Origin of the sequence: Paenibacillus catalpae, assembly GCF_900112695.1 — a bacterium.
Classification (GTDB): domain Bacteria; phylum Bacillota; class Bacilli; order Paenibacillales; family Paenibacillaceae; genus Pristimantibacillus; species Pristimantibacillus catalpae.
The window spans coordinates 821896-879566 of sequence record NZ_FOMT01000003.1; the positions used below are offsets into that span (position 1 = coordinate 821896).

Here is a 57671-nt window from a genome sequence, read left to right on the forward strand (position 1 = left end):
ATTCTTTCACTTTTTTTCACTCCCTATCGACCAGGTTGCAATCATACCATTTTCAGTTTCGTCATGCCGATTCCGCACGCAAAGCCGATTAATAAACAGATCCAGAATAGCGTAACCAGCAAAGCGATGATTCCGGTAAGCGCCGAGCCCGCTGTGAGATTATGGCGAAACCGGCGCAATAAAAAGGCCGCCGCGATTCCTAAGGGGAGCGGGTACAGCGATACGAATTCTTTATATTCCATCACGATTAAATGCACCTCGGGGCTATGGTACATCAGCCACTGCTGGGGACCGTCCGGACCTCGGTAAGGAATGTAGAGCCAGTTGCCGAGCGCGATCGTTATCAGAACCAATAGGTTCGTGAGCCAGAGCACCCATTCCAGGTTGGCCGCGGCTCCCTGCTTGCCCCGCAGCATGGGATAGGTCAGGTGAAGCGCTTGGCAGCTCATGATCACGGTGACGGTCGCTCCTAATCCGTGCAGGACGGCCTCCAGCTTATGGTTGCTGTATCCGATGACATTAAACAAAGGGATTGATAAAAAAAGCAGTGCGGCTACGCTCGCTTGCGTAACCGCAAAATCTTTTGCAGTGAACATGGATTTCATCGGCTGTCCATCTCTTTCCTCTTGGGATGTGATGTCGATTATTGTAGAAAAGTATGATCAGAGGAATGTTAATGCTAGATTACGAAATTGTAAATGCCGCACCTTCTAATGCCGGGTGACGCGGTTTCAATGGTTAGAATTGGGTTACTTTAAAATTAATATTATCTTAAAATTTTAATTAATATTTTACTAGTATAATAATTTTGGCAGTTGGTTAACAGGAATATCTGTGAATTCCGCAATCCTTTCGTGGTACACAGGGAAAGCAAAGCATACTAGCAGATTAGGTGGTGTGCCGGACGTCAGCGGGGTAAGGAGGAGGTTCTAATTGGTTTTAGATTGAGTATGGAAGAGACCGAACAGGGGTTCCATGGTTCCGACTGCTAATGACAGAGAAGGGGATGACAAAGTGAAAGTTAAGTTAAAAGCCAAGTGGAAAGGTTTAACTTTGGCTCTATTTGTATGTACGGTTGTGTTTACTATTGGTGCTTACAACGTGTCGGCTGAAAGCACGATCGTTAAGGGGCCATACTTACTGTTCGAGGGACAAAACACCTCGATGAGCGTCATGTGGCAGACAAGCGATAACCAGTCGAATACGATCAAGTGGGGGACAGACACGACTTATTCGTTGGGGCAGGAGACCGTTCAAACGTACGGTGCCGACAACCAGCACAAGTACACAATCACCGGGCTGCAGCCGGGTACGAAGTATTACTATGAGGTAGCTGGTCAGACAGGTTCGTTCGTCGCTGCTCCTGCAAATGACGCTACTTCCGTGAAGTTTCTCTCTTACGGCGACAGCCGTACCCAACCGGAATATCAGGATAAGGTAGCCGACCTAGCTCGGAAGGCGTATGCCGAAGACCCGGCCTACCAATCGATTCTCTTGAACAGCGGGGATATTGCTTCAAGCGACTCCGAAAGCAACTGGACCGCTCAATATTTCGTGCCTGAATCGGCCTATCCACAGATGCACGCTCTCCAAACAGAGGTGCCGATGATGGGGGCAAGGGGCAATCATGAGGGCGTTGGTTCCGTTTATGAGAAGTACTACCCGTATCCGTACGTGGATGACTTCTACTGGTCCTTCGATTATGGTCCGGTCCATGTTTCGGTAATCGACGAATATGCGGACTTTAAGGAAGGCTCGGCACAGTATAACTGGCTGGAAAACGATCTTGCCACTACGGACAAGCCATGGAAAATCGTAATGGGCCATCAGCCTGCCTGGGGTGCCGGTACGCACGAGAACAATACCGATGTCCAAGAATACATTCACCCTCTCCTGAAGAAGTTCGGGGTGCCGCTGTATCTTAACGGACACAATCATAACTATGCCCGCGCCGAAGTTGACGGGATCGAGTACCTTACTTCCGGCGGCGGCGGCGCTCCATCGTACGATGTAAACCCAAGCTGGCCGAATATCGTCAAGGCTGACAAGTCGTACTTCTTGACTATGTTTGATGTTCAAGGGGATACCATGAAAGTGACTTCCAAGAGGATTGACGGCACGGAAATCGAGACCATCACGGTTCACAACACAACGCAGGAAGATTTGGATATTGCCAAGGCAACTCTTGCTGCGGATAAAGATACGCTGCAAACGGACGTGCCTGAAAGCAGCGTTAAGCTTGATTTGACGGCCGTTGACAGTAAGGATGCCAATGTGGATCTGTCGAATGCCAATATGAGCTACAAAACGGATAAACCCGATTTGGTTTCCATTGCATCGGAAGGAACAGTGACCGTCAAGAAGAAACCCGTGTTTAATGAATCGGTTCAGGTTTGGGCTGAGATCTATAACGCAGGCGAGATTGTGAAATCCAATACGGTAACGATCAATGTCAAAAATCCTGACGGTTTGGCTGAAGTAACGTTAGCATCGGATCACGATACGTTGACCGGCGATGCGAATTCTTCCGCTAAGTTAAGCTTATCGGCGAAGGACAATTTGGGAGCGGCCATGGATCTTTCTTCGGCCGAGGTCAAATACAAATCAAGCTCCGATGATATCGTAGCTATCTCTGCTGACGGCATTGTAACGGTGAAAAATAAGCCTCTTCGCGCAACGTCCGTAACGATTGAGGCGGAAGTTACCGTGCAAGGAATAACCGTTGACAGCAATAAGGTATCCATTCTGGTTGGCTCTTTGCCAAGCGGAGATTCCCATTTGCTCATATCGCCAATTAAGAGCCCTTATGACGATATGGAAGAAAAAGCGGACGGATCTCTGGATATGGATAGTTCCGATCTGGAAATTATCATGGAAGGCTCAACGGACAAACCGCAACAGATTGGTCTTCGGTTTGCTGGCCTCGCTCTTCCTAAAGGGGCAAAAATTGTTGATGCCTACGTTCAGTTTTCCGTTGACGAGCCAGATAACAACCTTAATCCGTTTAACGTGAATATTTATGCGGAAGCAGTTGCAAATTCGCTTCCGGATAAACCGGGTAATATTTCATCACGCGTGAAATCGAATGATTTTGTAAGCTGGAAGGATATACCGGAATGGACAGTCGAACACGAAGCCGGTCCGAACCAGCAAACTCCTAACCTGGCATCCTTGGTTCAGCAAATCGTAAATATGGATGATTGGAAGGAAGGGAACGCAATGACTTTCCTTCTCACCGGTCAGGGTACAAGATCCGCTGAATCCTTTGAAGGCGCAGGTAACAACGCGGATCAAGTTGCGCATCTCTATGTTGTCTATACAAATGCGGATACGACAACTCCGGGCGACGGAGGCACACCAGGCAACGGCGGAACACCGGGCAACGGTGGTACGCCAGGTAATGGAGGAACACCGGGCAACGGTGGTACACCAGGTAACGGAGGAACACCGGGCAATGGTGGTACACCAGGTAACGGCAGCGGCACACCGGGCAACGGCGGAACGCCTGTCATTCCGGCTAACCCGTTCAAAGACGTCGACTCGCATTACGATTGGGCGAAAGACGCCATTGCAGTGCTCGCCGATAAAGGCATTATTAACGGCACGACGTCCACAACCTTCGCCCCGGGCAAGCAAATTACGCGAGCAGACTTTATGGAAATGCTCGTCCGCATGCTGGACCTGAAGGCTGACGTAACGTCCAACTTCAGCGACGTGAAATCGAGCGACTATTACTATCAAGCGCTTGGCGTCGTTAAGGCGCTTGGCATCGCGAACGGAACGGGCGACAACGAGTTCAATCCGCGCGCGAACATCTCGCGTCAGGACATGATGGTTCTAATGAGCCGCGCGATGGAAGTGACCGGCAAGCTGGCCATGAACGGCGATCCGGCAGAGCTGAACGGCTTCAAGGATAAATCGAAGCTCGCGCCTTACGCGGTCGATGCGGCTGCCGATATGGTAAAAGCGGGCATCGTTCAAGGCAGCGCTTCGGTGCTGAATCCGACCGGTCAGGCAACACGGGCGGAAACCGCACAAATGATCTACCGTCTCTATCTGCTGCTGCAGAAGTAAGGCAGCCTACAAAATTAAACCAGAAGCATAATTAATGTAAATGGCGGCGTTAGGGTGTCTATCCTTTCGCCGCCATTGCATATGTTTTGAATGCATATGATTTACGAGACCTTAATATGAAATTAACGTTCGGCACACATCTATTTCATAGTATTAATAGGTAGGTACAAAGATATTGGTTTCAGCCTGATTTGCCTACTGGCAAGTGGTTATGGGCCGCACCTAACATAATGAAGAAATGAGTGCATCGTGATGCTTACAAAAGGATTCAGAAAACTAGCGGCATTGATCCTGGGAATCGCCTTATTGCTTGTCGGAGTTACCCCCATATTTGCTCACGACATGTACCTTGGAGCATCGAAATGGGCTTTTGGCAAGGATCGAATTCTGTCCACAATAGAGCTCGACCCCGCTATATTTCAACAATTGAAGGGGATTAAGGAGCTTGGATATGATCTTGAGAATCTCACCGATGATCAGCTCGGCGTTCTAACAAACGACATCCTTCAACCTTACATTGATGAGAAGCTATCTGTTTCCATCAATGACCGCGAGTATCCGATAAAGGTAGATCATTTAAAGAGAGAAGGAACATTTTGGGTCATATGGCTGAGAATCAATGATGTCGATTTCGATTGGACAGAAAACAAAGTAAAAATTAACTACCGTCTATTAGATGAAGAGACCAAAGGTCAGCATGTGAATATTGGCTATATCTATTTTACCGATGCGGATGACGATTCGGTTCAGGGGGTCTTCGATAAGACCCAGCCGGACTTGCAATATATATTTGACTCCAACAATGCTGTTTGGGAATTCTCGGATAAATCGGCCGCATTCTTGTCTGAAATCTCTACCTATTTCATACTTGGAATTAAACATATTTTAACCGGGTATGATCATATCGCATTTTTGCTTGCTTTGATTGTGATCGGACTGTCCGCCAAAGAGGCCTTGAAAATTATTACGGCATTTACCGTGGCGCACAGTATTACTTTGCTGCTGGCTGCCTTGCATATTGTCAATCTAAACGCGAAGTTTGTCGAAAGCGTCATTGCTCTATCCATCTGTTATATCGCGGTGGAAAACCTGTTCCTAAAGCAGATCAATTATCGATGGCTGGTCACCTTTATGTTCGGATTGGTGCATGGGTTTGGTTTTGCCAGCGTTCTTCAGGAATATGTCGCGGATAAATCGAATCTTGTTCGATCCGTCGTTTCGTTTAATGTCGGCGTAGAAATTGGACAGCTGATGATTCTATTAATCACGCTTCCTCTTCTCTATGCGATAAAGAAAAAGTTCTCTCTTGGAAGAATAACCACTGTATCTTCCGCGGCCATTTTTATTATTGGTTTCCTTTGGTTCGTCGATCGGATGTTCAATTTGCATCTTGTACCATTCTAAGCACAGGAAGAGAGAACCTCATGAATAAGAAAAGAGCGCATTACGTACTTGCTTCAATGGTGATGACGATTATAACCTTCATTACGATTTCCGGCACCAGCATGGCTCAAGGCAGCTCCGATGAACTCGTAAAGGAATACAGCAATAAAGCGAACCAATTTTTTGCTGCCAACGATTATGAGCAGGCGGCCATGACGCTGGAAGAGCTGCTCGCTAAGGAACCGGATCTGAACAATGAAATGGTGTACAAGCAATTAACTCATATTTACGACGATTACTTATTTGATTTTGAGAAGGCGTTGTTTTTTTATACAGCGTATCTGAACCACTTCCCCCAAGGTATTTTTTCGGATGACTTTCAGGGCAGAATAGCCTATCTCAATGAAAGACATTCCGATTGGCCGATCTTGCAACGTTTTAGACGCATTCAGTTGGAAGAAGATCATATGACCATGCAAGCAAAATTGGAGGAAGTGGAAACCATACTTTCGCAGCATGAGGACTCAGAGATTGCGCCCGACATGCAGCTCTACTTGGCTAACAAGTATTATGAAACGGCCGGCTACCAAGAGGCGAGAGAGCATGTGGAACAATACATGGATAGCTTCGGCAAAGGCGTCATATCAAGTGAGGACAGGGCCTCAGCCTTGCAGCTGTATGCCGACATTCTCGTTAAACAGCATCGTTTCGGCAAAGCCATTCGGGCTGTGGATCAGGCAATTGCGCTGAATGTCCCGGGTGAAGACTTTAATTACGCGTTAAAAAAAAGCGGGATTATCAAGCAGCGGAACATGCTGTATGGATTTATTGGTACTCTTTTGTATGCTTTCGTGGTGGTTGTATCGTTATTTTCGCTTCGATTTTGGCGGCATTTTCATTTACGCAGCTATGCAAGGCAGCTTGCCAGGCCGTTGCAACTGCTTGGCCTCATTACGCTGGGTCCTATTTTCACCTTGATCATCACGCGAGAACCGGAGACGAACATTCGGTTTTTCTGTTGGCTATTTGGCTTATCTGTCTTTTTTATGATCCTTACAAGACTGTTCGCCCCGTTCTTCATGAAATCAGGCCGAGTGGCTTATGTTAGCATGAGTGGCTTGCATATGGCGGCCGCTTCGTTTATGGCTTATTACGTGACGATTTACAGTGGAAGGCAGACAAGTATTAACGCGTTAATAGAAATTTATGCAGATCCACTGACAACGCTATCCCTATGGTTAATGTGGGGTTCCGTCATTGCGGTTTTATTAATCAATGCCATTTCTAGTTTTGTTTTCTCCAAAATAAAACTACTAGCTCATCAGGGGGGGGCATAAGGTGATCTCGGCTTTCACTTCATTTTTAAGACTAGGCATGGAACATATATTAACCGGCTATGACCATTTGTTATTTATTTTTTCTCTGTTAATTGCAAGGCAAACGATTAAACAATATGCGGCGGTGATTACGGCATTTACAATCGCGCACTGCTTAACCTTGACCTTAACGGTGCTTGACATTATTAATGTCCCATCTATTATCGTCGAACCAGCGATTGCCCTTAGCATTTGCTATGTTGCTATTGAGAATATTTTCAAAAAAGATGTGAAGAACCGCTGGATGATTACTTTTGTATTTGGTTTAATTCACGGAATGGGGTTTGCCGATTTATTAAAAGGGATGCATCTGGCAAAAAACTATTTAGCTTTTAATATATTTAGTTTCAATTTAGGAATAGAGGTTGCTCAGCTAGGAATCCTTGCCATCTTGTTGCCGCTTCTTCTCTTGATTCAGAAATGGAGATATTCAGTGAGAGCAGTCAATATATGCTCAGTGATAGCTTTTTTATTAGGTGGCTTGTGGTTAACCGAAAGAATACTTTAACACAACGGCAGCCGTTTGGCTGCCGTTTTTATTGAATTAAAGGGTAATTCCGACCATTAATGGGGGATTTCACGGATGACCTTAATTGCCTCCATTAACAATATTGCTGCCTTGCCTAGTAAGTGTTTGTCTTTATAAGCGATACCTATAGAGATGACAGGATTCAAGTCGGCAATTGGTCTTATAACCAATGAGCCTTCCTGTTCCAGACCACTGTAAATCGGTACAATCCCGATGCCGAACTCTGCCTTTACCATTTGTTGAATGACAAAGAAGCTTCCAACCTCCATGCAAGAAAATAGGTTTCGCCTCGTTGGATAAATAGCCGTTTCCCAAAGCTCTCGATAGACACAAGTCGGCTCTTTGACTAGTACGGTTAGCCCCGCGAGGTCGTTCGACGTGATGCTATCTTGCTCGGCTAATGGATGATTAATATTTAACATGACCCCTAATCTTTCCTCAATCAGCGGCTCAAACTCCAGCATGAGGTTTGAAGGTGGAGCTGCGCAAATGCCGAATTCCAGCTCGCCCGACCGAACCCTTTCCGCGATCGTTCGGCTGCCGCTTACTTCCATTGTTAACTCCACATTCGGTCGAATCTTGCAAAAGTCAGCTACAACGCTCGCTAGCTGCTGGCTTGCCACGGGCTCGATAGCGGCAAAACGCACCGAGCCGCTGTCTCCCGCAGCAATATCCGAGACGGTCTGTCTCATCGTTCCGATCGACTTCAGTAAAGCCGCGGCTTCATGATGGAGCCATCGGCCGGCTTCAGTCACGATCATGCGTTTTCCGTCGCGCACAAATAAAGAAACGCCAAGATCATCTTCGAGACGCTGAATCTGCAGAGTTACCGTAGAGGGTGCATATTGGAGTTCCTCGGCGGCTTTCAGAAAATGACCATGACGCACGCAAGCCTCGAAGGTCTTTAAAGCTCGAAAATCCATTGTCATCACCTTTGTTTGATTTTTTTAAACAATTTGTTCATATTATTCAATTTTACAAAACATTCCCGGGATTTTACAATAGGTTCAACGGTATCATGGTGGAAGGATACCTCAGAAGGGGGATTTATGATGACAAAACAGGTAATTACTCGCGGCAATCCATCGGTGTCTCACTGTGCCTTTACGTTTGATGACGGTCCGATGCGGATTCCTATTGACGCATGGCTCGATGCTTTGGAGCAGGGAGGCGCGTGCGGGACGTTTTTTTTAACAGGTGAGTGGTTCGATCGGTACCCGGCCAAAGCAAGAGAAATGCTGGCCAGAGGTCATGAGCTCACAACGCATACCTACCATCACCGCAGAATGGCAGATGTGACCAAAGCCGTATTCTTCGAAGAGCTGAAGATTGCTGAGCTCGCTTATCAAGAAGCAACGGGAAGGCCGGCTCCGACCTTCATGCGTTTTCCTTATGCCTCTTACCGGGAGGAGAATTTGGAATGGCTGCGGGAGTGGAAGTATCTGGTCGTCGAGGGGGAGGATACCGTCGACTGGTCTGGACCGCCAAGCGCGCAGCTTGTGGAGCGGGTGTTACCTAAGCTGATCAATGGGTCGATTTTTATGTTTCATGCCAATGAAATCGCCAAAGAGACGCCGCAAGCCGTTAAATCGCTTGTACTCCATACCCACGCCAAAGGTCTTGCCTTGGTTCCCGTATCCGAACTGCTTCATGCTAATGGCATCTCCACGGGCGAACGCAGGTGGCAAGTTCGCTTCAGACCGACTCTCCTAGGTTCTTTCCATAATGAGCAGTGGGAGTACGTAGCTGGGGACTATGAATTGCGGAAGCTGGCCGCCGATTCGCTTGAATGGGGGAATCCGAAAGCCCCTACAGGGTCCGGCGCCTATAATAAATGGCTACAAGAGCTCTCAACGCAGGTCCGGTCGGATGGAGAAACGCGTTTTGTCGCCCGCAGCTTTGCTGACCAATACTGGGCATACGTACGTGCTTCCGTCCACGGCGGCGCTCTGGTGCTGGAGGACTACGCTACGAAGGAAGCCCATGCGGATGCCTTAATATATATCCTACAATGGGCGGCTTACGAGGCATCGACCTTGGGGTGCGAGTGGATTACCAGCACACAGGACATGCGCCGTATTCACAAGCTGTGTGAACAGCTGGGCTTCGAAGCGGAAATTGTTTTGCAAGAAGGATAGCACCCAAGCAGAAGACATATATCCAGTAGAGCCACACCACAAGGTTATGACTAAGGTTCAGCGGAGAGTCGCGCAAATAGCTAGTGCGCTATATAAATTGATCGTCCTTTATTTGGGGGAAGGTTGGGATATGGGAACAAAATCCGCATTTAATCGGGTTACTCTATGGGCATCGTTTTTGTTTGTTGTCATACTCGGTTTTTCCCGGCTCTCCTACGGTATGTTCTTACCTGGGATACAGAGGGTGATCGGGGGGAGCTACGGACAGTTGGGTATATTGGGGACAGTTAACTTTATCGGTTATTTGGTCGGGACATTATGTCTTTCTCCCCTGATCTCGCGGTTTCCAGACCGCAAACATGTCATTAATCGGATGACGTGTTTAGTGCTCGGATTGACTTTGATCGGCTCGGCATTTAGTAATCATTTCACTCAACTTGGGCTTTGGCGGTTCGCAATTGGATTGTTATCTGCCTTCGCTACAGTGTTGGTCCTGTCCATTGCTATGGAGGCCGTTCGACCGGCGGAACGAGGAGTGGCATCGGGGCTTATATGGCTGGGCGGATCTGCCGGCATTCTAGTGACGGGTTTATTCGCTCCCTATACCATAGATCCTTCTCATTTACAGGGGTGGCGGTATGCTTGGGTGATCATGGGCGTATTTGGGGTTATTGCCGCGTTTGGCTTTGAGTTCGTCACCAGAAAAAGGGGATCCGAAAAAATACCCTCGCAGACCGAATTGAAGCCACGGGGAAAAGAAAGTGTAAATGTGTATCGTCTCCTGCTGGATCCGAAGAAGCACATGTTCCTAATCCTTTCTTATTTCTTCTTCGGCTCAGGATACATCATCTATTTCACGTATTTGATTCCGTATCTGGTGAGCAAAGGCATTCCGTCCCTCAATGCCGGGTTGATATGGTCCGCAATCGGATTTGCTGGTTTATTTAACGGATGGATCGGAGGCAAAGCCATTGATCGATGGCCGAGCGGGCATACGCTTGCGACGGGGTTAACCTTGGGAACGATTGGCGTGAGCGGGGTAATCACCAATAATATGATGTTTACCGCGCTCGGAGCAACCATGGTTGGACTGGTGTCCTTTATAACCCCGCCGCTGATGACGACTGCACTTCTTCGTCGTCATGTCCCTTACCACGCGTATGCGGCATGTCTTAGCATAGCCACTGCCTTTTTTGCCTCTGGACAGATTATCGGCCCCATCGTTGGAGGCTTGGTAGTCGAACGGTACGGCTTGCAATTCGGCGTAGCATCCAGCGCAATCTTTATGGCGATTGCCGCTGCGTTCGCCGGTTTGTATGGACAACAGCAACGAAAGCTTGAGATCCGTGATTTGCCTCTCAGCGGTTGAAAACAACGGATAGCAGCCGTTAAATTTCATGTCCGTTAGCGCCTACCGCTAAACCGTTTGATCGCTTCCTCGGTCACTGGCGCGAAGAGGTTAACCAGGTTGCCGTCGGGATCGCGAAACAGCACAGCACGGTTCCCCCATGGCATCGTAGTTGGCTCCTTTACCCACTCGTCGACAAACCGCTTCAAGCGCTCGTATTCGGCATCGACATCGTGGACACGGAACTCAATGATGACAGTGTGATTGTCGGCCGCCACTGCGGAACCAGCGCCGAACAGTTGCACCGTCTGGGAGTGGCCGATCGCCAGGGTGCACGAGGGCAGAACGAGTTCGGCAAAGACGGGCGCGGGGCGTTCCGCCGAAACACCCAAGACTTTCTCATAAAAATTAACGAGACGATCCACGTCGTCGGTAATGATACGTACAGAAGCAAAATTCACGAGATACCATCCTTCCTATAATAAATAATACAATACTGTTTCCTATCATTTTGGGCTAAAAATACTTCGCATTTATCTTCTACTCCTTTACGGTTACTAATCAGATTATAAAAACACGCTACTGACAACAGTATGTCAGTAGCGTTTAAAATTTTTTTGGCTTCCTCCCGAATTCGATTTCGGAATCCGTCAGTACACGATATGTCATAATTCTTATCTTTCCAGAACTAGCTCACATTACGGATTACAGTGATAATTGATAGGGTTGCTGAATTGATTGTCATATTCTACAGCATGAGGCTACCTTTTGTTCAACTAAAGGGGCATGTTATTTCATACCATTATAGAGCATTTTGCCCGGCGGCAGTTGATCTATTTTATTAAGCTAAAGGGCAGTTTAGCGTGGTGATTTCAGGGTTACATTTAGCACCACAAACATGGTAAAATTTACATATAAAATGATGCGAGAGGGGACTTGGAAATGAGCAAGAACAACATCCATGAAACCAATCCCGAAAAGGAATATTTGTACACTGACGATAACTATGTCGATGAGAACCTTCGCTCTATTCAAAATATTGAGGGTGGGGGACCACTGAGAAAAGTCGATTTACACTCAATGCCACGTCCTTTAAGGATTCTAGGTTACTTTTTATTTTCTATTATATTGTTAATGGGTGCTTCAGTAGTCTTGATTAGTTTTATTCGTTAAATTTGTTGAACTATCGGCGAACTTTAGTTCAATCAATAAAGCTGCAGCAGATCAGAGGATCCGCTGCAGCTTTTGTTTGTTGAATTGAAAGTAAAGGGCAATTTAGCGCAACTTAAAAGTAAATATGTGGTATGTAGTAAGAAAGGCTTGCTAGTTGTACTCACAGAAGAAAGAAACTTTGACAGGAGGGGTACAAAGATGAACGGAATAAAGTTGATGTGCTTAGGAATATTGTGTGTACTAATAGCATTGTATTTGAATTATTCTGGTATAGTTAGGGGTCAAAACGAAATTTATCTTGTTTTTGCAGGTGTAATTTTGGGGGTTACGGGTCTCTTTAAGAAGGACACATAAGATGATGGAAAGTTACGCTAACGGAGAACTTTAGCTCAATAAAGACAGCACGGCAGCCCAACTTACTGAGCTGCCGTTTTCTAAACTAATTGGTAGGATAATGATGACGAAGATATTTATTATCTATCCACTGAACTAAGGGAGAAATCTATGTCAAAAATCATTTTAGTTAGGGGTATGGCTGGAACTGGAAAATCAACATTAACGAATGAGCTTAGTAAGAGACTGAAATTGGTGGTACTGCATAAGGATGATATTTATGACGCTTCAGCAAGTGTTATTCAAGAACATAGTTCAAGGAACAAATTATGTTTTGATTTCCTCTTTAGATTATTACAGACGGTTATAGATGCAGATGCGAGCATCATTCTCGATTTCGGCTTTAATGACAATAACAGTGTATTAAGTTTAGACCAATGGGTAAGGGAAAGAGGGGGAGAATTAAAGATAATACATTGTATATGTAGTAATGAAACAATATGGTCGGAACGTCTGGCTGAACGAAGTGAAAATCCATTACCTAATCAATTGATTACAAATTTATCAGAGCTAAAGGAATATTACAGAAATTTAAGTGCTGAATATCTTGAAAACGAATTGGTCCTTGACACGGTCAAGGAATTAGAATCGCTGATTATTCAAGCCGAAACATTTGTCCTAGAACAAAATGCGCATTACGCTAACGGTGAACTTTAGTTCAGCAAACGATAGCAGCCGGCGTATTATGTTCGGCTGCGTTTTTGTTGAACTAAAGGGAGTATCGTTTAATGGTAGGATAATGAATAGAACAATAAGGGGGGATAGAAGTGCGGATGTATGCTCTACTTGAAGAGCCAGTGGAGAAAGTTAGAAAAGTTATGGTTTACGAATCAGATATCGGTGCGTATGTCTTTTTGTATGATACACAAGAAGATAAGAGTTGTATTGCTGATTTATGGTTTGAAACGCTCGCTGAAGCTCTCGATCATTGCCTGCAAGAATTCAATGTCATACAGTCACAGTGGCTTGTTATCAATGATCCTGAAGAAGGAGAATTTCACGATATTATTCGTTAAATCAAATTTGGCATTGAGCTAACGGGAGACGATAGTTGAAAAATGGAGCAGTTGGCAACTGCTCCATTTTAATATACTAACAATGAGCAAACTTAAGTGATTTATACTATTGCCTCTATGCCCAAAATTTCTTTTGTTTTCCCATCAATTTTAATCTTATACTCCTTGTGTTGTAATCCTGATTCTGTTTTCACAGTAATCACAATAAACCTGTAACTGGGATTCGTGTCTAAAATAAATGATCTATTAATTCCACCCTCTATTTGGCTTATGCGATAGCCTTCAGTCATAGGAGTTGTTTTTACAGCAATTTGAACAGCTTCTTGATAAGTTACTGAAGGTTTATTAAATATAAACAAAGCAAAGAAATAAGAACAAAGAAAGAAGCCAAATAGGATTATAAGTGTTCTTTTCATATTTGAAACCCCCGAGATGTTATACAGATATTTCTTTAATCATATGCAACTCCATCTCAAAGGTACTTGGTCCCATTCAATTACTGGTTAACATGACAGGGGACAGCTCATTAAGCTAAAGGAGAACATTAGTTGAACGAATAGGCGCCTCTATGATATCAAAAGTAAAAGCTCAGCTTAATCCGCTGAGCTTTTAATCTGCTGGACCACACTTAAAGTCTGCTGGAACTGCACCTATCTTATGGTTTAAAAGAGCTTCCTCCAGTTGGCTCCGCACCGAACCGAAGTTAAACAGCCTATTTATCATCCTCATTAGGTTATCGGCATTTCTCTGTTTATTTGCTCTCCCTCCGTTACGACATTGAATTTGCGACTTTAATGATTATCCGCTTCATTTTAACCGTACTTATCGCTTTCGAACCCATACCAAGCGTATACAAAAGACCACTATCGTAAAAGTACAGCCTTACGTAATCACTGTCAGAAGGAACATTATCGAAAGGACCTTCTAAGCGCTCTTCTTTAAAATAGGCTGTTCTCCCGTTCTCCAGCTTAATTTTGGATAGATGGATATCCTTTATCTCAGCAACTCCACTGATTACTTGCATATCGATTGATCCATCATGTCTGTGCTCCTGTGCATATGTAATAGCGAGAAGTCTCTTTCCCGCCAACCTGGTGTTAATCTGCTCGTAATTAGGTGGCAGCCAGGTTGGAGTAAGCACATGCTGACCTGTTTGCTGTTCATACGTTGAAATATCGCTTCTGATATTTGAATCGTATGGATAGCGGCTTCCGGCGTAAACAGCATTTGAACATAGAAGCGATAACATGGAAACCGTGACAAACATTCTTTTTAGCATCGTAATCATTCCTCCCTGTTGGCTGCTATACTGGCCTAACGTTTTAGTAGATCCTGGTAATTCGGTGGAAAGTCGGACTTTTTCGGATCCTTTAAGTGTTTCCAACTTATCAACTTAACGTTGTGGGGGTTAACAGGAGAGATGTCGAATGTAAGACGATCCTCTCCAACAGCTATATGAGGACCAACTGTAGGCACAACGTTTAAAGTAATTAAAAAGTGAAAGCCCCGAAATCCATTTACACGTTGCACGTCCTGAACATCAACAAAATAGGGATAAATTTCAGGTGAGGATTTCAACAATGGTGCATAGATTTCATCGATCTTCTGCTGCATATGTGGCAAAAGAAACAACATTAACATGTCTTGATACATTAATTCTTTTGAATCTTGTTCAGGCTTGTCAGGAGGAGTGTGGACGCTTCCGGCGTAAACAGCATGTGAAAATAGAAGCGATAACATGGAAACCGTAATAAGCATTCTTTTTAGCATCGTGGTTATACCGCCAACCTTTATTGAAGAAGTAATATATCTCGCTTTCTGCTTAATTCATTGAATTTGCGACTTTTATAAGAATTCGTTTCATCTTAGCCGAGCTAAAAGCTCTAGAAGCCATACTAAGCGTATAGAGTAGCTTGCCATCATAAAAATAAAGAAATACTTCTTCTGCTTCTCTAGGTACATAATGAAATGGGCGCAATCTATGTTCACCATAAAAGGCGGTCCTTCCATTACGCAGAGTCATCTGTCTGAAATGAACCGTATTAATGACTTCGCCATTTTGTACGAGCAATGAAATGATTCCATCGTGCTTGTGCGCCATTGCGTAGGAAATAGAGAAGTGATCTTCTTTTTCAGCATATTGGACGTTTACCTGGTCATATTCTGGAGGTATCCATGTAGGAATGAGGATGTCTTGACCAATATGATTTTCAAAAGATGAAATATCGCCATTGATTTTTTTGTCATACGGATAGATATTTTCAGCGTAGGCGACACTTGAGTTTAATAAAGTCAGAGACAAGACAGTGATTAGCATTATTCTAAACATTACGCCATGCCTCCGTTCTTGATGATATTACCGTTAATCAACGCCGACCTTATGTCGTTGTAAATAATCTCTTTAAGGGGGAATTTGGCAATTTTAGTTTGCCACCTATGAAATGTTTCTATTCATTATCATTAAAGGGCATTCGAAATGTAAAAATACAAACATGAACAAAGCAGCAGATCAGAGATCCGCTGCATTTGTTTGTTGTTGAAGTAACGGGCAGATTAGCGCAACAAAAGATAATTTCTAACGTCAAAATAGTACTTCCAAATATATGGGTGAAAACTTAACGTTTCTCCGTTTTTATGAATATTAGAAGGAGGTTTTATATCTGAAGCATTCTGTCATAATTATTCTATTTGTCATAATTATTACAATGGTTGGATGTCAAAGTGACACTGAAGAAGTACTAAAAGAGAAAATGTTCAATATTAAAGTACATACCTCGAACAATTTAAAAGCTAATCAGGTTTTTACTGTTAATAGTTCTTTAATTAATAATTCAAATAGCTCGTGGAAAATAGAGCACGGAGCAGGTATGTTCACTTATGAGGTTTATGATATGAAGGGTAAACTTGTCCAACAAGATGTAAAGGAAAGATTTGTGGATGCCATCGGATATATAACCACAATAGATCCAAATGACTCTTATAGTTATGATGAAGGGGAGCATGTTTCCCCGAAATATAACGAGCTTTTGTTACATGAAGGAAGTTATAAAGTCATTTCAAAGGCCAAATTCAGTATTAAAAAAGATGGGAAAGATTTTGTGTTTGAAATTAAATCAAAACCTTTAAAAATTGATGTTTATTAACCGGAGACGATAGTTGCATATTAAGATACTGGGAGACTATAGTTCAATCAATAAAGCTGCAGAAGATCTGAGGATCCGCTGCCGTTTCCATTGAAGTAACGGGCAGGTTAGTTCTATTATGTGGTAAAAGGAGTTGAGCGATAATTTTTTCAATAAGTTTGTCTTGGAATTAAACTTCATAGTAGAGCGTCCTCCTGGATGATGGGTTTTTTAGGGTTATGATCCGTTTCGTACTCCCATTGTACTGAGACTTTTTTCCTTTTTATAAAACAGCAGTCAACACCTGAAAAAGTTATTCCATTCCAACATGGACCTGAAAATTCACGATTAACTTAGGATAATATACTTCTCTCCAGTTTTTCAGTTCATCGAATGAAATCCGTGTTCGGAAATGCTGGCCGAAGCCGAATATATCAGTTTTGTTTTTCTGGGCTTGTTTAAAGATATCATTAAACCGCTGTTCAATCCTTTTTTCAAGCACTTCTTTGATGCGGTTATTCGACACGCCTTCTTCTTTTTCTAAAATGCTTATTTTTAGAGATAAATCGCTTGCTACCCGTGGTTCATTATTTTTCATTGATGGTTTGACTTTTAATGAGCTGTCAGTGACCACGATGGTGGAAAATCCTAAATTTTCTGTATTCCTTATGGTGGTGTGGTTTTGAAACAACCGAACGAGATGGTTTTCACTCGGGTTGATTCTCTCCGTTATTTTACCATTCTTCAATACAGCGGAGCCCTCAAAGTTTAGTATAGTGTCTTTTGCTGAATTCACGACGGGAACGGCTATGTCATTCGTATAAGAAAACAAACTCTGATAAACTTCCCAAATGCGGGTGTATGAGACCTCTGGTGCCCAGCCGGTCCCTTTATTAAAAAAGTCATATACAGCGGTTCCGGTGAAGCCTAATTTGCTAATATTAGAAAACATCTTCTCAATATTGTCATCCGTAATTGCAACCAAAGCGATAGACGGAATTTCTTTTGATATCATGAAATACTTAATTATTTTTATCCATTCCGGATGGTTAGCTGCCAAATGACTATCGATGACAATTAATTGCAATTGCGAGTAGTCAAGGGCATTCTCAGAGTTTGTCCGCATCTGTCCCAGAACACTTGAAACGGAATCACCTTTCCCCGTTACAATTCGCGTTTTTCCTTCTACATTAGTTATTGGAAGAGACAGGGTCACTCGGTATTCTTCATCGTGTTCTTTGGAAATGCCCATGACCAAAGGAAGGGCACGCTGATTGATTTCTTTTATATCCCAGCACCCACAGAGAAAGGTCAAAGACATCAGTACAACTATTGTTTTATAGGGTTTATTTTTTTTCATAACCTGTCGTCCTCTTTTCAACTAGAACACTATAGAGAAGAATGGTTAATGGGAGGATTACGATAAAATAAACATTAGTACATCCAATCAAGTAGATGAACTTTTCAATCCAGATCCGGTTCGGGACGCATGCTGCGAATATAAATGCGAGAAGAGAAAACGCACCAATCCAATAGGAGGCTTTACTTCTCTTCCAATTGACTAATTTTTGCATGATTTTCCCGACCATCCAGAACTGTACGGCAGTTAAGATGAGATTAAACCCAATTATGGATATACCAAAGAAGATCGTTTGCCGGTTAAAAACAAACCATCCTATGTCGACTGAATCCGCCGCCTCTTTTATGGGGAAAAGAAACGTGGCGACCGTTTCTTGTCCAAATATAAAGAGCGGAAAATACACACCAGTCAAAAAAAACAACAACACATACGCCCAGGCCGCAAAGAGTTGGCCAAGCTTCAAATTCTTTTCGGATGGGATGAATCCTATAAATAAGATCACCGAGAATCCCATAAGATAAAAAAATTTTACATTCCATAAGAAATCAAGTGATGAAGGCCAAGCCGGCAAAGCGTTATGAAAATCAAAATTTACCGTCGAGGAAGCGATAACAAATATCACTAATAAATTAATAGTGATAAAAAAAATGACGGATGTACGTAAAATGGTGCCTAAACCTTTTATCGCTGTATAAGTTGAAATAAAGAAGAGTAGAATTAATACCGCCAAATAAGGTGTTCGAATCAAGAAGATAGATGTTATGGTTTCGGTATGAGCGCGAAGATCCATCGCAGCAAGCGCAGTCAGATTGATCACATAGGGAAATAGAAAAATGAATGCCACCCATCTTCCCATTTTCAAAAATATATCGATCATATCTTCTTTTGGAAAGTAATTCAGTCCTTTTTTGTAGATCGTGATTAATATCAATTGCAGCAATCCATAAGAAAGCACGACTCCCCAATGACCGGTATTCGTTAACGAATAGGTGAGTCTAGGATACATAAAATAACCGAAACCCATATGCAAGATGATAAAAACGAATCCAATCTGTAACCTTTGCGTCACTTTATGTCTTCCTTTCCTTTCATTCGAAAAGTCATATAGGGAATATCGCAAGACGTTAAACTCGACAAATAGATGCTTATTAATGCTAATCCAACAATTAAACCTACGATGCCGTAAACAGATGCTAAAATAAATACAGGGTATTTTAACGACCGGATGTATAGAGCATTTTGCACACCTACGACGGCCGAGCTTGCAATCAACATAAAAGTAATCACGATTACTAATAAATTGCTGACTAATTTTGCTTCTACCATCGCTTGGCCAAGGACAACTCCGCCAACCATCGTAACGGTAGGGCCCACGCTTTTGGGGAGTCTTACAATTGCTTCGGTGATTAAATCAACTAAAATAGTCATGATAAGGGTTTCAAGTACAGGCGTTAATGGAATGCCTTCTCTGCTTTCCGCAATAAACAAGGCGAGATCAGTTTTTAAAATTTCAGGGTTAACCGAAGTTAGGGCTACATATAAAGCGGGAAGTACAAGTGTGGCAAATACTCCTAATCCTCTTAAGGCGCGGATCATTAGTGAAAGCCCAAAAGGGAGATTACGATCGTTTGCAGTATGCAACATGTCAGAAATAAGATGAGGAAAAACAAGCGCGAAGGGCTGATTTTCCAAAAAAAGAACGATTCTATTCTTTTTAAGAGAATGAATGGCCTGTACCGGCACTTCAGTTGCAAACAGATGACTGACAGGACTTAAGATGCGTTGACCCAAATGCTTATTCAGGTCGTCAATTGTTTCAATATCTGATTCAATTTGTTTTAACTGCTGGTCAACTTTTTCAATTAGAGCAGTTTGAGCTTTTCCTCTAATATACAGCATTGAAATTCTTTGCTTGGCGAGCTCTCCTACTTGGTAAGAGCACAGGCATAGGCGTTCAGTGCCCAGTCTTTTTCGAATCAGTCCTATATTAAGATCAATATCTTCTCCAAAGGCATCCAATGGACCTTGAATGGGACTTTCATTTCGGGGCTCCTCAATACTTCGTCTGAGGCTTTGGGGGACTGATTCCATAACAGCGTTTCTTCCGCTTTCAGAGATAAGCACGAGCTTTCCTTCCAAAACAGCTTTTTTTAATTGTGCCAAATCCACATCAAGCTTATCACTGAGGTTGAGGAAAAGTTCATGAATGGAAGCAGAACGTTCAGCCATTTGCCGAACATATAAGTTTGATTTGGTAAAATCAACAAGCGTGTTAAAACCTATAAGGAAAAATGCCGTGCCGTCAAATTGCGCGTCCTGAATGAAAAAATCATCTTGATCAGAGAACGCAGATTTCATTTCCTGAACTAAATTAATTATTTCAATCTGCCCCCTCAGAAGAATTTCATTATATTTTTGGCAGACATTGGGGTTTCTATACTCATTGATGGTTAGTTGAATTGGCATTAAGGGACTACGACAAGTGCAAGCAATTACTGCAGTTCTAGCATGAATAGGGACGACTTGGCTAGTCATCAGATAAATGCCAATATTGTTAAGTCCACCAAATGGCCGGAGAAACTGCATATGAATTCGGGAATGGGAACTATTTAAGCCAATGTAGTGGGCTTGTACATTTAAGGGACTTACCTGATGGAGCAAGATTCAGCCGAAATCAGATAGGAGGCCAATATCACTAATCCAAGTGATACGATCATACAAAGTTCAGTTTCCTTTCATTCGCTGCGGTTTAGGGAAGCAGTTGAGATGATTAAGTCCGGCTGGGGAACGAAAAAAGTATTTAAAGTATAAGGTAAGAACTAAAATCATAGAACAATAGTTAGGCAGCAGCAGCCTGTTCTAACAGGCTACTGTTTTTGCTAAGCTAATGGGCAGGATAGTTCCATTTATTGTTGAATTTAACATTAGACGGTCATAGGTATAGGTGTTTTAAGGAGCTGACGCAATGAATTACTTATTCAATCTCGCACGACATAAAGAAATCGAATATCATGATAACTTTTATGCAAAAACAGAACTTTTTCAACCTGGCAGCTGGCTTTCGCGACCTGTGAAAGTTGTTCTGGATAATTTGACGCAAATAGAAAAAGAGAATATTCAGGTCCTAGACCTTGGTTGTGGAGTCGGAAGAAATAGTATCCCGATTGCACAAAGTATTCAAGCGCATAAAGGAAAGATATATTGTATTGATTTATTGCCTTCGGCTATTCAATTATTAAACCAAAATGCGGAACAGTATGAAGTTACGGATACAATCATTTCACAAGCGAATGATGTGGAGAATTTTCTGATTAATAAAAATACATTCGACTATATTGTCGCTTGTTCTTGTTTAGAGCATGTTAGTTCAGAAGCAGCTTTTCAAGCTAAACTTGAAGAAATGAAAGCAGGAACAACAGTCGGCGGCATTAATTGCATATTAATGAGCACAGAAGTAAAGGAAATTGACGTGCTTACTGGAGAGGAACGGGAAGGCTTGATTGAATTAAACCTTTCAACAGAGAAAGCATTTACCTATCTTAGAGAGGTGTACGCTGACTGGAACATATCAATAGAAAAAAATGTCCAACAGGAAATTAAGGAAGAAAAGAATGGAAGAGAAATTATTTTTAGAAGCAATTGGATTACATTTGTAGCTCAAGTAAGAGATTAAGCTAAACAATCCTGTAGAGCTTAAGAAATGGGCTTTGTAAAAAAAGGAGCTCCTCGGTATGATGGGTTTGTCGAGAACACATCAGGGAGGAGCTCTTACTATGAAGTTTAAGGAAATAGATGCACAAAATCAACGGGTTGAACAAATTACTACCTCGCATCTTGTAATAGGGATCGATATGGCGAAAGAAATACATGTCGCACAAGCTGCAAATTTCCGCGGAATAGTGGTTTCGAAACGCCATCTCTCATTTTCCAATAGTATTGAAGGGTTTGAAAAACTGAGCCGCTGGATGAGTGAATTACAGCAGAAACATCGATTGAATAGGCTCATTATCGGCATGGAACCAACCGGACATTACTGGTTTAACTTGGCCAATTGGTTATCAGATAAAGATGTGCAGGTAGATTGATATACAACCTGGTATAGTTTTAACCGGGTTTACTGCCGACCCCAAAGAGAAATTATATAAAGTTGGAATTGAGTATGACCCGAGTCAATTAAGCAGTGAACAATTGAAACAAATTGTTACTGATTATCTCAGCTAACTGCTTCAAACTGGTCGATTTCTAACAATTGGGAAGAGATGCTTAAACCGTATCAATTGCGTATTGAAAAGTTAGGTGATGCTCAAAAAACACCTGTGATAGCTGAAAAAGACATCGATTCAACAGAAATAAAATGGCTATATGAATAAAATAGCACCGCAGGCGAATTAAACTACCGGGAAATTTTAATGTAATCGGAGCAAACAGCCAATTCAGTGTTTATAAGGAGTATTACCATGAAAACAGTTGTAAGGAAATCAGTAATTATTTATGGGATATTTGGATTTCTGATTGGGTTTGGAATGTTCATATATTCAATCAATTCAAATGAATTTTCATTCAATATGGGAAGTATTGAAGTTAAATGATACAAGAGTGGATTAATATCAATTTTAAGCATGCCAGTTATCATGGCATTAGTTGGTGCAGGTCACGGTGTTAAGCTCTGGTTCCCTATTGCTTACATTTATCGAAAGTTAAACAACAAAAGTAAAGGTTTTAAAGGAATCTAATGTCAATTTATCATCGTTAATTGAAGTGTCAAAGACCAACTCAGATGAGGAATTATGCACTTTCATATGTTGGTGAAAACGATGTAAAATATAGGTAGATGTAACCGTTCCTGTTTATTCATGGCATTATATTAGGTTCAGTGTATTATTGAAAATAATAGAAAAGAGGTCTGCATAATTATGTTAGAAATCTCTGTTATGACTTTCAATTTGCGCTATCCAGAAATCAATGATGGCTCCGATTATTGGCCGGAACGAATCGATAGAGCGACCGCCGTTATCAAAGAACATCATCCTATGCTTATCGGCACGCAGGAAGGCTATCACTCGATGCTCAAAGATTTGGAGGCTCAATTGAATGAATATGATTGGGTCGGGCAGGGTCGGTTCGGGGAGCATGAGAATGAGCACAATGCCATTTTTTATAACCGCGACGAGCTGACAATTGAAGAAAAAGGGCAGTTTTGGCTGTCAGAAACACCTGAGTCGGAAGCTTCGATTAGCTGGAATAGCTCGTTTCCGAGAATCTGTACGTGGGCGCGTTTCCTTCATCGAAAGTCAAATAAAGCCTTCTATTTTTACAACACCCATCTGGACCATCATAGCCAGGAAGCGAAAGGCCTTGGGATCCAAATAATAGAGAAATATATGGCTAGACAGCGTGCTTTAGATGGGCTTCCGGCGTTGCTTTCAGGGGATTTCAATTCGTTTCCTAGTGAATTCCCGATTCGATTTTTGCGAGGCGAGATCGAGGTTGACGGTAAGAAAAGCGATTTGAAGGACGCCTACTCCCTGATCAAGGGAAATCCGGGTCTAACATTCCATGGCTTTAAAGGCGGCGATTCGGGAGAACCGATCGACTATATATTTGCTACCCCCGAATTTGAAATATTGAAAGTGCAGATTGATCGCTGTCAGATAAACGGAGGGTATCCATCGGACCATTATCCAGTTGTGGCGAACTTCCAATTCTAGAAACGATCTACGGATGAAGAGTTACATAATAGCGATATCTTAGAAGGGGCCATCCCGCGCTAATGGGATGACGTAAAACGTCAGCCACTAACTTTCCAGTTTCTACTGCGAAATAATTTCATGGCTTGTCTTGATGAACCTCATGTACTATAAAACCATAACTTTTTGGAGTATAACTCAAGATTGGAAGGTAAAACGTAATCCTTTAACACTGCCTATTTTTTTCTCAAATTGGAACTGCAATAGGTGCAATTTTAGGTCTTATATACGCTAAACGAGGAACGATAATTCAGAACAACACTGCGGCAGCTGATCAAAGGATTAGCTGCCTCTTTTGTTGGAGTAAAGGGCAGAACACTTCCAATATGTGCTAATATGAATGGTAGCATTACGAACTGAAACTGGGAATTTCTGAGGTGAGTTATAAGTGGAGAATTATAAGTATCCAGAGTTGAACACTACATTGTTAGTTTTTCCACAACAGGTCAAATTGCAGATGAAGTTGGATTTGAAATATTGGCAAGACAATACATTGATATCGAAGGGTTTGACGCGTTTTCGGAATTAATAAAAGAAATAAAATTAACTGATGAGAGTGATGACTGGACTTACTTTGAGCATGTCATTGAGGATTTTGAAGTTGAAGGATTGGATATTGAAAAGCTTAAAGAAATGGCTAATATTGCGTTAAAGGTATATCAGAGTTTTTAAAGTTTATTTTTAAGCTATCTGGGAACTTTAGCATAATAAAATAATGTAGCAGTCGGTCATTGCCCACTATTGTAAGGTGTAGAATTATTTAATTTCCTCGCGCCTCTTTGTTATTATTTAGTAGATCCAGTGGACCGGAGGACAATATGAGATGGGAGGTTCATGCGTGACGGCACTCATGGTTGCTGCAGCTGACAAAGGAGAACGAAACAATGAAAAAGTACATACTCTTCGATCATGATGGTGTTCTGATTGATACTGAATTCTGGTATTACAAAGCGGGAGAACGTGCTCTGGCTGACATTGGATTTACCTTGGATAAAGATCAATACCTCCGCGACATGACCCAGTCATTCGGCACTTGGTCCCAAGCTAGGGCGGCAGGTATTGATGAACAGATCATCAGTAAGCAGCGTGAGGTCCGCAACGTCTATTATCAGGAATATCTAAGAACAGAAGCCATAGAGATTGAAGGCGTAGTTGAAACTCTATCCGAACTGTCAAAGTACGTCCGCATGGCCATCGTGACGACTGCAAAACGTGCGGATTTTCAACTTATTCATGAAAACCGCCAGATTACACAATTCATGGAATTCGTCCTTGTTCGCGAAGACTACGAGCGGACCAAGCCGCACCCGGAACCATACTTGACCGGCCTAAAGCGCTTCGGAGCTACCAAAGAAGAGACCCTGGTTGTAGAGGATTCAAACAGAGGGTTGAACTCAGCCGTGGCGGCTGGTATCGACTGTGCTATTGTCCATAACGACTTCACAAAAACACATGACTTCTCACAGGCCAGCTATCGAATCAAGACTCTTATTGAACTAAAGGACATTATCCTGACTGTAACGTAACCTGGGAGAGCATTCGCCAGCATGATATGGAATAATAATTCCATCTGCGCTGAATGTGGTAGTCTTCAAAAGTTTAAGCTGACCTTAACATAAGGGGCTTAAGCTAAACGGAAGACGATACTTTAACACGATAACCAATTGATTATATGGAGGTAAAAAGCAATGTACGAACATCTCGTCGTTTTCAAGTTTAATACTAATGTCACACCTGCTAAGCAACAGGAACTGCTGGGCCAATTGCTCGGGTTTCAGGGTCGTATTCCCGGAATTCTCGATATAAGTGCAGGCCTCAATGTAACTGAAGAAAAGGAAAATATACACGGTTACACGCTCGGATTACGAGTTACATTCGATAGCCTTGTATCACTTCGTTCATATGGACCTCATCCTGTCCATCAGGAATTTGTAAAATCACTAGATGGTCTGCTGGAAAATGTTATAGTAGTTGATTACCCAAAGGTCTAGTTCACGTTCACAAACACAATACTGTGTCAAAAGTAGAAGCAATTTAATAAAGGAGGTTAGTGAAATGGAACGAAAGAGCACTTTTAATGAGATAGCGCAGGAGTATGAAAAGTACAGACCACCGTATCCTGAGCAACTTTTTAAAGATATATTAGATTACTCAGATTTAAATACGAATGATGAGATACTTGAAATTGGCTGTGGTACTGGCCAAGCAACAAGAGGATTCGTGGATTCTGGATATTCTAATATAACCGCAATTGAATTAGGGGGGAATCTGGCGGAGCTTACTCGAGAGAGGTTTAAAGATAGACCAACCGTCAGAATCATAAATGCACAGTTTGAGACTTGGAATCATGATAATGCTCAATATAATTTGGCGATTTCGGGTACAGCGTTTCATTTCATTCAGCCGCAAGAACTCGGATACAAAAAAGTCTTCAATCTGCTTAGAAACCAAGGAACAGTCGCATTTTTTTGGACTGTCCATGTACCATCATACAATGAGCCATACAACGAGATTCGTGAAATTTATAGAAAGTATGCTCCCCAACTCGATGATTCTCATAACCCATCCATGGAACAGATTATTAAGGAAAGGTCAAATTTGACTCTACAGGATGGACTATTTAAGGACCTTGAAGTTAAACAATATACTTGGGATCACCTTTTTACAGCCAGTGAGTATATTGCTTTGTTAAATACGAATTCTAGGCATAGGTTAGTTCCAGAAGACATTCGTAATGAATTATTTGGAGAAATTAGAGAGGTTATTGAAAGAAACGGAGGAAACCTTCTAAAACCACAAGCAGTTGTTTCATTCTTGGCAAAAAAAGAAACCATGGAGATGGACTATTGAGGGATGGAGAACTATAGCTTAATATCCACCTATGAAGCTGCCGGCAGTATCGGCAGCTTTATCACGTTAACGGGGAGGATTGCGTAATAACAATACTCTTTACCTTTACATGATGTGATGGTTTAGAATGATTATAAATCAAAAATTGGAGGGATCACTATATAAGTAAGTTGTCAAGAAGGACAGGTGTGAATCTGCGTTCTTTAAGGTATTACGAAGAAAGGAAATTATTAAAGTTCATCAAGGCTTGCTTGGTTAAAGGGAAGCTCAACCGCTTATCGAATCTCAAAAACGATGATCAATGCCTTAACTTGTTTAGTCGCACACGTGATCGTATTAAAGCTGAGGTGGTAACATCACTCTGTTGAATCATTGAGTAGAGCAAAATTAAGCAACGCGAAGAGACGCAGCTGAGGAGCAACGATTATTGCGCCAACGGGAAACGATAGTTCCATTAATAAAGCTGCAGCAGATCAGAGGATCAGCTACAGCTTTGTTGAGGGCAGGATAGTACAATGCATCAAAATTTTGGTCTTCACGGGTTATGGGTCTCAAGTTCTTGTCAAATAAAGTTGTGGAAGTTCATGGTACGTGTATAATTATGTCTGTCTCGCGGAGCGGATCAGCGTAATAGCTCTATAACCTCTTGCTCAATTGGTTAAACGAAGAGACGACGGGTTAGCCTGACAAGGTAGAAACCACGGTACTCGTTGCCAGTTGGGGCATCTCGGTGCCGCTGTGCAGTGGAGCAGGGATCAGCAGAATCGCATGTCGGAGATAATGATACATCATGTATTGGAGGTTGCAGCGGCGGCGTTGGCACCTATATTGGGGGAATGACCCAATGCTCTCTACTAATTCGGAATTGCAGAAGAAAAATTTACCCATACACTGACCTTTAATACTAGAATTTGAGTGATGGATCGTTTATTAAAGGGAATTATGATGGTGAATATACTTAAATGGATAAATATTCCCCGGTCTATTGTGGGTCTATTCTTGCTCGTCATTGTGATTATTATTGTGATGAATAAAAGGAAATGAATTATGATAGAGGGCTGACCAGCAACCTTAGTATGTGAGTCCTTTTTTGCTACAGGGGAGAGTTTCTTGAAAGCAAAAAGCAACAGGCCCGATAAAACAACCTGCTGCCGGCTTTGCTCATATTCGTCTAATATTATAAATAATCATCAACTAATTCCAATCTCAGGCTTGGTCTATATTTTTATAGATATCTAGACTTATTCGTTATGCACTTACGCCTTGGTTCCATTTGTAGAAGCCATATCCCTGCCTCTCATAGAACTCTAAAAACCCATTTCCAGCTTGTATAGGTTCAAGTGTTACCTTAATCGATTTAGTAGTGTCACGCATATGAATGAGCTTACCCACCCATTCTCCATTTAACATATCTTCTTTCACCTGTTGCATAGTTTGACTTACGTACATGCAGTTCCACCTTTCCTGTGCCTCATATTTTTGTGACAGCAATCTCTTATACCCGCTAGCTTTAGCTATCATTTCAGGTATTCATAGTTTATGCCGCTACTCGATTATATAGAATGTGGCGGTTAAATATTGTCACTTTCCGTTGTCGCATATTAGGTAGTTTTATCGACTGTAAAGGGCAGAATAGTTACAAAAAATGGGATTTAAGTTATACTCGATATTACCAGTCAAGAAAATATAGGATATGGTTTATCTATGTACTGATTGTGGGAAACGAACAAAGTTGGAGTTTCTATTTTCATGGTACAGATGACACCACGAATCTTAAGGCTGTGGAAGAGAACGTATGGTATTCCGGAAGACTTGAACATACCGAACATAACCGAATAAAAGATGTTCATGCTTGTAATCTAGGATTTGATGGGAAGAGTTTGTCGCTGTAGAGAAGTTTAATTAGTAATTGAGGAAATGAGTTGGATTCGTTACGATCGTACGGATGACCGAGAATAGATTGAATACCGTCTAAAGTCCGCGATAATGCTGTGGTTGTCATTCAAATTTTAACTTTATCACCTTAGTCGAGATGAGAACTCATCAGGAAGCCAGTTATCAATGTCCTAAACTTGTTTGGCAAACGGAACTTGATAGGATGGTGCATTTTTTGCTGACTAGCTTTATAGTACAATACAACACGTCAGCGACCGGCAAGTAATAGTTGCTGTTTTGTTGAAGTAAAGGTCGGGATATTTAAAAATATGAGATACATAACACTCTCAATCATTTTTACCATTACTCTTTTAGTGGCATTTGCTTTCTTTTTCGGACCTTTTGGTAGTTTTGTATTACTAGTCGTTGCCGCAGGTGTTATTGGTCATTTGTTCTCATTAACAAAAAAATTAGATTCCAGGATTTATGAATTAGAAAAACTACAAGGAATCATTAAAGATGATGACTATAATTTGAGTAATGAAGAAATCGAAAAAGAGTTAGAACAGTATATTGATGAACAAAACGAAAATAAATAAACGTTATGGTTTATTTAAGATGACCACTACCTTATTCACGCATCGCTCCATTTGGCAAGACCCTTTGCGCTAACGAGCAAGATTGTTCAATAGCCAAACTGCTGAAGCTGCCGGATAACGATCGGCAGCTTTGTTGCGTAGTGCTTGGAAACCTAGCTAAACAGGAGCTCTTTCAATAATAGACGAGGTTTACAAAGTGAATATTGTAACCCTCGTCTTGTTTGCTTTTTTAGCTATCTTTCCCGCTGAGAGTCATGTCAACTACTCATCCCACCTGGAATGTAGAACACTTTGGCAGAAGTTGGGCCGTTTATATCCCGGAAGAAGCATTTCACAAATGTCGGCGTTAATCGTGCCGTATGTCGTTTCCGGTTTGTGTTTGAAGCCCTCCAAGAAGGCATGTAATATCTTGTGCTTAAAACTGTCCCGAGGAAAAGCCTTCACGATTTGCTCACGCGCTTCTGTGGAGATAAGATCGAAGTTCTTCCCCACCACATCATACCCCACGCCAAAATTCATAAGCGCCGCTTCGGCTTCCTTATACTCAACAATTCCTATCGTAGTATGAAGAGCTACAGCATCCCATACCAGCCGAATATTCTCTTCCGGAACGCCGCGGCTTTTAAGAAAATCACGAGCAGCATTAGCACCATCGACCTCAAAGCGTTTGTCATCGCTTCGGAATTTAGGGGTAAGTCCAATATCATGAAAAAGCGAACTAATATAAAGCAATTCGGGATCATATTTTATTTGATTAAGGTTACCCTTCATTGCTGCAAACAAGAATACCCGGTTCGAGTGATTCCACAATAGATCGTCGCCATGCTCGCGCAATAACTCAGCTGCTTCAACGGCTAGCTTACTGTCGGGAATCTTTATATCTGCGATAAAATTTGACATCGATTACATCCCTCTCTCTTCACATAATAACTTCAGACAATATTCTCGCTTCCTTGATTATCTCTGCCGACTTTAGAAGGCTAGGCAGTTACACTTTTCTTTGCTAGTCGTGCTGCTGCTTCCAGAACTTCTTGTTTTGCTTTCTCCAGCACATCTGCTTTGTCTAGCAAGTTTGTACCTTGGGCGCGGACAATCTGGTAATCCACGACGCCGAGGAAGTTAAACATCGATTTAAGGTACTTGTGCGAGAATTCGTTATCTGTGTACCAGTCGTTATTCGTGTAGATGCCGCCGCTTCCTTGAATCACTAGTAAACTCCGACCGTCCTTCAATAAGCCTACGCTACCGTTTTCCGTATATTTGAAGGTCTCGCGAGCGATCATGATGTTATCCATGTAATCCTTCAGTCGGGAAGGGATGTTAAAGTTGTGAAGTGGCATAATAATGACATATTTTTTTGCATTCTTGAATTGCTGCAAAATCTCATTCATCTTGCTGGTAACGCGTTTTTCATCGTCCGTCAATTCTTCACCGGAGGCAAATTTTCCCCAAGCACTTAAAACAGTACTGTTTACTTCCGGGATTTCTTCGCTATAAAGATCGATCTGTTCGATCGATTCGTTGGGATTCATCTTACGGTAGGCCTCAATAAAATGCTTGCCAACTTCAAGGCTAACAGAAGTAGGGGAATCTACAGTGGCATGTGCATTGATAACAAGCAGCTTTTCCATTCTTCCACTCCTAAATGTATGATTTCATAATTGGCGACAACATTAATCGCCGATTAGATTTGACTATAATATATAGCTACAAGAGGGCGAAGTCAAATTAATTTTTATGGTATGGTGTAAGGTTGACAATTGGCGTGGATATTATTAGGATTTAAAGTATTTACCCATGAAAAAAAATGGGAGGAGTTATTATGCAGTATAGTGTCGGAGTAGAATATGCACTCCATTGTCTGGTTTACTTAATTCCAAACGAATCAACGATTGGTATAAAGGAACTTGCATTCTTTCAAGGCATTCCAGAAACCTACTTATCAAAAATTTTCACAAAGCTGGCGAAGGCGGGTATTATCTCGTCGGTTCCTGGCGTTAAAGGCGGATTTAAACTTGCACGTGATCCGGATGAAATTTCATTTTGGGATGTGGTTGAGGCCGTAGAGGGAAAGAAGCCGATTTTTCAGTGCCAGAACATAAAGGATAAGGGGTATATATATCGCAGCCGCGATTGTTCCGACTGTACAGAACCCACGAGTTCCTGTTCGATTAACTTAGTTATGCTCGAAGCAGAAGAGACTATGCAAAATTATTTGCGAAGTAAGAAATTGTCTTGGCTGGAGGAAGAATTGGATCGTGTCTTGCCTGCGCAGACACGCAAGGAAACGCGGGCGTTTTTTGCGAAGGGTCATTCCATAAACGAAAGCGAATAGGGACGGCGTATATTCCCATAGAATAATTTGAACAAAGCCCAGGAATCGCAAGGAATGAGCAGCACCACTTTTTGTCGAAGTGTGAATGAAACGAGAAAAGTCTAACGCCGGCAGTCCACCAGGTCCAATAAAAAGGGAGATCGTCTGACCTCAGACGATCTCCCTCTCTTATGTGTTCTTATTTTATGGAAATGTCCATCTTCGATCCGGCTTCGCCGGAGAAAACAATGGCGCCATTCTTAGGCAGTACAATTGAATGATTGCCGCTGATGATGCTAAAAGTCACGCAAATTCCCTTATCGTCGTAAACGGCAAACGAACCGTTAGCAGGCAGCTTCACCTGCATGGTCTTGCCTGCCGCTTTGCCGGACACCGTGTACCACTTGGCAAGACCGCTGGCTGGAATTGTTGCCTTCGATTTGCCCCCCGCATAGATTGGCTTTACGGCATCTTCACTTTCATAGAGGCTGCCTGAAGAAACGAGGTACTCGATCCCATCCGCTTTGTAGAAGTTATACGCCTGGGTATCTCGTCCCGCCATCGTCGGAATTTGCAAGGTGCTTACTGAGGCATCCGGGCCGGTTATTTGCTGATCCAACACATAGCCGGGTGCTTCCTTCGACAAATCGACCTTGAGGATCGGCAGCATCAGATAAGCAAGCGACGAATATTTTTCATTCAACAAATAATATTTTTTGCCGTCGCGCTTCTTCCAGGCTGCAGCCGTCTCTGCCGGTAAATCGTTGGCTTCTAGCTTCTCTGCGGCGTATTGCGACAAAGCCGTTTGGCCAAGCCCTGGCAGCGAGGCATATGCCCGGATCCACAAGTACGTATGGCCGTTCGCCTCTTTCACGATGTTAAGTTTCGTATTCCCGTCCGCGCTCATGAACGAACCATCCGCCGTATACACATATTTTTCGGCCGGGCCTTCGGGCACCTGCACAGAGGATATGGACATGTCGCCTTCTCGGCTGATGCTTACCTGAATCGATTGGTTTGTCGATCCGTATAGTCCAGCTTCATTCATCATGTCCGCAGGCATTGCTGCTTTGACCGGCGCACCAAACGACTTCTCGGGCTTAATGTTGGTTATGGCACCTTTCTCCTTCAGCGCGCTGAGTAAGATTTCATTGGCGAGCAGCTGATCGGTCGTGCTGGCACCGCCAGATGAGAGAACGGCGACCGCCATGTTCTGCTCGGGAAGCACGACGAGCGAAGCATGATAGAGAATCGTGTCCCCGCCTTTCGTCAGTGCTTGAATGCCGTAATCGCCGAACGGGAACAGGTTGACACTATCCCAGCCGAGCCCGTAACTAACCGACGTATCCGCATCATCCGGCCACATTCCTCTCTTGTACTCCGATTGTCCCATGGCGGTGACGGATGCATCGGAGAGTATGCCTGCAGCCTGTCCGGAGAAGAGTTGCGAGAACCGGACTAAATCTTCCGCCGTAGAGTAGATGCCGCCGGTCCCGATGACATTGACCGACTCGTTCGGCAATTGTCCCTGATAAGTAGGGAAGTAGAGTCCCGCCATCTGGGAGCTATCAATCCGATCCAACGGCGTCTTGGTATTATTCATGCCAAGCGGCTGCGTAAAATAGCGATGGATAAAAGCGGTGAAGTCCATGCCGCTGATCTTCTCTACCAACAACTCTGCTAGCGTGAAGCCGTCGTTGCTATAAACCGAATAAGCACCCGGATCGGCCTTTAGCTTCTGATCGGCCAACTGCTTCAGCAACGTATCATGGGCATAGGTATCGTTGTCTTCGAATAAAAAAGCGTTCGTCAGCGTTGATCCGTATAGACCGGAGGAATGATTCAGCAGCATTCGCGGCGTAATCTGCTTGTAACGCTCGTCCTGCATCTTAAAGCTCGGGAGATACTGAACGACGGGCGTATCCAGATTGACCTTCCCTTCGTCCACCAGCTTCATCACGGCCGCTGCAACAAACATTTTGCTGGTCGACCCGATGCCATACATCGTTCTCTTCGTTAACGGTTGTTTCCCCTTCTCGTCGTTGCGGCCTGATTCGCCGGAGACGACAATGCTGCCGTGATCGATCAGCGCATACTGAACGCTCGTCGTATTGTAACTTCCCGTCAGCAGTGCGGCCTTCTCAGCCGCGACTTTCCGCGTAGCCTCATAGGCCGGCGTACCGCTCTGACCTGCGGCAATCGCTCCCGTTGGAACAAGCAACGTTACCGTCAGCGCCACTACCGGTATCCACATTCTTCTTTTTCGCATTAGAACCTCCTAAATTGGATTTAGCGAAGCCACCCGAATCGACCATCCTCCTTTGAAAGCATTCGCTTGGGCAGAGTCTCTCTTTAATACGAGCTACTCTTCCAAAAGATTCCTTTTATTTGAGAGAAACGGCGGATGTGTTAGATGAATGTGCAACGAAACTTTTTCAATTTGGAGGTAAATGTGCTGCTGAGCTGGCAGCTATCGCCCCATACATGAGTCAGGAGGTAATAGACGTTTGCTCACAAAAACTATTTAGTGAGGGAAATGGCGGTGCAGCCGAACTGCTGGCGATCTCCTCATTTATGAGTAAGCATGCCATTGACGCATGTGCTAAAGAAATTATTGAACGAGAAGATAAAGGGGGACTCGTTTTTATGGCCTCGGTCATGAGCGAGAATGCAATCGACGTACAAAAAGAGAGTGTTTTAGAAGGACTAAAAAAGCAGAAACAGCAGCCGTTTAATGAATTGTATCCCATGTGTTAGGTATTTTTAACAAATGGTATGCAATACACATTAAATCGGCTGCTGTTTTTGTTGAAGTAAAGGTTAAGATAGTTTAATTCAAAAAACATTGGTGTCGGTGTTTTATTAGCCCCGGATATATTAAACAATTTATTTCTTTGTTAGGTATTCGGATAATTGATTGAAGGTTCCGGTAAACCCTTCCTGAACGATCTCTTGTGAAGCCTCGAAGGTTTTGAGCTCTTCCTCTGTCGGGGATTCGGGAGCCACAATCATTGAAAGGGTTGTTGTTCCTTCACCCTCGATGAACGTCATGGAATTTAGGGTTTTCAAAGGCCAATTTGCGTCAAAGGGGGCACGCACAATGTTACCTTCTTCATCAGAAAAGAAACTAGTATAAATGATTTTCTCCGGTGCAACAATTTCACTGTACACAAATTTAACCCACATTATATCGCCGTCAGCAGGTTTCTGGCTATAGTGAAAGACACCGCCCGATCGGAAATCTGCTTTAGCAACATGAAACGTCCATCCTTTTGGCCCCCACCAGTTCTGTAGATGTTTTGATTCGGTGAATACCTTAAATACAAGTTCTCGTGGAGCATTAAAAGTATAGGTGATTTCGAATTGCGTTGACATTGTAATCCCTCCATTTTTTTTGTGCTTCTCTGTTATCCGAATATACCCCACAAAGAATATTCCTGTAAAGTAATATTTAATGTAGATTAAAAGCTAGTCAGAATTATCCCAGCGGAGCATCATAAAAAACGAGGACCCTGCGAATTAAATCGCGGAGTCCTCTTATAGTGGGAAGCGGTTTATAAATGCACTTCTAAAGCTAAGTCTTACTCAAAAAGTGTCGAAGCAGAAATCTCGAACTTTTTATCCTTCTTCGTGTTTTCATGGTAATCAACAACCTTTCGGAAACTAAAATTGTATTCCGGTTACCGCTGTTTTTTAATACCACTTCCCACTTATCATATGTTTACCCTTTTGTTATTGTTTTGAATCACTATGGGTAACTATGAAAATAAGATTTAGATTGACGATGCTTGATTAAGCTAACTGGTAGGATAGGGTTGAAACTGCAACTTTCATATGGGTCTTTACGTCTCTCATATCTAAATGGAAAATGAAGGGAGTTGATTTCAATTAAAAAAATTATTGTTTTATTTTCATTTTTTTGTCTTGTGTTCCTAATTGGTTGCGCTAAAGAAACAACGGAGCAAAATAATGTTAAACATATTGAATACCTTAAGTCGTTTGGTTGGCATATTGAGGAAAGAAGTAGTGAAAGAACACAAGATACAAAAAACTTTCTACCTGCAACTAACGCAGGTATTGATTTAAAGCCGTATAAAGAAATTTATATTACAACCTACTTGCTGAAAGAAAAACAAAAAACAGGAAAGAAAATATATGCTGACATTTATCAAATTAATGATGATATTATTGGAGGAGCAGGACATTTAGAGACTTGGGAGCCTGGAGATTTCTCTTTGAAGGATAAAGAAAGGTTAATCAACGAAGGAACAATAAATAGATAACGTGTTCTCCTTTATTATGCGCCCTCGAAATGATTCGGTTTCCTCACTCAGAATCATGAATTCGCAGGATTTCATCCTGTAGGAAAATTGGAGAGTATGATAAAGGTCATCGAAGAATTAAAAGTAATAATACAGGAGGTAAGTAATGGCGTATTTATTCTTGGCAATCTCTATCGTTGGGGAGTTAATCGGTACATCGATGCTTAAAGCATCCGAAGGGTTCACTAAACTGAATCCAACTCTCTTCACGGTTGTCGCATTTGGTTGTTCGTTCTTTTTCATCTCGCTTACGCTTAAAACACTACCCTTAAATATGACTTATGCGATCTGGTCAGGGGTAGGTACCGTTGCAACAGCTCTTATTTCTGTGTTGATCTGGAAAGAAAAAATAAACTTGGGAAGCATCGTCGGAATAGCTTTAATTGTTATGGGAGTGGTTGTATTAAACTTATTCGGTGCTGGACACGGCGAGACAAAGGACGCGACAGCTTCTGCAAGTTCGATTGTCGAGGAATAAGTTGAATGCATATTTCTGGTTAAACTAACGGATAAAAGGAAGTTCATTCAATCGATGAGACAAAGAGGGGAAACGAAAATGAAGACGATCAAATGCATGATGGATCACCTGTACTGGGCAGACGGACGCATCTTGGACGCGCTTGAGGAAAGTGAGACGAAGAACAAGGAACTTCTGAAGCTGGTTCGGCATGTCGCGGTGGCGGAACAAGTCTGGCTGTCCCGATTGCAGGGCAAGGGCAGCGCACAATATTCGTTGTGGGAGGAAGCCGAAGAATTGACGGTGATCCGGACGATGTTCGAAGAAAACGCCGAGCAATATCGTGTCTATATCGGAGGGCTTGAGGAATCCAAGTTGGACGAGATGATCGACTATGCAAGCCAGAGCGGGGTTCCGTTCCGTACGTCCGTTCGGGACATCCTGTTGCAGGTCCTTTTACATGGGCAATATCACCGCGGACAGATCAACCGGGCACTTCGGCTCGAATCGGCAGAGCCTGTCCAAGTCGATTACATCACGTTCGCGAGGCTCTAACAGGGCAGGGCATTACTCGGTTAGTATCGTATTAAGGAAATAGTAAAAAAGCTCTCGGGTGAATTCCCGGGAGCTTTTTTACATTCAGCGTTAGCCGCTGCAAGCTGTCTTCTTGTTTGTTAATCTTTGAGCTCCGGCACATGCTTTTCCACATAAGACCGAACCGCTTCCGCATCGTCCAGATCAAGCACTGCTTCCGAAAGAGAAGCAAGCTTCGAACGATGGAGACGGGATAGGAGCGCCCGGGCAGGGAGAACAGCGGACGCGCTCATGCTGAACTCATCTAGTCCCATACCGAGAAGGATCGGAAGCGCGACAGGCGTTCCGGCCATTTCTCCGCACATGCCAACCCATTTGTTTTCCTTGTGAGCGGCTCGAATGACCCGATCAATAAGCCGCAGAACGGGAGGATGGAGCGGATCGGACAAATAGCCAAGCTTCGGATTCATCCGGTCTGCTGCCATCGTGTACTGCACAAGATCATTGGTACCAATACTGAAGAAGTCGACCTCGCGGGCGAACCGGTCTGCCATTTGGGCAGCAGCCGGGATCTCGATCATAATACCGGCCTCGATCTGCTCGTTAAAGGCGATGTTCTCGCTCCTTAGCTCCTGTTTGGCCTGCTCCAGCAATGCTGTAGCCTGTCGCCATTCACCAAGCGTTGCGATCATCGGGAACATGATCTTCAGATTGCCATGAGCACTTGCCCGAAGCACCGCGCGAAGCTGCGTCTTGAACAGGTCCGGGCGGTCCAGACAAATCCTAATCGCACGATAGCCAAGGAACGGATTATCTTCCTTTTCAAGCTGCAGGCTTGGAAGCTCCTTGTCTCCGCCGATGTCCATCGTCCGGATGACGATAGGGGAGCCCGGGCCAAATGCTTCGGCTGCTTCCTTGTAGGCTTTGAACTGCTCCTCTTCAGTAGGCAGATCAGGACGGCCCATGTACAAGAATTCGGTACGGAATAAGCCAACGCCTTCGGCACCAAGCTCCTGTGCTTGACGGGCATCCTGTACGGAGCCGATATTCGCTACGAGCTCAACCTGATGTCCATCTGCGCTGACGGAAGGCTGGCCGCGATACTGATCGAGCAGGGCACGTTTACCTGCCGCTTGCTGTTGCAGCGCCTGATAACGGGCCAATTCTTCGTCTTTCGGATCCACCAGGACAAGTCCGGCGGCGCCGTCAACGATAATAAGCTGCCCGTTCTCAATATGCAGCGCCCCTTCACCTGCGCCAACGATCGCCGGAATGCCGACCGAACGGGCAATAATCGCAGAGTGAGAAGTCCGTCCGCCGGCTGCGGTTACAAATCCCCCAATAACGGACGGATCAAGCTGGGCGGTATCCGATGGTGTCAGATCGAAGGCGAACAGGATGGATTTCTCATTCGCAGCTGCTGACGAAGCTTGAAGGCCGTCTGATTCCGAGCGGTTGCCAAGCTTTCGGATAACTCGGCGGCTGACATCACGGACATCGGCTGCGCGTTCCCGCAAATACTCGTCATCCAATGCAGCGAGCATATCAGCTACTTCTTCGCCAGCTTCATTCATCGCAGCTTCCGCCTTATAGCGTTGACTGCGGATCCTCTCCTGCGCCGCACCAATAAGCTCTTCGTCTTCAAGCAGCATCAGATGGGCTTCGAATATTTCTGATTCCTTCTCACGGCCATCTGCCTTCATCCGATCAAGCAGAGCTTCAAGCTCGCCGCGAGCGGATGCAACGGCAGAATCGAACCGGGTGAGCTCGGCTGCCTCTTCGCCAGCCTCAATATAGGAAATTCCCTCTGGCACAACTTCTTCGCGAAGAATGACCGCACGGCCGATTGCGTAACCTTCCGATGCGGCGATTCCTTTAATCTTGGTTGCCATCATTGCGGTGCCTCCTTACTCTGCTTCTGCAGTAGCCAGTACAGCGCCAATAGCGTCAACCGCTGCTTCTGCTTTCTCTCCTTCGGCACTGACGGTTACGGTATCATTTTGCTTGGCACCGATCGACAATACGTTAACCAGGCTTTTTGCGCTGACTTTACGTCCGCCTTTCTCCAGATACACCGTACCTTCGCAAATCTTTGCCGCTTCAACAATTTTCTTGGCAGGACGGGCGTGGATGCCCGTCGGGTTCAGTACTACGTATGATTTCTCCACCATAAATCCTCCTAAAAAAGTGGCCCAATTCAGGCCGCTTGTGATGATTCTTTCTTCGAAAATATTAACCAAGAAATATATGTCTGAGTTACATGCGTTTTTTGATCTGTTCTTTCAAGCGCTCCGATTGGGTTCCGAATATTGCTTGAACCGCACCTTTGCCAAGACGCATAACGCCTGCCGCGCCAAGACGTTTCAATTCCGCATCATTAACGGCTTTATCATCTTTTACAATCAGGCGGAGGCGGGTAATGCATGCATCGATGCTTTCGATGTTGCCTGATCCGCCAAGTGCGGCAAGAACTTGCCCTGCTTTATCATCCCCTGCAGGAACATTCTCCTTACCGCCTTCTTCGACCAGTTCATCGTCTTCGCGTCCCGGTGTTTTCAGGTTCAGCTTCGCAATAACGACGCGGAACAGGAAGTAGTACACAACAGCGTACACGAGACCAATCGGGATAATCAGCCAGCCCTTCGTGGAGAGCGGGTAGTTAATCGCATAGTCAAGGAAACCGGCGGAGAAGCCAAAGCCATGATGTATGCCAAGCTCAACGACAAGCCAAGCCGAGATACCGGTTAATACGGCATGGATGACATACAGGACTGGTGCTACGAACATAAACGCGAATTCGAGCGGTTCGGTTATGCCTGTCAGGAACGAAGCAAGAGCCGAACCGATAAAGATAGAAGAGACAAGCTTGCGTTTTTCCGGTTTCGCCGAATGAATAATCGCAAAGGCAGCTGCCGGAAGAGCGAACATCATAATCGGGAAGAAGCCGGTCATGAACATCCCTGCAGTCGGATCGCCCGCGAAGAAGCGGTGCAGGTCGCCGTGAACGACATTGCCAGCAGCATCCGTGTAGTCGCCGATTTGGAACCAGGCAATTGAGTTAATCACGTGGTGCAGACCAAATGGAATAAGCAAGCGGTTGGCTGTCATGTAGATAAAGGCGCCGATACCGCCAAGGTCGACGATCCAGCGGCCGAAGATATCGAGCCACGATTGGACAGGTCCCCAAATGAGACCAAAGATCAGACCAACGATAACCATTGCAAACGAGGTAATAATCGGTACAAACCGTTTGCCGCCAAAGAAGCCGAGCCAGTCCGGCAGCTTAATATCATGGTACTTGTTATAGAAGTAGGAAGCGACAAGACCTGCAATAATACCGCCGAGTACGCCCATGTTAAGCGTCGTGTCTTTTTCGACGAGACCCGTAAATACCGTTGGGATTTTACTGAGTACGTTGGTAAGCACGAGGTACGCAATAACAGCGGCGAGCGTAGCTACCGCATCACCGGCCATCCCGATCGCCACGCCAATGGCGAAGATCAGAGGAAGGTTGTCAAAGATGGCGGAGCCGCCGGCGGCAAGGAAAGGCGCGATATATTGGTTCAGGAATTCGCCGAAGCTGCCAAACCCGAAATCTTTCACATAATCGATGTTGCCAAAACGAAGCAGAAGGGCTGCCGCAGGCAAAGCTGCGACAGGAAGCATTAGAGATTTACCGATCTTTTGCAAAAATGCGAGCATCTTATCTCACTCCATGTCAATAGTTTAGGTTTTCATAATAACCTTGATCGTATCCGGATCTCCGGCTTGTACGGTCGTGAAGGTACATTCCACTTTCTCTGCGCCGTCCTCGTTCGCCACGATAACCGGCGTTATAACGGGATAACCCGCGCTGCGGATTTTATCCAGGTCGCATTCGAGAAGGGTTTGACCTGCCTTGAAGGAATCGCCCGTATTCACGAGTGCCTTGAAGCCGTCGCCGTTCAGTGCAACGGTGTTGATGCCAACGTGAATGAGCAGCTGCAGCCCGGATGAATGCTCAATAATCAGTGCATGATGCGTATCGATCAGATGACTGACTACACCGTCAAACGGTGCAATAACGCGCCCTTCGGTTGGTTCAATGGCGACGCCATCTCCCATTAAGCCTTGCGCGAATGCTTCATCCGGCACCTCGCTAAGCGGAACAAGCTTGCCGCTGAGTGGTGCTGCTACACTAACGGAATTCGTTTTTTTGCCAAACCATTTCATATGATCTACTCCTTGCTATCCATGATGTTTTGTCTATGTCTATTTTTCTGCATCCACGGACCGGAATAACCGGTACAGATGCATGGCGAGATATCCGATTTCATCAGATGAGACCTTTTGGTTTAGTCTTTCTTCAATCATCTGTGCGATGAGCTTGGCATGCTCGTGTTCAGTAGGTATTTTGTTTCTGATCTCTGCAGCAAACGGATTTTCCGTTTCCTTGTTCTGCAGAATCCGCTCCATCATATAACGCAAATGCATGATCAGCCTTGCATAATCAGAGCTCTTCTTAGGCAGAGGCGCCTCGCGCCAGCCTTCGATTCTCTCGACGATCTCGTTCATCAGCTCCGTTAACTGAACCAGCTGTCCAGCGGTAACGGACCCTGCTGCCGAATACACGTGATACGTCAGAAATCCGACTTCATCTTCAGGGATGATGACATCAAATTTCTCGCTTATCATCTTGGCTGCTTTGGCTGCAATCTTGTACTCCTGGGGATAACACATCTTTGTTTCATACAGGAAAGGATTGACGATTTCCATGCCGTTTCTTAACCGGTAGACGACAAATTGAATATGGCTTGGTAAGGCAAAGTACACTTTCGGATCGACAGGAGTTCCCAGCCTTTCCCGAATTTCGTCAATGATCTGCTCGGAGATTTGGACCACTTCCGGGTCCAATTCCTCAAGCAGGGAGTGGTATTGCAACGCTTTATCCCGATCGTCCAGCCGGTAACGCTTCTCGATTCGCGGGTCTTCCGCATCAATATGTTTCTGGCCCTTGCATGAGAAGCCGATGCCTTTGCCAAACAGTACATACTCTCTCGACGAGTTCGGCTCCATCGTAAGTATGACGTTATTGCCAACGATCCGATCGATCCGAAGCTGTCCCGTAAGTCCCACGTCAATCCCTCCTCTCAGTAGTAAATTCCCCATAATGAGCACAAAAAAACCAAGGAAAGAGTCCACCCGTATTTCGGGCGGATACTATCCTTGGCTTATGCCTAGTCGAACTAGTAACATGCCAAAAGGCTTGTTATATATTTGGCTCGATATCACTATAAAACATGGAACCGTTTACGTCAATTGAAAAATATTCATTCCTCGTACTCCTCAACCGTGACTCTTGAGACCTGCTGTACGGTAGCCGCATTCGAGAGCAGCCTTACGCTAAGCATCATATCGGATTCGCTCGCAACAGCCATCATCCACAAGCTACCAGTTAAGGGCGGAGAACTCCTTGCAATCGGTATTCATATAGTAGTGCATAAGGGTATCTTTGGTAGTTTAGTAGAAGCTTGGGGGTGAAAAAGATGGCTACTCTTATTTCCCATTTCTACAATGAGGAGTATTTGCTGCCATGGTGGCTGATGCATCATATTCCCTTATTTGATCATGGAATTTTGATTAACCGCGGTTCTACAGACGGATCTGTCGAGATTATTCGGAAGCTGGCTCCTCATTGGGAGATCCGGAATTCCAGGGTGCCGGATTTTCATGCCGTTGAGGTGGACAAAGAAGTGATGGATATCGAGAAGAGGATATCCGGCTGGAAAATGGTGCTGAATACAACCGAATTCCTAGTAAGCCGTTACGGCAAGCAGCTGTTCCCTATTCTGGATTCTCTCGGCGGGAAAATGTATTCGATCCGGACAATTGTGATGGTTGATCCGCCCGGTTATTATAGGGATCCTGTCTACGATTTGCCGCTGGTCAAACAGCGTTATCATGGCGTATTTCCTCCCGATCCCCATGCTCTGTATATCGGAAGGTTCATTCATAGACACAAATCCGGTCATTATACGGCGGGCAGACATTGGACGACCAGGCCGTATGAGGTGTTTATAAACCCGACATTTATTATGAAATTTTCGTTCAGCCCATGGAATGGTCCTATGCGTGCAAGAAAGCTGCAGATCGGCCCAACGATTCCACATGCTGCGAAAACCCGCAACATAGGGGGGCATCATCTCTTTAATGCTCAGGAGCTCGAGGCGCGTTATATGGCATTTGCGACTATTACAGAAGATTTACGCCGTATTCCGGAATTCCGGTCTATAAGATTATGACAGAAGGCAGGAAGCAGGCGATGATGCATAAAGTAGCGGTGACCGGAGCAACCGGCTGGATTGGCCGGTATGTGGTTGCCCGGCTCCTGGAGAAAGGATATGAAGTTCATGCGACTTACCGAACAGCTCCTCTTCCGACCGGAGGGGTATGGCATCAGGTGAATCTGCTGAACGGAGATGAAGTTATCAGGTTTACCGAAGAAGTAAGACCCGATTCGTTAATTCATCTTGCCTGGGATGCGATTCCTCCAAAGTGTTACCGGTCCATTATCAATTATGAGTGGACGAGAAGCAGCATGACTCTTATCCATCATTTTGCCCTGAACGGCGGGAAGCGTGTAGTTGTAGCTGGAACCGGAGCAGAATATGCATGGGGAGAAGGGATGCTGTCGGAGTATGCATCACCCGATTCTTATGCAAACGCTTATGCAGCCAGTAAGAACAGCCTGCGAATCTGGCTGGAGTCCTACGCAGAGGCGGCCGGCTTCAGTGCGGCATGGGGCAGGTTGTTCCATATGTATGGCCCTCATGACCCCGGCAATCGGCTTGTTGCTTCCATGATTAAAGCTTTGCTGAACAAGCAGGAGGCATATTGCCAATATGGCATCCTCTATCGGGACTACCTGTATATCGAGGACGCGGCGAATGCATTGGTTGCTCTGTTCGAAAGCGGCAGTGAAGGGACGGTCAATATCGCGGCTGGACACTCCATACAGCTGCAGCAGCTTGTGAGGGAGATTGGAAGCATACTCGGAAGCGAGGAGAAAATCAGGTTTGGAGAGGAGCTTCCGACAGAACCGATATTTATAGGGGCAGATATCTCGAGATTGGTGAACGAAGTACAATGGAAACCCGCCTACTCACTGGCTGAGGGGCTGAAGAGGACAATGAAGTGGTATGCAGATCAGGCTGATTAATCCTGTTACTGCCTTAGCCGCTCTAAATTGGACGCTTCTTTTTTTTGCGTGTATGCTTGACGGGAGAAGCAGAATTAGGCACAATTACTTACTAGATACTAACTTACTATACGTATACTACTTACTTTACGTACATGAATAGGAATGGAAGCATAGCTAATCATTAGATTAGGAATCACGCTTAGCTGTGCTGAGGAGGACTTACGGATGGATTCATCAGGGTATGACGGGAAGTTTGAATTTGGCGTTTATACATTAGGCGATCTTGCGGTTGATCCCCGTACAGGCGGGCTTAAAAACGCAGGGGAACGCATTAAGGAAATAATTCATGCGGCTAAAGTCGCCGATGAAGCGGGAATTGACGTATTTGGCGTAGGCGAACACCATCGTCTTGACTTTGCCTTATCATCGCCGCCCGTACTTCTCGCGGCAATTGCGCAGGCGACATCCCGCATTCGTCTCACGAGCGCAACTACCGTGCTGGGCACGGCTGATCCTGTCCGGGTATTCGAAGACTTTGCGACGCTGGATCTGATCTCGAACGGTCGTGCAGAGATTATCGCCGGGCGGGGTGCTTATATAGAATCATTCCCATTGTTTGGCTTTGAGCTCGATGACTACAAAGAATTATTCACCGAGAAGCTGGAATTAATGAAACAGCTGAATGACTCCGAACGCATCACGTGGAGCGGTCGTCTTCGCAGTCCTCTACAGGATGCAGAGATTGCGCCACGCCCTGAGCAACCGGCCATTCCGGTATGGGTAGGCGTGGGCAGTACGGCGGAGAGCGCCGCTCTGGCCGGTCATCATGGCGCCGGTATGGCGCTTGCGCTGCTCGGAGGAGAGGCTTCCAAATATAAGCATCTGGTCGATTGTTATAAAGAAGCAGGCCTGGCAGCCGGCTTCCGGAACGAAGAGCTTAGAGTGGCTATAACGGGCCACTGTTACGCGGCGAAAACAACGGCACAGGCATTGGATGAATTTTATGCCGGCTATTCGACGTATTATTCGCAGTTCATGGGCGGCAAGGAGGACGGGAAGCCGCTCTCGCGTGAAGATTTCGAGAAGCTGGCGGGTTCGCTTGCTATTGGCAGTCCGCAGCTGATTGCCGAGAAAATTATTGAACAGCATAAGCTGTTTGGGCATTCCCGGTTTATGGCCCAGATGGACATCGGCGGTATGCCGCCTGGTCAAGTGGAAGCTTCAATCAGGCTGCTCGCCGAGGAAGTTGCGCCGATCGTCCGGGAGGCCCTGCAGATCAAGGTATAATCAAATCACTGCAAAATCTCACTATTCATACTAGACAACTCGGAAAAACAGCGTTATACTCAATCCAATCATTTTAAATCTAATGGAATAAGGATCTTCGGGGCAGGGTGAAATTCCTGACCGGCGGTAAACGCTATTCTCTGCCTTGCAGATGAAAGCAAAGCCCGCGACTCCCTGAGCTGACTAGCAGCAAGGGGACTGACTTGGTGAAACTCCAAGGCCGACGGTATAGTCCGGATGATAGAAGATCACTTGAATAAGCCTGCAGAAGGCGGGAAACCGCCGGTATGCATGTTTATTTGAGGCGGCCCCGATTCGTGAGTCTTTAAGCGGATCGGGGCTTTTTTTGTATAGCGTAAACGAATGCTCCTTCGAAGGAAGTCGCAGCCGTTACGCTTGCTCCGTCCTGTATTCAGAAAGGGAAAAAGTTATGAGCAACGTTACTGCAACACCAATGCTTCGTGCCAAATCGCCAGTAAGACCGGAGTTTTGGCTGGTTGTCCTAGGAGCTGCGCTTTGGGGCGTGGACCCGGTATTTCGTATTATTTTGTTAAAGACGATGACTTCGACGCAAATTGTCTTGCTTGAGCATGTCATCTTGTTCCTGGCCGCAGCGCCCGTGCTGTGGAAGCACCGGGCCGAGCTTCGCGGTGTCCGTCTCCGTCAGCTGGGTGCCTTACTGTTTGTATCCTGGGGCGGCTCCGCGCTTGCGACCATCCTGTTCACCCAAGGATTGGTACACGGTAATCCAAATGCGGTTCTGCTGCTGCAGAAGCTTCAGCCGCTCTTCGCCATTGTGATGGCACGGATTCTTCTGAAGGAGCTGCTGCCGAAAAAAATCGGACCCCTGCTCGTTATTGCATTAGTCGGAACATATTTGCTGACGTTTGGTTTTACGCTACCGTTTGGCCATATGAATGAGTTTGTACAGGTTGGCAGCCTGCTCTCGCTTGGCGCCGCTGCGTTATGGGGCGGTTCTACGGTGATGGGACGTTACCTGCTTGGCAGCATGAAATATGAGGCGGTTACTTCTCTGAGGTTTATATTGGCTTTGCCTCTGTTATTGGTCATTACCTGGTCTGAAGGGGCAGCATGGAAGCTGGCTGAGGGGACAGATCTTGGGGCTGTTATTGTCAATCTGCTGCTGCAGGCGCTTCTTCCGGGTCTCGTCAGCCTGCTCGTCTACTATAAAGGGTTAAGCGCGATTAAGGCCTCCTATGCGACGATTGCCGAGCTTAGCTTCCCGATGGTTGGTGTTGTTCTGAACTGGACGGTGTTCGGACAGGTAATTACCAGCGCGCAGCTTGTGGGCTTCGTATTTATTTGGTTCACCTTATTCTTCATCTCGAGACAGCAGAATTAAGAAGATGGATATGCGCCTCTAACCGCTTTCACATCAGATGAAATGCTGATATACTGCGGTTGGAGGTGTAGGAAATAATGGAGAATAGAACGATCAAGTGGGGCATTCTTGGCGCCGGCTGGATTGCATCCCAATTCGCACGTGATTTGGCGTTTGCCAAGGATGCTGAATTTGCAGCAGTTGGCTCCCGCTCGTTAGAAAAGGCGGAGGAATTCGCCGGTAAATTCGGCGCCAAACGCGCGTACGGAAGCTATGAGGAACTCTTGAATGATGCCGAGATCGATATTATTTATGTAGCGACTCCTCATCCATCCCACAGGGAAAACGTACTGCAATGTCTGCGCGCGGGCAAAGCGGTATTATGCGAAAAGCCCTTTACCGTCAATGCGAAGGAAGCAGAAGAAGTTGTACAGTTCGCAAGAGACAAACAGATCTTCTTGATGGAAGCGATGTGGACAAGATTTCTGCCGGTAATCCGCAAAGTCCGTGAATGGATTGCAGTAGGCCGGATCGGTGAAGTACGACTCTTAAAAGCGGACTTTGGCTTCCGTACCGGAATAAATCCGGAAGGACGTTTGTTTAACCCGCAGCTTGCCGGCGGGGCTTTGCTGGATGTCGGCGTTTATCCGCTCTCTTTTGCCTCCATGTTGTTTGGGGCTAATCCGAAACAGGTGCTCACTACGGCTCAACTGGGCGAGACCGGCGTTGACGAGGAATGCAGCATCTTGCTCTCCTATGAAGCTGGCCAAACGGCTATGTTGAATGCAGCAATCAGGCTCAATTCAGGCAGTGACGCTTACATAATCGGGACAGAAGGCTCTATCCGCATTCCTTCCTTCTTTAACGCCAAATCGGCGACCATTATTGCGGCAGATGGAACGGAAGAAACCTTTAACGACGACCGCACCACACTTGGTTATGTTTATGAAGCCGAGGCGGCAGGTCAATATCTTCGCGAAGGCAAGCTTGAGAGCGAAGTTATCACGCTCGACGAAACCCTTCAACTCATGCGGACGATGGACGGCATCCGTCAGCAATGGGGACTGCGTTATCCATTTGAATAATAGATATAAAGAAGGACCGGTTCTGTAAACTGGTCCTTTATTTATTACAATAGAATAAAAAAGTGGCCCGCATTCGGGATACGGGCCCAAAGAGACAAGCTATATCAAATAGGGAGTATGGTTTATTATGTTCTGCCAAGATTAAACAAAGCTGAAAAGTACATTAGTTTCACATAAAAAAATAAAGACAAATGCCGGTGAAGCTGGAGTATAATGTTCATTATATTGTTTGCCACTTTTTGCGATAAAGGAGATTACATATGGAGAACATCAACTTCTGTCTGACGTGCGGAGATAAGCTTGAAGTACGCGAGATTGGCGGAGAAAACCGAAAAGCATGCCCTAGCTGCAGCTTTGTTCATTGGGGGAACTACAGCATCGGAGTAGGGGCTTGCGTTGTGAAAGACAACAAAGTGCTGCTCGTTCGCCGTGCCCAAGAACCGGGCAAAGGGTATTGGACAACGCCAGGCGGTTATATTGAACAGTTCGAGCAGATCAGAGGATCAATTGCCCGCGAAGTATGGGAAGAGACCCGCGTCCGCGCTATCGTAACCAAAATCATTGGCCTGCGTGACCGGCCTCATGCGGTTCATGATGTCTACATCACCTTCGAAATGGAATACATAGACGGCGTGCCTCGACCTGACGGCGTGGAGGTAGACGGCGCCGGCTTCTTCAGCCTCGAGGAGATGGAGTCGATGAACGTCGCAGACCTGACCGTCTGGCAGGTTAATATCGCCCTGAACGGCGGCGATGGGGGCCTTGAAGAAGACAAAAAACCAATCCGTGAAAGCCTCGCGAAATACGGGCTTTACCGGACAAAGTAAATAGCTAAATGACTAAAAACAAGAGCCCCGGAACTAAATCCGGGGCTCTTATCTATTTAATAAAGCGGTGATTATACGCTTTATTATTTTCTGCTTCCTCTCCCAAAACGAACAGCTAGAGGGAAAGGCTGTGGTGTGTTGGGGAGGGGTGGAGGGGGAAGTATCATCTGGAGGAGCGCAGCGTTTGCCTTTGGTATCGCGGGATTACAACTACTATAATTCAATCAGAATCCCACGAGACCAACAGCAACCGTAAGATGATACTTTTCCGTAATCCCCGACCTACCCAGCACCATCCACTCCCTACATTTGCTGCTTCGTCTTAAACAACGTGTTTATCGACCCGCCGTTATTAATAATCTGCAAAGCCGTAGCAAGCAGATCCGACATCGGCAGGACGACAAACTTGTCCGAATGGTTTGGATCAATGGCAATCGTGTCCGTGATCACAACCTCTTTAATGAAAGGATGCGACAGCTTCTCGAGTGCATTTTCCGAGAACAGGCCATGAGTCGCGCAGATGTAAGCATCGTTGGCACCGCGTTTATGCAGCGCTTCGACAACGTTGACAATCGTGCCGCCCGTATCAATCAAATCCTCAATAATAATCGGTGTCATGCCTTCAACTTCACCAATAATATGAGTGATTTTTGTTTTATTGTGGGCAGGGCGGTTTTTGATCATAATCGCAAACGGACAGTCCATATAGTTCGCGAGCTTTTCCGCCGTTGTAGCTCGTCCGGCATCCGGAGAGACGACGACGGGATTTTTGATATTCTTGCTCTTCAAATAATCGGTAATAAGATCAAGAGCCGTAATATGATCGACCGGTATTTCGAAAAAGCCTTGAATCGGATCGGCATGAAGATCGACCGTAATAAGACGGTCGGCACCAACCGTTGTAAGCACGTCCGCTACAAGCTTAGCGGAAATAGGCTCACGAGGGGCCGCTTTCCGTTCCTGGCGGGCGTAGCCGTAATAAGGCATTACAATATTGATCGTTTTAGCTGAAGCCCGTTTGGCCGCGTCAATCATAATCATAAGCTCGACGAGATGCTCATTCACGGGATGTGAGAGCGATTGTACGATATAGACATGGGCCGAGCGGATTGATTCTATATAGCGCAAGCTGATTTCTCCACTCGCCAGCCTCGAAATCTCAATGTCTCCAAGCGGAACATTGAGCTTCCTGCACAGCTCTTCCGCAAGCGGCCTATTAGATGATCCGGAAAAGATCTTTACATTTTGCATCCACTTGAATCTCCTTTTTCAGTCACAGATAGTCCCATTATAGCCTTTTCGGTTGCAAATTCAAAATGCCTTAACGACTATAATAGGAAAAACAGCCTTGAAAAGTCCTTTTCAGACCCTTCAAGACTGCTCAATCACCCGTTATTTGCTTACGATTTCCTGAATGGCTTTCCCCAGCTTGTCGAAGAGCTGGTCTTTATCAATCGATCCGCCTTGGTATTCTTGCATTGCAGCACCCCAGCCTTGCGGTACGCCGTCAGGGTAACGGCCCCAATGCCAGCCGCCTGCCGTTGCCGCTTGCTCCGATACCGCTACGCCCATTTGACCGATTTCATCGGCTGTAGGTTTGATCGAAGTAAGAGCAGGGATGAATTTAAATTCTTTTGTCAGGTACGTTTTGCCTGTGTCCGAAGTAACCATCCAGTTCAGGAATGCTTTCGCTTCTTCAGCGTTTTTGGATTTGCTGTTTACGATCCAGAAGTTCGCGGGACCTGTGTAGATATGCGCGTTGCCGCTGTCGTCAATAGGAATAGGGAGCAGGCCAACGTTCAGCTTCGCTACTTTGTCCACATCGCCTTGGATCCAGTTACCTTGCTGGATCATTGCCGTTTTACCGGAAGCAAAGTTTGCAACTTGTGTTGCGTAATCCGTAGTCAGCTTGTCTTTTTGGCTGTATTTGAAGACAACGTCAACGTAGTTAATCCATTTCTTGAATACATCATTGTCTTTGAAGTTTACGCTGCCGTCTTTTGTTCCGTTGACGAAGGCAATGGGATCCGGCTGTTCAGCAAGAGCGACGTTGATCGTGTGGTGACCAATCGACCACCATTCATTTGTTGTCGAGAATGGCGTGATGCCAGCTGCTTCAAGCTGTTTTGCCGCTGCTTCAAGCTCCGTCAATGTTTTCGGAAGAGTAGTGATGCCGGCTTTCTCAAACAAATCTTTGTTATAGAAAATGCCGTAGCCTTCGATGTTCATCGGCATGCCGAGCAGTTTGCCGTCTACTTGAGCAGGACCGGCTGCAGCCGGGATTACGTCCTTCGCCCATGCTTCGCCGGACAAGTCTGTTGCACGGTCATAGTAAGCTTCAAGCGCTGCATTACCTTCGGAGTTGAAGATTTCCGGTTCGGAGCCGGAAGCGATTTCCGCTTTCAGCAGCGCATTGTAGTCCTCGCCGCCGCCATGTGTTTCCACTTCGACTTTAACGCCGGTTTCTTTCTCATATTCTTCAGCCATACGGTTAAGCGCGTCGGCAATTTCCACTTTGAACTGGAATACCTTGATCGTTACGTTCTTTTTCGGAGTTGTAGTTGCTTCCGTTGTTGCATTTGCAGACTCGGCAGGCTTGTTGCTTGCTTCGGATCCCGAGTTATTGCTGTTGTTGCTGTTGTTACCGCAGCCGGCAGCCGTCAAAGTCAGGATTGCTGCAGCGAGAAGAATAGAAAGCTTTTTCATTTCGTTAACCTCCCCATTTGTGTGAAGACCGTTCTCTTTACAAGTTTGATTATATGGAAGCTTAAAGCCAAGAAACACAGACGTTTTTGTCGTGAAAAGTGCAAAATATTGATTTAGCCTTTAAGCGATCCCGAGGAGATCCCCTCGATAATATGTTTTTGCAGCATCAGGAACATGATAATAATAGGCATAATGCCCATGGTCAGACCGGCGAGAGCAAGATCCCATTGCTTCGTATATTGCCCAAAGAAGCGGGTAATCGCAAGCGGGATAGTCGTCAGATCCTTGTTCGAGCCAATGATAAGCACTGGCAGAAGGTAGTCATTCCAGATCCATAAGCCGTTCAAAATAATCACGGTCACGATAATCGGGCGAAGCAGCGGGAACACGATCCGCCAGAATACGCCGTAAGGCGAGCATCCGTCTACGACAGCCGCTTCTTCAATCTCAAGCGGGACGCTTTTGATAAAGCCATGGAACAGGAAGACAGAGAGCGATAAGCCAAAGCCGAGATAACAGATGACGATGCCAAACAGATTTGCTCGAAGCTCCAGGAAGCTGGTTACGCGCACAAGCTGCAGCATGACCGATTGGAATGGAATGATCATCGCCGAGATGAAGCAGGTGAACAGGATTTTGTTGAACACGGACGGTTTGCGGACAAGCCGGTAGCCGGTCATCGCGCTGATGATCACAATCCCTGTTACGCTGATTCCGGTAATGAGAATGGAATTCCACAGCGCTTTCGGAAACTTAATAATATCCCAAACCTTTGAGTAATTCGAGAACAGATACTTGTCCGGGAGAGAGGCGGCGTCCACCATAATCTCGCCGAGAGCTTTAACCGAATTGACGAGCACGAAGTAAAAAGGAGCTATGAAAAGCAGAGCAAGCAGGATTGCTGCAGCTGCAATGGCCCAAAGCCGTGAACGTGAAGCTGTCATTTAAGCTTCGACCTCCTTCCGTTTGGTCAGCCACACTTGGGTGACGGCAATGATGGAGACTGCAAAGAAGAACAGCATCGCTTTGGCGGTGCCAAGTCCATAACGGTTGTTGACCAGCGCCTCGGCATAAATGTTGTAAGCAAGCGATTGGGTGGAAGTACCCGGACCGCCTTTGGTCAGAGACAAGTTCAGGTCGAACATTTTGAAAGCACCGGAGGTAGTCAGGAACAAGCATACGGTAATCGCCGGCATAACAAGCGGCATAATGATTTTGCGTACCGTTTGCAGGTAAGTTGCACCATCAATCGTTGCTGCTTCCATCAGATCTTTCGGTACCCCGACAATCGCGGCGATATAGATAACCATCATATAGCCGGTTGTCTGCCAGACGAAGACGATTACGAGTCCCCAGAAGCCGGTCTCCGGCGTGCCGAGCCATGGAAGCTCGAAGAAGTGCCAGCCCGTCATTTCGCCGATGGTTTTGAAGCCTTTAGTAAAAATAAACTGCCAGATGTATCCAAGCAGGATACCGCCAATCATATTCGGCAGGAAGAAGATCGTGCGAAGCGTATTCCGACCCCGCATCGGGCGGGTTAACAGAAGTCCCAGAAGAAGGGCAAGGATATTCGTTACGACTACCGTAACGACCGTAAACTTGAGTGTAAATTTAAAGGCTGCCCAAAATTTGTCGTCATTTGTGAAGATACGGCGGACATTGTCCATGCCGATCCATTTCGCTTTGTCGAGGTCCAGGCCGTTCCATTCCGTGAAGGAAAAGTAGAAGCCAAGCAGGAACGGGATAAGCACAATAATCGTGAAGACGATCATACCCGGTCCGACAAATACAAGCTGCTGTATCCATTCGTTAGATCTTTTTCGTAAATTCAATTTGAGTCCCCCTTCGCAATGCGGCTTCCTTGTTGGTGTATAGCTAGACTATAAACAGTTATTGAAATTTGAACCACCGATAGATATGATGGGTTTGGTGTAAAATATTGACCTCGGAGGTAGGACGTCATGTTTGCGTTCGCAACAAGCATTAACCGGAAATTGATGGCGCTCTTGCTTGCCGTCACGATTATTCCGATCACCGTATCGATGATTATCTCGAATTATTACATCAAGGATAAGGTCACGCAGCAGTCGATTCATGAGAACCAGAACCTGCTTGCGCTAGGCAAAAATAATATTTTAGGCTATATGGACAAGGTCAATGAGAACTCGCTTGATGTGTATTTGAACATCAATAAGTCCAATTCCCTGTATGCCTTGATCGAGCGCGGCGAGTCGCCCAATGTGAATGTGCCGGTGTTTGATGAGAAGAACAATTTGCAGATTTACTCCCATATGCTCAACATTTATCAGTCCACAAACGGGATTCATCAAATTCAGCTGCAGATCGGGGAAGGCAAGCTGACGTACTTGATGGCAAGGGGATTTTTCCGCAGAGGAATCAATCAGCCGCTGGAATGGCCGGCAGGGCATGGTTCGGACTCCAAGCCATTCGTGGAGGCGACCCATACCAGCGCTCATTATAATTTGGATTGGAGTCATGCCGTTAAAGAGGAAAGCGTTTTCACGCTGCGGCGTCCAATTATTCGTACCCCAAGTGATGAAGTCATCGGCTATTTGTCCATGGATGTCAAATCGGATGAACTGAATCGGATTTGCCGGCAGCTGACGATGTCGAGCGAGGAGCAGCTGTATATTATCGACAGAAGCCGTAATTTTGTGTGCTCGGTGAACGGGAAGAAGGACCAGTCGCAGCTGAAATGGACGGATCAGGTATTGGCATCCAAGCAGGAGAACGGCGTGATCAAATGGAAGGATCAGTCATTTTCCGGCATTGTGATCTATGATACACTGAGTACCAATTATATGGATTGGGTAGTCGTGAAGCAGCTTCCTTACTCGTATTTGTACGAAAGCGCAACGGCAATCCGGACGATCAACACGTCTGTCATTGCAATCTTTATGGTGCTTGCGGTCATCGCCAGCTTCCTGGTCAGCTATCAGTTCACGAAGCCGATCAAGCGGCTTATCGGTCATATTAATCAGGTGCAGTCAGGGAATTTCAATGTCGCGGTGCCCGTCGACCGAAAGGATGAAATCGGGATATTGGCAAGGCGATTCAACACGATGATTCAGACGATCCGGGACTTGATCAATAGTGAATACCGGCTCGAAATCGCCAATAAGACGAATCAGCTGAGGGCCATGCAGGCGCAGATTAATCCGCATTTTCTATACAATGCCCTCCAGTCGATCGGGACGCTTGCTCTTCACGCCGGAGCTCCTAAGGTGTACACCTTGATTACGTCGATTGCGAAAATGATGCGTTACAACATGAACACCAGCGAGTCGATTGTTCCGTTTGCCATGGAGCTGAATCATGCCAAAGCGTATCTGGAGCTTCAGCAGCAGAGGTTTAACGAGCAGCTCACCGTGCATTACGATATTGATCCAGCCTCGCTCTCGGTACAGGTGCCGAAGATGCTGCTGCAGCCGCTAGTCGAGAATTATTTCAAGCACGGCTATGAAACCTCGGGAAGAAACGGTGTTCTAAGGCTCTTCTCGGAAGTGACCGATGGAGGAAGCTGGCTGACCATTCGAATCGAGGATAACGGCAGCGGGATGGATCCGGACAAGCTGCGAGAGCTGAGACAGCTGCTCTTCCGTTCAACGGGAGCGCTGCTGGAGGAGCAGAAGAGTATCGGGATCAGCAACGTGTGGATGCGGCTGAAGCTTTATTATAACGAGGAAGCGGAGATGAGCATCGACTCGGCGCCGTCTGGCGGATTTACCGTGACCCTGCGAATACCCGTGCAAGAGCTGGAGGAACGAGCATGAAAATACTCATAGTAGACGATGAACAGCATGTGCGTGAAGCGATTAAGCTGCTGATCGATTGGGAGCAGCTTGGGATTAAGGAAATCTATGAAGCCGATAACGGCGATACGGCCATTGCGCTGTTGGGGGAAATCCAGCCGGAGATCGTCATAACGGATATGCGGATGCCAAACCGGGATGGCGTGGAGCTGCTGGCCTGGATGAAGGAGCAGGGGCGCAAGAGCAAATCCATCGTCATCAGCGGTTATGATGATTTCCATCTGGTGCGCAGCTCGATGAAATACGGCGGGCAGGATTATCTGCTGAAGCCGATTGATCCGGAGCAGCTGATGGAAGCTCTCCAGAAGGCAAAGCATAGCTGGGAGCAGGAGGATCAGGCGCGCAGGCTTGACCAGCAGCGAAGCATTGAGATGAATCAGATTAAGCCTGTGTACAGGGACAAGCTGTTCTCGACCATGATCAGTGAAGCCGGATCTGGTGCAACCGTGACGGTTCCGGCGGTGCTGAAGGAGGAGTTCGGGCTTGTAGGCGTGGAGTTGTGTCAGGTCATTATTCTTAGCACGGGAATGCTGGAACCGCAGATTTCCCGCAAGTTTAGCGGTAATCGCGATTTGCTTACCTTTTGCCTGATTAATGTGTGCAACGAGATCTTAAAGCAAAAAAATGGCGGTTTCGCGTTTCGGTATTGGAACAGTGATCATGAGATTATTATTTTGCTTTGGCATCGGCTCGCGGAATGGGAATCTCTCTTGGCACTCATAACGGAAGGGATCATGAATTCCATTCATGGACGGTTCCATTATGGAGTTGGGCAGGCGCAGCCTTTTCCAAGCGGATTGTCTTTATCCTATCAGGCGGCACGTACGGCGCTTAAACAGCGTAACTTGCTGGAGGAGAACAGTTATATTCATAAGAGCGAACAAGGCTTTAAGGCAGGTGTTTATTCGTTAAGCATCGCTGCTTATGAAGAGCGGTTCCGGCTAGCGGTATGGAGCGGCAAAGAGAAGGATATCGAAACGGCGGTTGAGAGTTTCCTTGAGGCTGCCCGGTTACTGCCGGCGATTACGCAGGAACAGATCGAGCTATGGCGGTTTGAGTATGAGTCCATGCTGAGCCGCTGGCGGCAGGATCTGGCAGCAAAGCAGGAGGTACGGGCAAGCGCCGAACCTTCTCCGGGTCTGCCGTTATTACTACTGCTGGATGAGCAGGGGAGACTGTCGCTTGAGTTGTGCAGACGCGAGCTTATGAACGGGCTTACTGCGTTTGCGGCAATGGCCGGTGTTGGCGGCAACAAAGAGCACAGCATCATGCGCGATATTGCCAAATATATGGAGCAGCATTATAACCGCGAGGTTACGCTCCAGGATATATCCGAACGGTTCTACTTAAGCAGGGAGTATATTTCCCGCCGCTTCAAGCAGGAAATGGGGGAGAACGTATTCGACTATCTTGGCCGCATCCGGGTCGAGAAAGCGAAGCTGCTGCTGCAAAATCCGAATCTGAAGATCGCTCAGATCGCCGAGATGGTCGGCTATGACGATGATAAATATTTCAGCAAGGTGTTTAAGAAGTTTGAGGGGCAGTCGCCTAACCAGTACAGGAAATTGTGATGCGCACAGGTTAAGTAAGGTTATGCTGCAAACTACGAATTCAAATGTTCTTCCGATCGCTGTTGCTCGGGGATTCCTTGATTGGAATGGTTTAAGTGGGAATCCCCAAGCAAAGGCGAACGCTGCGCTTCTTCAGAATCATTTGAACTTCTCCGTTTTTATTTAACCTTCCTTAAAAAGTGCGATCACAATAAGAAAAAAGAATAAAAGAAAAAGGAGCTTGCTATTAGGCAGCTCCTTTTTTGATGGAGGATTGTTTTGTTAGTCAATCATGTTTTTTGTTGCTTGGTACATATTCTCGGCATATTTGTCGATGTCATCGCGAGACATTCGAAGACGATCTACGGAGGTGCCGTATCCGATTTCAGATTTGCCTTCTGCGAGACCTTGGAAGATACCGTCTGCGAAGGCCTCGAGAGGTTCTCCGTGTACATGAAGGCCCGCTCCGCCCAGATTGGTGTTTACCGCCGGAGGCGCAACTTCAATGACTTCAACCGATGTTTCCGAGAGCTGGAGTCTAAGACTCATCGTAAAGGAGTGGAGCGCCGCTTTTGTAGCCGAATAGATTGGTGCAATCGCGAACGGAGTAAAGGCCAGCCCGGATGAGACGTTAATGATAGCCGCATTTTCTTTTGCCGCGAAAACGGGTGCAAACAGCATCGAGAGGTGGAAAGGTGCTTCAATGTTCGTTGTGATTTCTTTACTGAAGGACTTCCAGTCCGTCTTCGCATCTGCTTGCAACACGCTGAAACGCTGCTGAATGCCTGCGTTGTTAACCAGCACATTTACTTCCGGATAGTTCTCCGTTACCCAATCAAACAAGGCGATTCGCTCGGCTTCATTTTCCAAATCACTGACACGGGTAATAAGGCCGGGAATTTTTTCTTCTGCATCTTGCAGGACATTCTCGCGCCGTCCCGTAATAATAACGGTGTTGCCGGCTTTCATAAAGCGTTCTGCAAAAGCGAGTCCAATTCCGGAGCTTCCGCCCGTAATAAGAATCGTGTTTCCTGAAAGTTTCATCGTAACGCCTCCTGAGTGTGTTTGATATAACGTGTAATTTTTACCTGGATTCCTTCTAGGGACTCTGTCATGAGCGAAATTTCAGCCAATACCGCCTGCTTGTGATGGTTTAGCATTTCGAGCCTCTGCTCAATCGTGCTGTCGCCTTCTATGACCCAATCGATATATTTCTTGATATCACTTATGGACATGTGTGTGTTCTTCAAA

59 protein-coding genes and 1 riboswitch (2 of these 60 only partly in view) are annotated in these 57671 nt (G+C 45.3%); of the genes, 32 read left to right on the top strand and 27 right to left on the bottom strand.

The window, feature by feature from the left end; genetic code table 11:
- Positions 1-10: the 5' portion of a hypothetical protein gene (locus tag BM200_RS17245; protein WP_091187670.1), read on the bottom strand. It extends 383 nt beyond the left edge of the window; 10 of the gene's 393 nt are visible here — the first part of the coding sequence; its start codon is at positions 8-10; the stop codon falls past the left edge of the window.
- A gap of 31 nt (positions 11-41) precedes the next feature.
- Positions 42-605 carry a hypothetical protein gene (locus tag BM200_RS17250; protein WP_091187672.1) on the bottom strand — a complete coding sequence of 188 codons (564 nt, stop codon included), beginning with the start codon at positions 603-605 and terminating at the stop codon, positions 42-44.
- A 409-nt stretch (positions 606-1014) separates the two neighbouring features.
- Between BM200_RS17250 and BM200_RS17255 the strand changes: the two genes are divergently transcribed.
- From BM200_RS17255 to BM200_RS17270, 4 genes are all read left to right on the top strand, one after another.
- The gene (locus BM200_RS17255; protein ID WP_175532905.1) at positions 1015-4074 is read left to right on the top strand and encodes an S-layer homology domain-containing protein; all 3060 of its coding nucleotides are present in this window, start codon (positions 1015-1017) and stop codon (positions 4072-4074) included.
- A 252-nt stretch (positions 4075-4326) separates the two neighbouring features.
- The gene (locus BM200_RS17260) at positions 4327-5478 is read left to right on the top strand and encodes a HupE/UreJ family protein (protein WP_091187674.1); all 1152 of its coding nucleotides are present in this window, start codon (positions 4327-4329) and stop codon (positions 5476-5478) included.
- 20 nt (positions 5479-5498) lie between these two features.
- Positions 5499-6794, top strand: a complete 1296-nt coding sequence (locus BM200_RS17265) for a tetratricopeptide repeat protein (protein ID WP_091187675.1) — start codon at positions 5499-5501, stop codon at positions 6792-6794.
- Between the two features lies 1 nt (position 6795).
- Entirely contained in the window at positions 6796-7341 is a 546-nt protein-coding gene (locus tag BM200_RS17270; RefSeq protein ID WP_245773063.1) for a HupE/UreJ family protein, read from the top strand.
- Between the two features lie 56 nt (positions 7342-7397).
- Here BM200_RS17270 and BM200_RS17275 read toward each other — a convergent pair whose 3' ends face one another.
- A complete protein-coding gene (locus BM200_RS17275) occupies positions 7398-8285 on the bottom strand; it encodes a LysR family transcriptional regulator (RefSeq protein WP_091187677.1) in 888 nt (295 codons plus the stop codon).
- Between the two features lie 126 nt (positions 8286-8411).
- Between BM200_RS17275 and BM200_RS17280 the strand changes: the two genes are divergently transcribed.
- Both BM200_RS17280 and BM200_RS17285 read left to right on the top strand, forming a co-directional pair.
- Positions 8412-9500, top strand: coding sequence for a polysaccharide deacetylase family protein (locus BM200_RS17280; RefSeq protein ID WP_245773064.1), 1089 nt, complete (start codon positions 8412-8414; stop codon positions 9498-9500).
- 130 nt (positions 9501-9630) lie between these two features.
- A complete protein-coding gene (locus BM200_RS17285) occupies positions 9631-10869 on the top strand; it encodes a YbfB/YjiJ family MFS transporter (RefSeq protein ID WP_091187954.1) in 1239 nt (412 codons plus the stop codon).
- A 35-nt stretch (positions 10870-10904) separates the two neighbouring features.
- On the opposite strand, the gene BM200_RS17290 is transcribed toward BM200_RS17285, so the two are convergent.
- The gene (locus BM200_RS17290) at positions 10905-11309 is read right to left on the bottom strand and encodes a VOC family protein (protein WP_091187682.1); all 405 of its coding nucleotides are present in this window, start codon (positions 11307-11309) and stop codon (positions 10905-10907) included.
- A gap of 481 nt (positions 11310-11790) precedes the next feature.
- Here BM200_RS17290 and BM200_RS17295 point away from each other — a divergent pair, with 481 nt between their 5' ends.
- The 3 genes from BM200_RS17295 (at position 11791) to BM200_RS17305 (ending at position 13430) form a co-directional block, all read left to right on the top strand.
- Entirely contained in the window at positions 11791-12021 is a 231-nt protein-coding gene (locus BM200_RS17295) for a hypothetical protein (protein WP_091187684.1), read from the top strand.
- 504 nt (positions 12022-12525) lie between these two features.
- Positions 12526-13071: a P-loop nucleotide/nucleoside kinase family protein gene (locus tag BM200_RS17300; protein ID WP_091187686.1), complete on the top strand. Its 546-nt coding sequence runs from the start codon at positions 12526-12528 to the stop codon at positions 13069-13071.
- 116 nt (positions 13072-13187) lie between these two features.
- Positions 13188-13430, top strand: a complete 243-nt coding sequence (locus BM200_RS17305; protein WP_245773076.1) for a hypothetical protein — start codon at positions 13188-13190, stop codon at positions 13428-13430.
- A gap of 101 nt (positions 13431-13531) precedes the next feature.
- Here BM200_RS17305 and BM200_RS17310 read toward each other — a convergent pair whose 3' ends face one another.
- From BM200_RS17310 to BM200_RS17325, 4 genes are all read right to left on the bottom strand, one after another.
- Complete coding sequence (locus BM200_RS17310) at positions 13532-13846, bottom strand: hypothetical protein (protein ID WP_091187690.1); 315 nt, start codon at positions 13844-13846, stop codon at positions 13532-13534.
- A gap of 353 nt (positions 13847-14199) precedes the next feature.
- Positions 14200-14709 (bottom strand): hypothetical protein, encoded by a 510-nt coding sequence (locus tag BM200_RS17315; protein ID WP_091187692.1) that lies wholly within the window; start codon positions 14707-14709, stop codon positions 14200-14202.
- 35 nt (positions 14710-14744) lie between these two features.
- Positions 14745-15200, bottom strand: a complete 456-nt coding sequence (locus tag BM200_RS17320) for a DUF3888 domain-containing protein (protein ID WP_091187694.1) — start codon at positions 15198-15200, stop codon at positions 14745-14747.
- 52 nt (positions 15201-15252) lie between these two features.
- Positions 15253-15759 carry a hypothetical protein gene (locus BM200_RS17325; protein ID WP_091187696.1) on the bottom strand — a complete coding sequence of 169 codons (507 nt, stop codon included), beginning with the start codon at positions 15757-15759 and terminating at the stop codon, positions 15253-15255.
- 562 nt (positions 15760-16321) lie between these two features.
- On the opposite strand from BM200_RS17325, the gene BM200_RS29720 reads away from it, so the two are divergent.
- Positions 16322-16573, top strand: a complete 252-nt coding sequence (locus BM200_RS29720; protein ID WP_139230795.1) for a hypothetical protein — start codon at positions 16322-16324, stop codon at positions 16571-16573.
- Positions 16574-16865: 292 nt separating this feature from the next.
- On the opposite strand, the gene BM200_RS17335 is transcribed toward BM200_RS29720, so the two are convergent.
- Genes BM200_RS17335 through BM200_RS17345 form a run of 3 tightly spaced genes read right to left on the bottom strand, consistent with a single transcriptional unit; the run spans position 16866 to position 20378 of the window.
- Entirely contained in the window at positions 16866-17912 is a 1047-nt protein-coding gene (locus BM200_RS17335) for a Ger(x)C family spore germination protein (RefSeq protein WP_091187699.1), read from the bottom strand.
- Positions 17899-18981, bottom strand: coding sequence for a GerAB/ArcD/ProY family transporter (locus BM200_RS17340; RefSeq protein WP_091187700.1), 1083 nt, complete (start codon positions 18979-18981; stop codon positions 17899-17901). Before BM200_RS17340 ends, BM200_RS17335 begins: the two co-directional genes overlap by 14 nt.
- Positions 18978-20378 carry a spore germination protein gene (locus BM200_RS17345; RefSeq protein ID WP_175532906.1) on the bottom strand — a complete coding sequence of 467 codons (1401 nt, stop codon included), beginning with the start codon at positions 20376-20378 and terminating at the stop codon, positions 18978-18980. The genes BM200_RS17340 and BM200_RS17345 overlap by 4 nt, the downstream gene beginning before the upstream one ends.
- 499 nt (positions 20379-20877) lie before the next feature.
- Between BM200_RS17345 and BM200_RS17350 the strand changes: the two genes are divergently transcribed.
- The 8 genes from BM200_RS17350 to BM200_RS29730 all read left to right on the top strand — a co-directional run bounded on the left by BM200_RS17350 (position 20878) and on the right by BM200_RS29730 (position 26877).
- Complete coding sequence (locus tag BM200_RS17350) at positions 20878-21585, top strand: class I SAM-dependent methyltransferase (protein ID WP_091187703.1); 708 nt, start codon at positions 20878-20880, stop codon at positions 21583-21585.
- 100 nt (positions 21586-21685) lie between these two features.
- Positions 21686-21997, top strand: coding sequence for an IS110 family transposase (locus BM200_RS17355; RefSeq protein WP_245773065.1), 312 nt, complete (start codon positions 21686-21688; stop codon positions 21995-21997).
- 828 nt (positions 21998-22825) lie between these two features.
- Complete coding sequence (locus BM200_RS17360; protein ID WP_091187706.1) at positions 22826-23620, top strand: endonuclease/exonuclease/phosphatase family protein; 795 nt, start codon at positions 22826-22828, stop codon at positions 23618-23620.
- A gap of 516 nt (positions 23621-24136) precedes the next feature.
- The gene (locus tag BM200_RS17365; RefSeq protein ID WP_091187707.1) at positions 24137-24331 is read left to right on the top strand and encodes a hypothetical protein; all 195 of its coding nucleotides are present in this window, start codon (positions 24137-24139) and stop codon (positions 24329-24331) included.
- Positions 24332-24543: 212 nt separating this feature from the next.
- Positions 24544-25185: an HAD family hydrolase gene (locus BM200_RS17370; protein WP_091187709.1), complete on the top strand. Its 642-nt coding sequence runs from the start codon at positions 24544-24546 to the stop codon at positions 25183-25185.
- A gap of 162 nt (positions 25186-25347) precedes the next feature.
- Positions 25348-25650: a Dabb family protein gene (locus BM200_RS17375; RefSeq protein WP_091187711.1), complete on the top strand. Its 303-nt coding sequence runs from the start codon at positions 25348-25350 to the stop codon at positions 25648-25650.
- A 64-nt stretch (positions 25651-25714) separates the two neighbouring features.
- Positions 25715-26509, top strand: coding sequence for a class I SAM-dependent methyltransferase (locus tag BM200_RS17380; protein WP_091187712.1), 795 nt, complete (start codon positions 25715-25717; stop codon positions 26507-26509).
- A gap of 188 nt (positions 26510-26697) precedes the next feature.
- Positions 26698-26877, top strand: coding sequence for a hypothetical protein (locus BM200_RS29730; RefSeq protein WP_245773066.1), 180 nt, complete (start codon positions 26698-26700; stop codon positions 26875-26877).
- An 880-nt stretch (positions 26878-27757) separates the two neighbouring features.
- Here BM200_RS29730 and BM200_RS17385 read toward each other — a convergent pair.
- Positions 27758-27958, bottom strand: a complete 201-nt coding sequence (locus tag BM200_RS17385) for a hypothetical protein (protein ID WP_091187714.1) — start codon at positions 27956-27958, stop codon at positions 27758-27760.
- A gap of 755 nt (positions 27959-28713) precedes the next feature.
- Between BM200_RS17385 and BM200_RS17390 the strand changes: the two genes are divergently transcribed.
- On the top strand, positions 28714-28983 hold the full coding sequence (locus BM200_RS17390) for a hypothetical protein (protein WP_091187715.1): 270 nt from the start codon (positions 28714-28716) through the stop codon (positions 28981-28983).
- A 261-nt stretch (positions 28984-29244) separates the two neighbouring features.
- Here BM200_RS17390 and BM200_RS17395 read toward each other — a convergent pair whose 3' ends face one another.
- Complete coding sequence (locus BM200_RS17395; RefSeq protein ID WP_091187717.1) at positions 29245-29883, bottom strand: HD domain-containing protein; 639 nt, start codon at positions 29881-29883, stop codon at positions 29245-29247.
- Between the two features lie 80 nt (positions 29884-29963).
- Positions 29964-30614 (bottom strand): FMN-dependent NADH-azoreductase, encoded by a 651-nt coding sequence (locus tag BM200_RS17400; protein WP_091187719.1) that lies wholly within the window; start codon positions 30612-30614, stop codon positions 29964-29966.
- A 191-nt stretch (positions 30615-30805) separates the two neighbouring features.
- Here BM200_RS17400 and BM200_RS17405 point away from each other — a divergent pair, with 191 nt between their 5' ends.
- The gene (locus BM200_RS17405) at positions 30806-31318 is read left to right on the top strand and encodes an Rrf2 family transcriptional regulator (RefSeq protein ID WP_091187721.1); all 513 of its coding nucleotides are present in this window, start codon (positions 30806-30808) and stop codon (positions 31316-31318) included.
- 178 nt (positions 31319-31496) lie between these two features.
- Here the strand turns inward: BM200_RS17405 and BM200_RS17410 are convergent, their stop codons facing one another.
- Positions 31497-33566: a serine hydrolase domain-containing protein gene (locus BM200_RS17410; protein ID WP_091187723.1), complete on the bottom strand. Its 2070-nt coding sequence runs from the start codon at positions 33564-33566 to the stop codon at positions 31497-31499.
- Positions 33567-33685: 119 nt separating this feature from the next.
- Between BM200_RS17410 and BM200_RS17415 the strand changes: the two genes are divergently transcribed.
- Positions 33686-34054 (top strand): hypothetical protein, encoded by a 369-nt coding sequence (locus BM200_RS17415; RefSeq protein ID WP_139230797.1) that lies wholly within the window; start codon positions 33686-33688, stop codon positions 34052-34054.
- 129 nt (positions 34055-34183) lie between these two features.
- Here the strand turns inward: BM200_RS17415 and BM200_RS17420 are convergent, their stop codons facing one another.
- On the bottom strand, positions 34184-34672 hold the full coding sequence (locus BM200_RS17420; protein ID WP_091187726.1) for an SRPBCC family protein: 489 nt from the start codon (positions 34670-34672) through the stop codon (positions 34184-34186).
- Positions 34673-35175: 503 nt separating this feature from the next.
- Between BM200_RS17420 and BM200_RS17425 the strand changes: the two genes are divergently transcribed.
- The 3 genes from BM200_RS17425 (at position 35176) to BM200_RS17435 (ending at position 36631) form a co-directional block, all read left to right on the top strand.
- Positions 35176-35580: a DUF4830 domain-containing protein gene (locus BM200_RS17425; protein ID WP_091187728.1), complete on the top strand. Its 405-nt coding sequence runs from the start codon at positions 35176-35178 to the stop codon at positions 35578-35580.
- A gap of 145 nt (positions 35581-35725) precedes the next feature.
- The gene (locus BM200_RS17430) at positions 35726-36097 is read left to right on the top strand and encodes a DMT family transporter (protein WP_091187730.1); all 372 of its coding nucleotides are present in this window, start codon (positions 35726-35728) and stop codon (positions 36095-36097) included.
- A 78-nt stretch (positions 36098-36175) separates the two neighbouring features.
- Positions 36176-36631: a DinB family protein gene (locus tag BM200_RS17435; RefSeq protein WP_091187731.1), complete on the top strand. Its 456-nt coding sequence runs from the start codon at positions 36176-36178 to the stop codon at positions 36629-36631.
- A gap of 119 nt (positions 36632-36750) precedes the next feature.
- On the opposite strand, the gene ptsP is transcribed toward BM200_RS17435, so the two are convergent.
- The 5 genes from ptsP to BM200_RS17460 form a co-directional block, all read right to left on the bottom strand.
- The gene (gene ptsP, locus BM200_RS17440) at positions 36751-38505 is read right to left on the bottom strand and encodes a phosphoenolpyruvate--protein phosphotransferase (protein ID WP_091187732.1); all 1755 of its coding nucleotides are present in this window, start codon (positions 38503-38505) and stop codon (positions 36751-36753) included.
- Between the two features lie 12 nt (positions 38506-38517).
- The gene (locus BM200_RS17445; RefSeq protein WP_175532907.1) at positions 38518-38781 is read right to left on the bottom strand and encodes an HPr family phosphocarrier protein; all 264 of its coding nucleotides are present in this window, start codon (positions 38779-38781) and stop codon (positions 38518-38520) included.
- Between the two features lie 85 nt (positions 38782-38866).
- Positions 38867-40312, bottom strand: a complete 1446-nt coding sequence (gene nagE, locus BM200_RS17450; protein ID WP_091187734.1) for an N-acetylglucosamine-specific PTS transporter subunit IIBC — start codon at positions 40310-40312, stop codon at positions 38867-38869.
- Between the two features lie 24 nt (positions 40313-40336).
- Positions 40337-40822 carry a PTS sugar transporter subunit IIA gene (locus tag BM200_RS17455; protein ID WP_091187735.1) on the bottom strand — a complete coding sequence of 162 codons (486 nt, stop codon included), beginning with the start codon at positions 40820-40822 and terminating at the stop codon, positions 40337-40339.
- Between the two features lie 39 nt (positions 40823-40861).
- A complete protein-coding gene (locus BM200_RS17460) occupies positions 40862-41725 on the bottom strand; it encodes a PRD domain-containing protein (protein ID WP_175532908.1) in 864 nt (287 codons plus the stop codon).
- Positions 41726-42135: 410 nt separating this feature from the next.
- Between BM200_RS17460 and BM200_RS17465 the strand changes: the two genes are divergently transcribed.
- The 6 genes from BM200_RS17465 (at position 42136) to BM200_RS17490 (ending at position 48331) form a co-directional block, all read left to right on the top strand.
- Positions 42136-42891, top strand: coding sequence for a glycosyltransferase family 2 protein (locus tag BM200_RS17465; RefSeq protein ID WP_091187738.1), 756 nt, complete (start codon positions 42136-42138; stop codon positions 42889-42891).
- Between the two features lie 23 nt (positions 42892-42914).
- The gene (locus tag BM200_RS17470) at positions 42915-43808 is read left to right on the top strand and encodes an NAD-dependent epimerase/dehydratase family protein (RefSeq protein WP_091187959.1); all 894 of its coding nucleotides are present in this window, start codon (positions 42915-42917) and stop codon (positions 43806-43808) included.
- Between the two features lie 207 nt (positions 43809-44015).
- On the top strand, positions 44016-45077 hold the full coding sequence (locus BM200_RS17475) for an LLM class flavin-dependent oxidoreductase (RefSeq protein ID WP_091187740.1): 1062 nt from the start codon (positions 44016-44018) through the stop codon (positions 45075-45077).
- Positions 45078-45166: 89 nt separating this feature from the next.
- Positions 45167-45330: riboswitch (FMN riboswitch) on the top strand.
- Between the two features lie 177 nt (positions 45331-45507).
- Positions 45508-46440 carry a DMT family transporter gene (locus BM200_RS17480; RefSeq protein ID WP_091187741.1) on the top strand — a complete coding sequence of 311 codons (933 nt, stop codon included), beginning with the start codon at positions 45508-45510 and terminating at the stop codon, positions 46438-46440.
- Positions 46441-46517: 77 nt separating this feature from the next.
- Entirely contained in the window at positions 46518-47504 is a 987-nt protein-coding gene (locus BM200_RS17485) for a Gfo/Idh/MocA family protein (RefSeq protein WP_091187743.1), read from the top strand.
- 260 nt (positions 47505-47764) lie between these two features.
- Entirely contained in the window at positions 47765-48331 is a 567-nt protein-coding gene (locus BM200_RS17490) for an NUDIX domain-containing protein (protein WP_091187744.1), read from the top strand.
- Between the two features lie 303 nt (positions 48332-48634).
- Here BM200_RS17490 and BM200_RS17495 read toward each other — a convergent pair whose 3' ends face one another.
- From BM200_RS17495 to BM200_RS17510, 4 genes are all read right to left on the bottom strand, one after another.
- Entirely contained in the window at positions 48635-49582 is a 948-nt protein-coding gene (locus BM200_RS17495) for a ribose-phosphate diphosphokinase (RefSeq protein ID WP_091187746.1), read from the bottom strand.
- A gap of 141 nt (positions 49583-49723) precedes the next feature.
- Positions 49724-51037: an ABC transporter substrate-binding protein gene (locus BM200_RS17500; protein WP_091187748.1), complete on the bottom strand. Its 1314-nt coding sequence runs from the start codon at positions 51035-51037 to the stop codon at positions 49724-49726.
- 113 nt (positions 51038-51150) lie between these two features.
- On the bottom strand, positions 51151-51981 hold the full coding sequence (locus BM200_RS17505; protein ID WP_091187750.1) for a carbohydrate ABC transporter permease: 831 nt from the start codon (positions 51979-51981) through the stop codon (positions 51151-51153).
- Complete coding sequence (locus BM200_RS17510) at positions 51982-52809, bottom strand: carbohydrate ABC transporter permease (protein WP_425434579.1); 828 nt, start codon at positions 52807-52809, stop codon at positions 51982-51984.
- A 189-nt stretch (positions 52810-52998) separates the two neighbouring features.
- Here BM200_RS17510 and BM200_RS17515 point away from each other — a divergent pair, with 189 nt between their 5' ends.
- Positions 52999-54831, top strand: coding sequence for a cache domain-containing sensor histidine kinase (locus BM200_RS17515; RefSeq protein WP_091187754.1), 1833 nt, complete (start codon positions 52999-53001; stop codon positions 54829-54831).
- On the top strand, positions 54828-56441 hold the full coding sequence (locus BM200_RS17520) for a response regulator (protein WP_091187756.1): 1614 nt from the start codon (positions 54828-54830) through the stop codon (positions 56439-56441). The genes BM200_RS17515 and BM200_RS17520 overlap by 4 nt, the downstream gene beginning before the upstream one ends.
- Positions 56442-56702: 261 nt before the next feature.
- On the opposite strand, the gene BM200_RS17525 is transcribed toward BM200_RS17520, so the two are convergent.
- Together BM200_RS17525 and BM200_RS17530 are read right to left on the bottom strand one after the other, a co-directional pair.
- Positions 56703-57464: an SDR family oxidoreductase gene (locus BM200_RS17525; protein ID WP_091187758.1), complete on the bottom strand. Its 762-nt coding sequence runs from the start codon at positions 57462-57464 to the stop codon at positions 56703-56705.
- On the bottom strand, positions 57461-57671 hold the 3' portion of the coding sequence (locus BM200_RS17530) for a MerR family transcriptional regulator (protein ID WP_091187759.1). It continues 164 nt past the right edge of the window; the window shows 211 of its 375 coding nt (coding positions 165-375); its start codon lies off the right edge, out of view; the stop codon is at positions 57461-57463. Before BM200_RS17530 ends, BM200_RS17525 begins: the two co-directional genes overlap by 4 nt.

What these genes read in the sequence shown, in the direction of transcription:
- BM200_RS17250 (WP_091187672.1), bottom strand. Translation starts at nt 605, where the DNA reads ATGAAATCCATGTTCACTGCAAAAGATTTTGCGGTTACGCAAGCGAGC.
- BM200_RS17260 (WP_091187674.1), top strand. Translation starts at nt 4,327, where the DNA reads ATGCTTACAAAAGGATTCAGAAAACTAGCGGCATTGATCCTGGGAATC.
- BM200_RS17265 (WP_091187675.1), top strand. Translation starts at nt 5,499, where the DNA reads ATGAATAAGAAAAGAGCGCATTACGTACTTGCTTCAATGGTGATGACG.
- BM200_RS17275 (WP_091187677.1), bottom strand. Translation starts at nt 8,285, where the DNA reads ATGGATTTTCGAGCTTTAAAGACCTTCGAGGCTTGCGTGCGTCATGGT.
- BM200_RS17280 (WP_245773064.1), top strand. Translation starts at nt 8,412, where the DNA reads ATGATGACAAAACAGGTAATTACTCGCGGCAATCCATCGGTGTCTCAC.
- BM200_RS17285 (WP_091187954.1), top strand. Translation starts at nt 9,631, where the DNA reads ATGGGAACAAAATCCGCATTTAATCGGGTTACTCTATGGGCATCGTTT.
- BM200_RS17295 (WP_091187684.1), top strand. Translation starts at nt 11,791, where the DNA reads ATGAGCAAGAACAACATCCATGAAACCAATCCCGAAAAGGAATATTTG.
- BM200_RS17300 (WP_091187686.1), top strand. Translation starts at nt 12,526, where the DNA reads ATGTCAAAAATCATTTTAGTTAGGGGTATGGCTGGAACTGGAAAATCA.
- BM200_RS17305 (WP_245773076.1), top strand. Translation starts at nt 13,188, where the DNA reads ATGTATGCTCTACTTGAAGAGCCAGTGGAGAAAGTTAGAAAAGTTATG.
- BM200_RS17310 (WP_091187690.1), bottom strand. Translation starts at nt 13,846, where the DNA reads ATGAAAAGAACACTTATAATCCTATTTGGCTTCTTTCTTTGTTCTTAT.
- BM200_RS17315 (WP_091187692.1), bottom strand. Translation starts at nt 14,709, where the DNA reads ATGCTAAAAAGAATGTTTGTCACGGTTTCCATGTTATCGCTTCTATGT.
- BM200_RS17320 (WP_091187694.1), bottom strand. Translation starts at nt 15,200, where the DNA reads ATGCTAAAAAGAATGCTTATTACGGTTTCCATGTTATCGCTTCTATTT.
- BM200_RS17325 (WP_091187696.1), bottom strand. Translation starts at nt 15,759, where the DNA reads ATGTTTAGAATAATGCTAATCACTGTCTTGTCTCTGACTTTATTAAAC.
- BM200_RS29720 (WP_139230795.1), top strand. Translation starts at nt 16,322, where the DNA reads ATGAAGGGTAAACTTGTCCAACAAGATGTAAAGGAAAGATTTGTGGAT.
- BM200_RS17335 (WP_091187699.1), bottom strand. Translation starts at nt 17,912, where the DNA reads ATGAAAAAAAATAAACCCTATAAAACAATAGTTGTACTGATGTCTTTG.
- BM200_RS17345 (WP_175532906.1), bottom strand. Translation starts at nt 20,378, where the DNA reads ATGCCAATTCAACTAACCATCAATGAGTATAGAAACCCCAATGTCTGC.
- BM200_RS17350 (WP_091187703.1), top strand. Translation starts at nt 20,878, where the DNA reads ATGAATTACTTATTCAATCTCGCACGACATAAAGAAATCGAATATCAT.
- BM200_RS17355 (WP_245773065.1), top strand. Translation starts at nt 21,686, where the DNA reads ATGAAGTTTAAGGAAATAGATGCACAAAATCAACGGGTTGAACAAATT.
- BM200_RS17360 (WP_091187706.1), top strand. Translation starts at nt 22,826, where the DNA reads ATGTTAGAAATCTCTGTTATGACTTTCAATTTGCGCTATCCAGAAATC.
- BM200_RS17370 (WP_091187709.1), top strand. Translation starts at nt 24,544, where the DNA reads ATGAAAAAGTACATACTCTTCGATCATGATGGTGTTCTGATTGATACT.
- BM200_RS17375 (WP_091187711.1), top strand. Translation starts at nt 25,348, where the DNA reads ATGTACGAACATCTCGTCGTTTTCAAGTTTAATACTAATGTCACACCT.
- BM200_RS17380 (WP_091187712.1), top strand. Translation starts at nt 25,715, where the DNA reads ATGGAACGAAAGAGCACTTTTAATGAGATAGCGCAGGAGTATGAAAAG.
- BM200_RS17385 (WP_091187714.1), bottom strand. Translation starts at nt 27,958, where the DNA reads ATGTACGTAAGTCAAACTATGCAACAGGTGAAAGAAGATATGTTAAAT.
- BM200_RS17390 (WP_091187715.1), top strand. Translation starts at nt 28,714, where the DNA reads ATGAGATACATAACACTCTCAATCATTTTTACCATTACTCTTTTAGTG.
- BM200_RS17395 (WP_091187717.1), bottom strand. Translation starts at nt 29,883, where the DNA reads ATGTCAAATTTTATCGCAGATATAAAGATTCCCGACAGTAAGCTAGCC.
- BM200_RS17400 (WP_091187719.1), bottom strand. Translation starts at nt 30,614, where the DNA reads ATGGAAAAGCTGCTTGTTATCAATGCACATGCCACTGTAGATTCCCCT.
- BM200_RS17405 (WP_091187721.1), top strand. Translation starts at nt 30,806, where the DNA reads ATGCAGTATAGTGTCGGAGTAGAATATGCACTCCATTGTCTGGTTTAC.
- BM200_RS17410 (WP_091187723.1), bottom strand. Translation starts at nt 33,566, where the DNA reads ATGCGAAAAAGAAGAATGTGGATACCGGTAGTGGCGCTGACGGTAACG.
- BM200_RS17420 (WP_091187726.1), bottom strand. Translation starts at nt 34,672, where the DNA reads ATGTCAACGCAATTCGAAATCACCTATACTTTTAATGCTCCACGAGAA.
- BM200_RS17430 (WP_091187730.1), top strand. Translation starts at nt 35,726, where the DNA reads ATGGCGTATTTATTCTTGGCAATCTCTATCGTTGGGGAGTTAATCGGT.
- BM200_RS17435 (WP_091187731.1), top strand. Translation starts at nt 36,176, where the DNA reads ATGAAGACGATCAAATGCATGATGGATCACCTGTACTGGGCAGACGGA.
- ptsP (WP_091187732.1), bottom strand. Translation starts at nt 38,505, where the DNA reads ATGATGGCAACCAAGATTAAAGGAATCGCCGCATCGGAAGGTTACGCA.
- BM200_RS17445 (WP_175532907.1), bottom strand. Translation starts at nt 38,781, where the DNA reads ATGGTGGAGAAATCATACGTAGTACTGAACCCGACGGGCATCCACGCC.
- nagE (WP_091187734.1), bottom strand. Translation starts at nt 40,312, where the DNA reads ATGCTCGCATTTTTGCAAAAGATCGGTAAATCTCTAATGCTTCCTGTC.
- BM200_RS17455 (WP_091187735.1), bottom strand. Translation starts at nt 40,822, where the DNA reads ATGAAATGGTTTGGCAAAAAAACGAATTCCGTTAGTGTAGCAGCACCA.
- BM200_RS17465 (WP_091187738.1), top strand. Translation starts at nt 42,136, where the DNA reads ATGGCTACTCTTATTTCCCATTTCTACAATGAGGAGTATTTGCTGCCA.
- BM200_RS17470 (WP_091187959.1), top strand. Translation starts at nt 42,915, where the DNA reads ATGCATAAAGTAGCGGTGACCGGAGCAACCGGCTGGATTGGCCGGTAT.
- BM200_RS17475 (WP_091187740.1), top strand. Translation starts at nt 44,016, where the DNA reads ATGGATTCATCAGGGTATGACGGGAAGTTTGAATTTGGCGTTTATACA.
- BM200_RS17480 (WP_091187741.1), top strand. Translation starts at nt 45,508, where the DNA reads ATGAGCAACGTTACTGCAACACCAATGCTTCGTGCCAAATCGCCAGTA.
- BM200_RS17485 (WP_091187743.1), top strand. Translation starts at nt 46,518, where the DNA reads ATGGAGAATAGAACGATCAAGTGGGGCATTCTTGGCGCCGGCTGGATT.
- BM200_RS17490 (WP_091187744.1), top strand. Translation starts at nt 47,765, where the DNA reads ATGGAGAACATCAACTTCTGTCTGACGTGCGGAGATAAGCTTGAAGTA.
- BM200_RS17495 (WP_091187746.1), bottom strand. Translation starts at nt 49,582, where the DNA reads ATGCAAAATGTAAAGATCTTTTCCGGATCATCTAATAGGCCGCTTGCG.
- BM200_RS17500 (WP_091187748.1), bottom strand. Translation starts at nt 51,037, where the DNA reads ATGAAAAAGCTTTCTATTCTTCTCGCTGCAGCAATCCTGACTTTGACG.
- BM200_RS17505 (WP_091187750.1), bottom strand. Translation starts at nt 51,981, where the DNA reads ATGACAGCTTCACGTTCACGGCTTTGGGCCATTGCAGCTGCAGCAATC.
- BM200_RS17510 (WP_425434579.1), bottom strand. Translation starts at nt 52,809, where the DNA reads ATGATCGTCTTCACGATTATTGTGCTTATCCCGTTCCTGCTTGGCTTC.
- BM200_RS17515 (WP_091187754.1), top strand. Translation starts at nt 52,999, where the DNA reads ATGTTTGCGTTCGCAACAAGCATTAACCGGAAATTGATGGCGCTCTTG.
- BM200_RS17520 (WP_091187756.1), top strand. Translation starts at nt 54,828, where the DNA reads ATGAAAATACTCATAGTAGACGATGAACAGCATGTGCGTGAAGCGATT.
- BM200_RS17525 (WP_091187758.1), bottom strand. Translation starts at nt 57,464, where the DNA reads ATGAAACTTTCAGGAAACACGATTCTTATTACGGGCGGAAGCTCCGGA.